Origin of the sequence: Oceanidesulfovibrio marinus (assembly GCF_013085545.1) — a bacterium.
In the GTDB taxonomy this organism is placed as follows: Bacteria; Desulfobacterota; Desulfovibrionia; order Desulfovibrionales; family Desulfovibrionaceae; genus Oceanidesulfovibrio; species Oceanidesulfovibrio marinus.
This window is the reverse complement of the sequence record NZ_CP039543.1, coordinates 1-57,671: the sequence shown is the minus strand read 5'-3', so window position 1 is coordinate 57,671 and position 57,671 is coordinate 1. Positions and strand designations below refer to the sequence as shown.

Below are 57,671 nucleotides of genomic sequence, written 5' to 3'. Positions count from 1 at the left end.
GTCGATGTGCCGCTCCTCGTCTCCGCGCTCGTACGGCGTGATGGATTCGAAATCCAGCCCCTCGCCGCGCCAGCGCGTGGGCGTCTTGGCCTCGGGAGCTGTCAGCAGCCCGCGCATATCCTGAAAGCCCTCCCGCTCGGCCAGCGTTTCCGGGAAAACTCGCACTTCGGCCGTCGCGGCCACCTGCACCCGGCGCTCGGCAAACCCCAGCGGACCTGGAATGCGCAGCCAGACCGGCCCCAGCGTTACCTTGCCGCGCACGTCCACCACGGCTTGGGCGGTCAAGCGTTGCTGCTCCCCGGCCGGCAGCCTGAACCGCACTGTCCATAGCCCAGGCCGTCCGGGCCGGGACCCGTGCAGAACCCGGAACACCTCGGGTGCTTCCACCCGCACCGCGCCGGACACGGTACGTTCGCCCTCGTTGTGCAGGATCAGGGAGACGGAAAAGACGCGGCCGCGGCCCACCACGGCCGGCGCCTCCAGCATGGCCAGCACGTTCTCGGCCCGCCGCCGACCCAACACGGCATCCTCCGCAATGAGGCCGGTGACAAGCGCGACGCCCCACCAGACCACGGTATCCAGCCACGGCGCGGCAAACCCGGCCGCCGCAATGACGGCCAGCCCAAGCAGCGCGGCCACGGCGCGAACGCCTGGCCGTACTCCCCGCAAGGGGCGTATCACCGCGGGACCTCCACGCGGTCCAGGATCATGCCCAGCACGGAGTCGGCGTCGCCGCCTTCCAGCTCGGACGAGGGGCTGAGTACCACGCGGTGCCGCAGCCCGGCGCGGAACACGTACTTCACGTCGTCCGGGGTCACATAGTCGCGGTCCGAGAACCGCGCCACGGCTTTTGCCCCCATCAGGCACATCAGCGCCGCGCGCGGCGAGGCTCCCACCAGCAGGCTCTCGTCCTGCCGGGTGGCGGCGGCCAGCCGGCGCACATACCCCACCAGCTCCTCGCGCACGTATGTCTTGCGGATGATCTCCCTGGCCTGGAGCACGTGCTTGGCGCCGGCCACGGGGGTGATGCCCAGGTCCTGCAGGCGCTGGTGCGGGCTGCCCACGTGGTGCTCGGTCAGCATCCGCTCTTCGGCCTCGGCGTCCGGGTAGCCCACTATCACCTTGAACATGAAGCGGTCCTGCTGCGCCAAGGGCAAGGGGTACGTGCCCTCCTGGTCCACCGGGTTCTGCGTGGCGAACATCAGGAATGGCTCGGGCAGCGGATGGGTCACGCCGTCGTGGGTTACGCCGTACTCCTGCATGGCCTCCAGCAGCGCGGCCTGAGTCTTGGCCGAGGCGCGGTTGATCTCATCGGCCAGCAGGAAGTTCGTGAAGATGGGCCCGCGCTTGAACTCGAACTCCTTGATGTCCTCGCGGTAGATGGACGTGCCGGTGATGTCGCCGGGCAGCTTGTCCGGGGTCATCTGCACCCGGCCGAAGGCGAGCTGCAGTGTGGCGGCCAGCGCCTTGACCAGCAGCGTCTTGGCCGTGCCGGGAACGCCTTCCAGAAGGACGTGCCCTCCGGACAGCAGCGCCGCGAGCGAGTAGTCCACGGCCTCTTCCTGGCCGAAGACGACCTTGCCCACCTCCTGCTGGATGCGGTCGCGTAGTTGCTTCACAGACACTTGTATATACCTCTTTTGGGATGCTTTCTTAATGCTCGCCAGTGTCTACTCCTCTGGGCACTGGATACTCCAACAATAAACACCACTTCACGACCTAATATTCTCGATGTTGTGGCGACCTGCTGTTCCACGCACACAACGCGGGACGGACCGAAAGTTGGTTGCGCAAGGAAAGTGAATCAATCTTGTATCTGCCGCCAGTTAACCCCCATGGCCGCTGCGATCTTCTTCAATGTGGTCGGCCTGGGGTTGGCGCCCACGGCCTCCATCTGTGCGTAGGCGGCGCGGGATATGCCCATCCGCTCTGCAAGACCTGCTTGAGTCAGGCCGAGGTGCTCGCGCCAGGCGCGGATGATCGAGCAGCCCTGCGTCTCCTCGATCTTGATGACCGCATGTGGGATGGTTACCTCGTCGTCCAGCTCGGCAGCGGCCCCAAACCGCTCCACAAAAACGTCCCAGGGGATGACGGCGTATAAAGGCTCGCCGTCCGGTCCCCGCAGCACCTGATGCTCAATCGGTTCGCCCTTAATAGGTTCGTTCATCGCGCTTTTTGACCTCCTCAATTCGAATGATGCGGACCTCGCCGCCTTCATGGGTCGTGAACAAAACCCGGTAACGGCCCACGCGCAGCCTGTACCCTTCTCGGTTTTGCAGGCTTTTGATGTCCTGATGCGTATCCGGCCACATGGTCAGGCCCTCGACAGCTTCCAGGATGCGCGGACGCTGTGCAGCGTCAATACGGCGAAACTGGCGGCGTGCTCGGGTGGTCCATTCGATATCGTTCATTTCTTATGTAAGTTTCTAGAAAGTTTTTTGCAAGTTTGAATTGAATTTTTCTCAAAAATGCCTCCGAATACACGGCGCTCCTGAATCTGGAAGTGGGTACAACAACCGCGCATGACAAACGCCCCGGAGACACAGGAAAATGTTGTTTTTCCCTTGGATATATAAATAAAATCAAGCTTTTACCTGTTATACAAAAAACTTCACAGACATCGGGTCAACTCCCTGGCCGCGGCAACGAGCCTCTTCACCGAGGGCTTACGCCGGGCGGCCAACGTTTCCAGTTCATGAACAGCGGATTGCAACCGTTCCGCGCCCTCCGGGTCGCGCCGGGCCATGGCCCTGGACACGGCCTCCAGATCCTCTTCGCCGTATCCCAGGCGATAGCGCCGGCCCAGCCACCACAGCACGCCCGCCTTGAGCTCCTGCGCGAGGAACGACTGCTTTTCACCGCGCAAGAACAGCCCGGACATGGCCTCCAGATACTCCTCCACACTGCGCCGCGTGGGCACGATGGCCGGTAGCGGCGGTCCCAGCCGCGAACCGCTGCGCCAGCACCACAGCCCGGCGGCAAGAATCAGCGCCAGAGCCACCAGACCGTACGGCCGCCGCGTGAGCAGCCAGACAGGCCGACCGCGCACCGTGAGGCCGTGGAAAAACTCGTCGAACACCACTTCGCCGCGCTGCCCATCATAATGAGCCAGCGGTCCCAGCGCCGTGTACGCATTGCCGGGCCTGGCCAGCAACCCATTGGCCAGGAGCAGCGGATCGGCCACCACTACGACAAGCCCCTTGCCCTTGCGATACGCCGCAGCCAGGTACGCGGTGGTTCCGTTGTGCGCCTCGAATGCCAGCACGCCGTCCGGCTCCGGCTCCCCTTCGGCCGGCGGCAGCAGGCACTGCGTCTCATCGGCTATGGAGACCTGCTCCAGCCCCTGCCAGAGCGAGCCCAGCTCCCCTTCCGGTGTCACCGTCCGGGTCAGGGTCCGCTCCATGCGCGCGTCCAGATCCAGGGTGCGCAGGAAGCGCCTGTAATCGTACCAGTCGTACTCGCGCTTTTTCTTGTCGATGCCTTGCGCCGCCAGGATTATCGGTTCTTCCGCCGGAGCATTCAGGGCTGTCGTGTTCGGGTCCGGCGGCGGTTTGCGTATGGGACGTGGACTCTCGGGCGCATCCTCTGTGGCGTTGCCGGACTCCGCTTCCGACGGCTCATCCTGCCCCAGGTTCTTGCGCCGCATCTCCTCCTTGGACTTCTCCCATTGCTCCCGCTTCTCACGCAACCTCTCGCGATACCCCTCGATCTTCTCCCGCTCCCGCGCCATGGCCCCTGCATAGTCGGTCACACCTAGCCGCGTCACGGCAATGCCCATACGCTTGAGCGGCTCCAGGGCGTGGAAGCGCTTGGCCTGCCGCTCCTTCATCTCTTCGCGCCATTTTTTCAGTCGCTCTGCCTTGGCCGTGGCGTTCTCCGCCTCTGTGGTTGCGTTGGCGTCGTGCGATGTGGCGTTTCCGGACTCCGCAGTCGCATTTGAGCTCTGAGCCGTGGCGTTGCCCCCGGCCGTGGCGTTCTGCCCGGCGGACGCTTCATCCTCCTCGTCCTCGCAGTGGCACGGCTGGTAGAAGTACGCCTCCGGATCGAAGACCGGCGCGAAGATCACGGCGCCGCCGGACTCCACCCATTCGCCGAGCCGTTCGAGCTGGCGCTCGTCGCGGGAGACCCACATGGGGTCCGGCCGCCAGAGCACAAGCCAGCCGTCCTTTCCAGCCGCGGCCATGGCCGCGTGCGGTGGTGCGAACCCGCGCTCCACGTTGAACCCGGCCTGCTCCACGGTCTCGTACAGCGCGCGCAGCCCGTGGGGCTCCACGCCAAAGGTATCGTAGCCGCGGCCCTCGTGGGTTTCGGGCTGGAGCATGGAAAGCAGCATGCCTGTCAGGCAGATGATGGCCAGGACAATGGCCGCGATGATGACCCGTTCCGGTTTGAACATGGCGCTCTATCCGGAGGCCTAGCCGGCCGGAAGCGTTTGGGCCTGATGCGCCTGGGCCTGGTGTTCGCGGTTAGACGATTTCGCGAGCTTGCGCAGGCTCGTGTAGGCGGCCGCGCCTTCGCTGTGCTCGCTCTTGCCGATGGGCTCGCCGGCGTACCATTTCTCCAGCAGCCCCACGAGCTTTGCCAGGGGCGCATGGGCCGGCTCCTTCTCGTAGCGGCGCAGGTACTCACGGTTGGTGTAGGCAGGCTGGAACGGCCGGTCGTCGCGCATCTCCAGGCGCAGCACCCCGGCCTTGAACAAAAGGCTGAGGGAGAGGAAGTAGTCGCCTGTGTCGGCCGCCGCGCGGGCGCGTTTTTCCAGGAGATCCGGCCCCTCCTCCGCCGCCTCGGCCCAGGAAAGGGCTCCGATGCGCTGACGTTCCCGCAGCGCCTGGCGGAAGGTGAGCGCGATGTGCGCGATAAGCGCGATGAGCAGCAGCGTGAGACCACCCACGAGGAGCCAGTACAAGAACGGGCTCGCCTCGTGGACGTGGGTACCGAACTCGATCAACCAGCGAAAAATCTTGGCAATGAACCGGCTCACGGGCTCCAGCAGGTCGGCCAGCCATGTTGCGATAGCGCTTTTCCCAGCTTCCTTGCCGAGCTCGAAATGCTCGCGGGAGAGCACGGTCTCGGCAAGCTGCCGCGCCGTCTCCGGCGTCATGGTTCCACTTGCCGCCATGCGCCGTTATTCCGCTTCCTCTGCCAGGAGCACGAGGTCGAAATTCTCGTGTTTGCAGCGGTTGGAGAAGTAGAACATGGTCCAGACCGAGGTGGTGTACACGTAGATGGCCACCTGCAGGGCGATGCTCAGCACGATGGCCACGGGCACGAAGGGGATGAGGTTGGCCGCCGTACCAATGATGTTGCTGACCACGCCCAGCAACAGAAGCAGGATAAAGGCCCGGCCGTAGGTCCCTTTCATAAGGAACGCGCTGCGGCCCAGGGCCTCGCGGCCGGCCACCCCTTCGAGGATGACGATCTTGAGCGCCAGGAAGTAGCGTAGAAAAACCATGATCGCGGCGAGGAACAGCCCCACGATAAGCACGAAGGAGATCAGGCCGCCCACCAGGCCGCCTGCAATCAGCGAAATCCCGCCCATGGCCAGCGCTACCAATATGCCGCCGACAAACAAAATGCCGATGAAGATGAGCGCGATGAGCAGCGCGGTCTTGAGCAGGGCCCACCAGCGCGAGAAGCAGTAGCGCAGGGCCTCGCGCGGGGCCACCGGGTTGTCCAGGTAGCTGCTGGCCGTGACAAATGTGATGGCGCCTTCGGAGATGATGGTGGTGAGATACCAGAGGATGCCGAGCACAGACACGGCCGCGAAGAAAGGCGCCATGGTGGCGAACATGACCGTGGGGTCGGGCATGGCCCCTGTGGCGTTGAACATCAGAAGCTGCTTGTACATGGGCAGCAAACCGCCCAGCAGTACGGCCACGGTGATGATCGTGACCGGCAGGAACGCCAGCACCGCCACGATGAGCATCGACTTGTAGTTGTCCTTGAACACGTTGAACGCGACGTCAAGCAACTGCCCCACGCCGAACTCACCTACCCGGTACTGCATGGCTTCCCTCCATGGCTACGCCGTTGCTTCCGTGGGTTGGAATACCCACCTACTGCACCGCTATGTAGGCTAAAACACACTCATTGTAAAACCGCACGGCGGTTTGTGACCGTTTGGAGGCGGCTACACATCGCGGCAACGCGCACAGGGGGATCGCCATCGCCGTTCCCTTACTCCCCCGCCTCCTCGGCCAGAAGCACCAGGTCGAAGTTCTCGTGCTTGCAGCGGTTGGAGAAGTAGAGAATGGTGCCTACGATGGCTCCGAACATGTAGAGATTGATGTTCACGGCCAGGCGAACGAACAAGGCGACTGGTTCATACGGAATGAGCGACATTCCATATCCAATGACTGCGCCACCAATGAACAGTATCAGAACGATAACAAAGCCTTTCCAGTATACGCCGCGCATCAGATTCGCACTACGCGACAATGCTTTTCGTCCGGATATCCCTTCGAGCATCACTATATTCGACCCAAGAAGATAGCGTAAATATATGAATGCCATGACCACTAAAAACAGCACGCCTACTGCAGCCATGATCACAGCTTGCAAAACATTCCCTACTGATCTTGTTATCAACATATTGAGAGCAAAAATGGCCACCCCAAAAAGAACCATAACGCCAAACATCAGCAGCATCACCATCAGGGATGTTTTCAGCACGGGCCACCAACGCGACAGCGTGTGCCGTATAGCAACGAGTGGGCGCATAGGTGTATCCAGGTAATAACTTGCGCTGATGATGTATAAGACGCCGCACATCAACACGGCATTCACATAGCCTAAGAATGCAGTCACCATTGAGAGCAGGACAGTTGGAGCCATGGCCTCGATCATGACTCTGGTAGACGTACCCGGCGTATGCAGCTCGGGAATCTGATCGATCCGGGGCACAAAATTGCCAAGCGTGGTTACCACGACCAGCAGCATATACGGCAGCAAGGTCAGCGCCGCCGCCGTTGCGATCGGTTTGTAGTTGTCCTTGAACACATTGAACGACACATCGAACACCTCGCCAACACCCATTTCTCCAACCCGGTATTGCATGGTCCCCTTCCCTTATTCTTCTGGTGCGACTGAATTACCCATCCGAATGTGTCATGACAGCATGCCAGGCTACGATAGACGCACACCACACGTATTGCGAGGCCTTGGACTTTGTCCCAACGTCCTGTCGGGGCTTATATCTCCTCCGCCTCCTCGGCCAGAAGCACCAGGTCGAAGTTCTCGTGCTTGCAGCGGTTGGAGAAGTAGAGAATCGTCAGGACCGTGGTGACGAACGCCATCATGATCATCTGCATGAACATGCCACCGCCCATGGCAACGAGAAAGAACGGCACGCCAGGAATCATTACCAGGACGTTCAGAAGGCCCGAAGGGATCATGCTGGCGATGCTCACGAGGACCAGCAGCAGAAATGCCTTGCCGTAGGCCCCCTTCATAAGCGTGGCGCTACGCTTCAACGCGGCGAATCCTGACACGCCCTCCAGAATGACGACGGTGAGGGACAGCACGTACCGCAGGAAAACCAGCGCCATGGCAACAACGCTTACGACGAATACTGGCATCATCAAAAAGAAGTGGTTGTGCCTGCCAACCAACCCGGAGAACAACTGGAACGCCCCGATAATCGCCCCAAAGACCAGGAGTATGGTGAGCACGAAGATGATCGTGGTCTTGATGAGCGGCCACCACCGCGACAGACTGTAGCGCAGGGCCACACCGGCCGATATGGGCTGACCAGTGTACCCTCTGGCGACGGCCAGGATGATGCCGCCGTGGGCAAAGAGCGCGCAAATACTCATGACCAGGCTGGATGCCGCCATCGTGGCGAACATCGCATGGAAGTTCTGCATGAGGAACTTCGGGTCCGGCGGCGGGTTTCCCGGCTGTGGAAAGAAATCGGCCTGACTGATCAAAGGCACGCCGCCGAACAACGCCCCCACACCAAAGACCAGCAAGACAGGAACAAAGGCCATAAGCGCCAAGCCGAGCAATGGCTTGTAATTGTCCTTGAACACATTGTAGCCGACGTCCAGAAGATCGCCCAGACGCAGCTCCCCGATCCGGTATTGCATGCCCCTGTCTCCTGTCTCTATGGGGTTACGCCGTCGCGTACTGCGCCATGTACTCGATGTCGAAATTTTCGCGTTTGCTGCGAGTCGAGAAGTAGAGAACGACGCTTGCTGCTATAAAGAATGACAACAGTAGGATATTTATAAACACACCCAACATAAATATTGCATAATCCGACGGAATAAATCTCATAGCACCGACCAACACTAGACCTAACACAAAGCGCGCAAGATAAAGGACTACTCCTTGCCACCAGGAACCGCCCATAAGTGACACACTACGTCTTATCGCTTTCCACCCAGATAAATCTTCGAGAATTACCACATTGAATGCCAGACACAGCCTTCCATAAGCAATTGACGACACCAATGTCATCGCGGTTCCTACAAATATAAATATTGTGAACATCAACACATTGCCCGTCACACCATTGCCTAACATGGCAATAGAAAATAAAACAAATATCATGCCAATACTTGACCAAGTATAATAAGGCAACATCATGAAAAATGTTTTGGGTATCGGCCACCATCTTGATGCCATAAAACGTATGCTTGTTGATGTCGATACAGGATGATTCAGATACATGCTTGCCATTGCGATCGCGAGTGCTCCTCTAGTATATACTGTGAATACCATATGCAAGAATGTGAACACTCCCAATCCAATAGCATACTCCCAGTAATGCTCGCGATACGTGTTCCATGCACCGGCCTTGTAAGCACTAATGATTTTAAAGACAGGCCACACACCAGAGAATGCCGATCCAAAGTACAGTATCAGATACGGACCAAAGACCACCGCGGTGATCGCCAGTAATGTTTTGCTGTGGTCCCTGAACACCTCGAAGGCGGTATCCAGTATCTGGCCAATGTGCATTGCACCAATCCGATATCGCATGGTCCCCATTCCCTGATCGCGAGTTTACATGGCGCGCCTATATCCTGCCGCGCATCGCCCATATAGACCAATACGATCCATAAGTAAAACAAATCACAGGGAATTTTCTATACCGGAGCAGTCTGGAACCAAGTTTCCGATATGGTATACAGCGGGAACCGGGTACGGCGGGCGGTTACAGCTTTGGCTGCGGCGGCGCCTTGTACGTCAGCTTGAACAGGGTGGGACCGGCCAGGCAGGTGACCAGCGCCAGCAGCACGACGCTGTCCTTGAACTCCGCCGTGATGAGCCCTTCGGCAAGGCCCACGGAGGCGGCGGCCACGATCAGGGAGAGGCGCGAGGAAAGCAGCAGCCCGGCCGAGAGCCCGCGCTTGAGCGGCTTGCCCCACAGCGGGAAGAGCAGGCCCGGCAGGCACTTGACCAGAAAGGCCAGAAGCACGAGCCCGCCGGTGAAGAGCAGCCGGTCCAACGTCAGCACATTGGAAACGTCGAACTGCATGCCCACGTGGATGAAGAACAACGGCACCAGAAAGCCGAAGCCCAGCGCCGATATTTTGGATTCGAGCTGCTCCTTTTCGCGGAACACGAAGGAGAGGATTGCCCCGCCCATGAACGCGCCCAGCACGGGCTCCAGCCCCACCAGCAAAGACAGCCCCACAAAGAGGAACAGCAGCGCCAGGGAGTAGCGCACGGACAGCTCCTGAGGGTCGGAGCCGCTGGCCGGCTTCATGATCTTCTCGGCGCGCTCCGGGTTCCACCACGCCCACAGCCGCAGCAGCCACAGCAGCAGCGCAAACCCCAGAAAGAGCGGCAGCGGCTGGACCATCCGCCAGGACAGCCCATGGCGGTGGAACAGGATGACGAAGGTGATGCCCAGCAGGGTGAGGAAGTCGGCCAGGGTCGCGGACATGAGCATGGACTGGCCAAAGTCCGTCCTGCCCAGGTTCAGCTCCTTGAGCACGGGCATGACCAGGCCCAGCGATGTGGTGGTAAGGATGAGCGCCGTGAACATGCCCTGGCCCAGCATCAGCGCGGCGCTCAGGGCAATGACCACCGTGGCGCCGAAGAACGTAAGCTGGAACGGCCCCTCCCGCTTGAGCTGCCGGCCCAGCATGGTGAAGTTGATCTCCATGCCGGACTGGAACATGAGCAGCAAAAAGCCCAGATGCGCCAGAAACGGCAGCCACTCGCCGCCCATGTTCAAGGACAATCCGCTCTTGCCCAGCAGCACGCCGAACAGGATCTCGGCCACGGCCGAAGGCACGCGCAGCAACCGGGACACGCCGGGCAGAACCGCCACCGCAAAGGTGACGAGCAGCAGCGGGAGAGCGTCATGCAGTTCCACGAATTATCCTTTTATTCCTGCGCCATAAGATCACAACAACGCTGCTTGAAAAATTCATTACCCAATTGAAAGTCTTTGGAAAGGGAGTCCGGGGGAATAACCTTTCTTCACAAAGGTTTACCCCCCGCAATACGTCATCCTGCGACGATAAGCACGGAGCACGTCGCCTTCTCGGCCACGTGCTCGCCCACGTTGGTGGCGAAGATGCCCGCGTCCGTGCTCGTGGAGCCGACGATGAGCAGGTCGTGCGTGCCCGAGAGCTTCACCAGCTCCTTCACCGGGTTGCCCCGACGCACCACCTCTTCCAGCGGCGTCTTGTGGATGTGGGAAAGCTCACGCACCCGGCTGATGATCCGCTCGGTGTCCTTGCCCTCTTCCTCGCCGCTGATGATCTCGGGCTCCTCCACCACGGCCACGGTGATCGAGCACTCCAGCTGCCGGGCGATGTCCACGGCAATGCTCAGGGCGCGCTCGGCCCGGGTCGTACCGTTGAAGGGCACCAGGATGCGCTCGTACGGAATGGTGAACCGCGCCACCAGCACCGGGCAGGCCAGATCGTGAGCCAGGCCGATGAGCCGCGGCTTGCCGAACTGCCGTAAAAAGCTGCTCTCCAGCGGCGGCACCACCACCAGCCCGAACTTGCCCTTCTCGTACACCTCGCGCACGGCGTCCAGAACGCTGCCTTCCTCGATGCGTCGCACGCTCAGCGCGATGGTCGGCGGCCAGTCCTTGGTCAAGGCATCCACGCCGCACTCCTCACCGGGGCAGAGCACGGTGGCGCGGTTCACCCGCGTGTTCTGGGCCAGATACAGCCCCTTGTTCAGCAGCTTGGACATGTCGGAGTACGTGCCGGCAGGCAGCGCCAGCAGCAGCTCCTGGCCGAACGCCAGCGGGAAGTGCGGGTTGCCGCATTCGATGAGCGCGCAAAACGTCTTGAACACGTCGGGCCGGCCCAGCACCACCAGCCGGTCATCCGACGCGATGACCAGGGAGTCGTCCGGGAAAACGAGCTCGCCGCCGCGGATGATGCCCGCAAGACGGTAGTTCTTGCCGTTGAAGGCGGTGGCCGGCCGGCCCACGATGCGGAAATGGTCGGCCGCATCCACCTCGAAGAGGTTCGCGTCGCCGGAAACCAGCGGCGTGACCTGAATGCCCGGGTCCTGCAGATAGTGGAGAATGGAGTTTGCAGGCAAAGACTCCGTGGGGATGAGCCGGATGTCCAGCGCCTGGAACCGGTCCAGATTCTCGGGGTCGCGCACGATGGACAGCACGTGCTTCACCCCGGCGTCCACGGCCTGCCGCGCCACGGCCAGGTTGGACTCGTCGTCGGACGTCAGCGCCAGCACGTAGTCGTGCGCGGCCATGCCGGCCCGCTCCAGCACCACCGGGCTGGCCGCGTCCTCCACAAAGGTCTCGACAACATTGGGGAAGATGGAGCAGGCGGTTTTCACGGCCTTTTCCGTCTTGTCGATTATCGTGACCTTCCAGCCGCTGCCCAGCATCTTGAGCAGCTCGCGCGTGAGCCGGCCGGCGCCGCACATGAGAATGCGCATGCCCGACGACTCCGCCGCCTTGCCCGCCGTTTTTCTGAAATCTGGTAGTTCCATTCCGAAACGATAAACCAATCAGGGCGGCCTCGGCTAGTCCGAGGCAACCCTGACATGCAACGCCCTCTCCGTGTTTCGAATTGTGACGCATCCCCAGCCGCCGCACGACGGCGCCAGGCGCTACATGTGCAGCAGGCCCATGACTCCCACGACAATGAGATAGATGGCCACCACGTAGTTCAGCAGCCGCGGCATGACCAGAATAAGGATGCCGGCGATCAGGGCGAGCAGCGGTTGCAGTGCGATGTTCATGTTCATGATGACGCTCCTTTCTTGGCATTATTTTTCTGTGGACGGCTTACCCGGCAACATTTCCGGAAGGCCGTATCCAGAGCATTATACACGAAACACAACCGCGTGTGCCCATTGCACAACAAATTTTTTCTAAGCGTCATCGCCGCTTATTGCCTCGATTCCCTGGCAAACCCGCATCGATCGGGGCTTCCGGCCGCATCAGTCCTTCTCGTTTTAGCCCCCAAAATCCCCAGTGACAAAATTTCCCCATAGAAAATTCGGAAACCGCCTTGAAAGAGCCCTCCGCACAGTCTACACTTGTCCTATTGTCAGAAGTTTTGATTCCGCCCGGTTTATTCCGCAATTGGTTCCGGCGCGGACACAATCATCATCCAAAGGAGACCCCCCATGAGCAACGAAGGCAAAAAGTACAAGTGCGAAATTTGCGGCAACGTCGTGGAACTCATCGTCGACGGCGGCGGCGAGCTCGTCTGCTGCGGCGAACCCATGCAGGAAACCAACGAGTAGCACCCCGCACTGCCCACTGCGAAGCGCGCCTCGGCCGGATTATCTCTGGTCGGGGCGCGTCCTTTTTGGTGGACCTGCTCTCCGAGGGATTCCACCCCTCGCACTCCGCGCCAGAGAGCCTGGCTCCCCGCCCCTCCAGCCAAAGACGCAAAACCAGACCAGCCACAGCAGTCACGTCTCCACGCGCTCCACGGCGCCTGTATAGACCTGTGAGCAACTCCCGGACGCTCCCCCCATCCCCGCGAGCTCTGTGACGCCAGCTTCCGCCGGCGTCTCGGCCCCCTCGTTTGTCCTCGCAGGAACATGCAGCCTTAGCGCTCGCCGCGCCGAGGCAAGTCCCATGCGCCCTGTCTCTGTAGCTACTCAAAATTATTGGAAAAATAAAAATAGATATGACCAATATGAAAATTAGTGTTGACGAAATTATTTTTAAAAAATAAATTTGCACCAACTTCAACGGAAACCACGGCAAGTGGAGAAAAAGCAATGCGCAAAACCATTATCAGAGCGGGGGAATACCATGACTCGGTCTTCCTCCTGAGCATCTCGAAAAAGCTGCGTGCCCTGCCCGGCGTCAACCAAGTCGTCGCTGCCATGGGCACGGATATGAACAAGACCGTCCTGGAGGACACCGGCCTGCTCGATGAGTCGGGTCGGGCGGCGACCTCCAAGGACCTGATTCTCGCCCTGGACATCGCCGAGGAGGATGTCGCGAACACCGTGCTGGCAGAGCTGGACTTCTGCATCGCCGGCGGGGAATCCGGGGGAGATGGCCCGAAAGACTATCCCTCGCTGGACATGGCCAATGCCGCCCATCCCGACTCCAATCTGGTCATGATCTCCGTGCCCGGGGCCTTTGCCGCCCTGGAAGCGGAGCACGCCCTGGAGTTGGGCAAACACTGCTTCATCTTCAGCGACAATGTGGAGCTCGCGGACGAGGTGGCCCTGAAGAAGCTGGGCCGCGAAAAAGGTCTGCTGGTCATGGGGCCCGGCTGCGGCACCAGCCTGATCGGCGGGTACGCCCTGGGCATGATGAGCGCAGCGGCGCGCGGGCCCATCGGCATCGTGGGCGCCAGCGGCAGCGGCATCCATCAGATGGCCATGATCATCGACCGGGCGGGCGGAGGCATCTCACACGCCATCGGCACCGGCGGACGCGATCTCTCGGACGAGGTGGGCGGCAGCACCATGCTCGCCGGCCTGGAGCTGCTGGAGCAGGACCCCGAGACAAAGGTGCTCATCCTGGTGTCCAAGCCCCCGGCGCCGGCCACCATGCAACGCATTCTCGAACGCGTGCGCCAGTGCTCCAAGCCTGTCATCGTGCACTTTCTCGGCGGCGATCCGGAGCTGGTCCGCAAGGCCGGCGCGCTCGCCCCGGAAACTCTGGAGCACGCCGCCCGCATGGCGATGGCTCTGGTCGCCGGGGAAACGCTTCCAGCGTCTCCGTACGAAGACTATGCGCGCGAGCTGGACCCTGTGGCCGCATCCCTGGCCAAGGCCGGCGGCGGCAGCCTGCGGGGGGTGTTCTGCGGCGGAACCCACGCCGAAGAGGCCGCCCTGGTGCTGGAGCGGTTGGGACTGACCGTGCACAGCAACCTTCCCCTGCCGTGCTGCGCCAGCCTGAAGTCCCCTCTCCAGAGTGAAGGCGACTGCATCATCGACATCGGCGACGAGATCTTCACCCAGGGCAAGCCGCATCCCGTCATCGAGCCGTCCATCATCAATCCCCGGATCATCCAGGAGGCAAGCGACCCGCAGACAGGGGTCATCCTGCTGGACATCCTCTGCGGTTTCGGCGCGCATCCAGACCCGGCCGGCGTGGTGGGAGACAGCATCAGCCAGGTCCTGCGCGAGGCGAAACAGCGCGGCCAGGAGCTGGCCGTGGTGGTCAGCCTGTGCGGCGTCCACAACGATCCGCAGGATGTCGAGGGGCAACGGCGCACGCTGGAAGAGGCCGGGGCCGTCGTCTTCTTCAACAATGCCCAGGCCGCATATTGCGCCGGCAAAACCATTTTGCTGCGTCGAGGTGAGAAGCAATGAGTAATCTTCTAAACAGTACGCTGTCGGTCATCAACGTCGGGCTCTCTCACTTTGCAGACAGTCTGGACGCGCAAGGCATCCCCACTGCGCGCGTCAAGTGGTCGCCGCCTGCCGGAGGCGACCCGGTCCTGGCCCGCTTTCTGCGCTCGGGCCTGCAGTCCATTGCCCAAAAGGTGGAAGAGGCCAACGCCAGGGCCTTCAAGCACATCATCAATGCCGAACCGTACTGGGTCGGCATCAAGCGCGCACGAGACGTGGTCCCCGGCATGGAGCCCAACGTCATCCTGCATTCCGGCCCCCCCATCTCCTGGGATCGCATGGCACCGGTCCAACAAAAAGGCATCCTCGGCGCGGTCCAGCACGAAAAGCTGGCCGAGGATGAGGCGGGCGCGCTCCGCCTGGTTGAATCGGGTGCGATTTCCGTCCGCTCGGCCATGGACATGGGGGTGGCCGGCGCCGGCGCCGGTATCGTCAGCCCGTCCATGGTCGTCAACGTCTGTCGGGAACGCAATACGGGCAAGGAGGCGTACTGCGTGCCCTTCGAGGGCCGCGTGGGGCTCGGGGTCTGGGGTGTCTACAACCCCGAGGTCGAGGCCACCCTCCATCGGATCGAGACCGTGCTGGGCCCGGCCATTGACAAAGCCCTGGCAGCCTCGGACGGCATTCCGGTGAGGAACATCATCGCCCAGGGCCTGCAGATGAACGACGACACTCACACCCGCCAGACCGCCGAGGGCTATATCCTGGTCAGCGAGATCATTCCGCTGCTGTTGCAGGCAGACCTGTCCAACGCCATCCTGCAGGAGTGCGTGGACCTGTTCGTAAGCTCCGAACGCTGGTTCCACCCGCTCGGCATCGCCAGCGCGCTGTCCGTGCTCAAGGGAATCAAGGGGATGGAGTACTGCACATTGCTGTGCACCATGTGCGGCAACGCCGTGGACTATGGCATCCAGGTGAGCTGCCTGGGCGACCGCTGGTTCACCAGCCCGTCCCCTTACCTGACGGGCATGTACCTTTCCCCAAAATGGAGTCAGAAGGACGCCGTGCCGTGGATGGGGGACAGCTGCATCGTGGAGGCGTACGGCCTTGGCGCATTTTCCGGAGCGGCCGCCCCGGCGGTCATCCGCCTGCGGGGGGGAAGCTACCAGGACGGCATTCAGCAGTCCGAGGAGATGAAGCAGATCACAACCGGGGTCAACTACAACTACCCCATTCCGCTGCTCGGGTTCTCCGGGCCTCCCACCGGCATCGACATTCTCAAAGTCGGCATGACAGGCATCACGCCGCTGGCCCACGGCGGCATCATTTCTCATCAAGGAGGTCAGATCGGCGCAGGTGTTGTGCGTCTGCCCTTCGAATGTTTCAGGGACGCCATCCACGGCGTGTCTGAAAGGTACGGCTTACAGGCATGATGAACCACCAGTAACCCAAGGAGTTCGTTATGAAGATGTTCCGTCGCACAGTAGTGGCCTTAGCAATGGCAGCATTGATTTGCAGTGGATTGAGTACGCCATTTCTCTCGGAAGCCCATGCCGCCGACGCACCGAAATTCATGACCATCGGGGGCGGGAGCAGCGGAGGCACCTTCCAGGTTGTAGCCAACCTGTTCGCCCAGGTGCTCAGCAAGGAATCCGGCATCAAAGTCACGGCTCAGAGCACCACTGGTGCGGGCCAGAACATCATTCTAATGGGACGTAAAGACCTGGAGATGGGCATTGTTGACAGCCTTACCAACCAGAAGGCCGTCAATGGGGAAGACCAGTTCAAGCAGCATCCGAACAAGGATGTCCGGGCCATCTCGCTGGTCTACACGCAGGCGTTCCACCAGCTGGTGCGCACCGGCGAGGACATCAACAAGATGTCCGACCTCGTTGGGCGCACCCTGGTGGTGGGCGGTCCTGCAAGCGGCACAGAGCTGCAGACCAAGACGATCTATGCGGCGCACGGCATCACGTACGACGACATCAAGCCGCAGTTCCTGGGCATCAACGAAGGCCTCGATCTGCTGCGCAACCGTCAGGCCGACGGTGAAACCGCAGTGGTGCCCTACCCCTTCTCCACCTTCACCGAGCTGACCATCACCAACCAGGGCAAGCTCATCTCCCTGGACGAAGACGCCATCGCCAAGCTGACCACGCCCGGCTCCCCCTTTGTGCGCCTCACCATTCCGGCCGAGGTCTACAGCAACCAGAAGGAGCCCATCCACACTGTGGGCAACCCCACTGTACTGGCCATCGATGCCGGCGTGAGCGACGACCTCGCCTACACGTTCACCAAGGCATTCTGGGAAAACATCGACTGGCTCAAGGAACAACATCACGCGTTCAAGAACCTCACGCTCGAGGATGCGGCCTCGGCGCCCATTCCCCTCCACCCCGGCGCAGCCCGCTACTACAAGGAAGTGGGCGTCCTGAAATAAGCTCCGGTTTACCTCGGATCCGCGGGACCTGGGTCCTCACGTCAACCAGTCCCGCGGGCCCGCAATATCGCTTCTGCACTGAAAGGAACCCCCACACCGGATATTTTCCGGGGAGGTCTCAGAATGAGTAATGATACGTCTCAGTTGTCGAAGTTGGATGCTCCGCAGGAAGGCGCCTGCCCGGGGAATGCCGAGGACATAGCGGAGCGGGCGGAAAGCGGAGTGGCCAAGCGGGAGTACACCGGGCCATGGGGCAGGATCATTCTGGTCATAGCCGTGTCCATGGCAGTGTTCCATCTCTACACCGCGGGCTTCGGTCTGCTGGCGGCCATCCGTCAGCGCGCTGTGCACCTGGCCTTTGTCCTGCCGCTGGTCTTTCTCATCTACCCGGCACGCAAGACATCCATCAGGAGCCGTCCCTCTATTCCCGACATCATCCTGGCCGTGCTGTCCGCGGTCTGCGCCGGCTACATCGTCGTCAATTACCAGTCCATCGTGTTCAGGGGGGGCATGCCCAACAACACGGACATCGTATTCGGCCTCGCCACGCTGGCCCTGGTCATCGAGGGCGCGCGCCGGGCGCTCGGCATCGAGCTGGCCACGGTGGCCGTCGTCTTCCTGCTCTACGGCTATTTCGGTAAATATATCCCGGGTATCTTCGCCCACCGCGGCGCAGACCTGGGCCGCCTGGTCGACCACCTCTACCTGATTCCGGAAGGCATCTTCAGCGTGGCCCTGGGCACATCAGCCACCTACATCGTTCTCTTCGTCATCTTCGGCACGTTCCTGGAGCGTAGCGGACTCGGCCAACTGGTGCAGGATATGGCGCTTGCCCTGGCCGGCAAGGCCATAGGCGGCCCGGCCAAGGTGAGTATCTTCGCCAGCGCCCTGTTCGGCTCCATCAGCGGAAGCGCCGCGGCCAACGTCGTCTCGACCGGAGTTTTCACCATCCCGCTCATGAAGCGCATCGGCTACCCGGCCGAGTTCGCCGGCGGGGTGGAGGCCGTTGCTTCCACTGCAGGACAGCTAATGCCGCCCATCATGGGCGCCAGCGCCTTCATCATGGCCGACTTTCTTGGCGTGCCCTATCTGGACATCGTCAAGGCCGCCATCCTGCCGGTCGTCCTCTACTACACCGGCCTGTTCGTAATGGTGCACATGCGCGCCCGCAGGCTCGGTCTGCGCGGGCTGCGCGACGACGAGCTGCCCAAGCTGTCCACGGTGATGAAAGAGCGCGGGCACCTGCTTATCCCCCTGATAGCCATACTCATCATGCTGGTCATGCAGTTCACGCCTCTCTACGCTGCATTCTACGGCATCATCATCACCCTGGTGGTGACCCAGCTTCGCAAGCACACGCGGCTCAGTTTCCAGGACATTATCTGGGCGCTGGAGACCGGGGCGAAGCGGTCCGTCAGCATCGCCGCGGCCTGCGCCGCCGTGGGCATCGTCATCGGAATCTCCACCCTCACCTCGGTGGGCAATACGGTGGGCGAGTTCCTCCTGGCCATGGCGCAGGGGCAGCTGCTGCCGGCGCTGTTCATGGTCATGATTTTCGCGCTCATCCTGGGCATGGGCCTTCCCACGGTGGCCGCCTACATCATCCTGGCCACGGTCGCCGCCCCCATCCTGACCTCGCAGTTCGGTCTTCCCAAGCTGGTGAGCCATTTCTTCGTGTTCTACTTCGGCCTGATGGCCAACGTGACGCCACCGGTGGCCATCCCCGCATATGCAGCGGCCGGCATAGCCTGCTCAAGTCCCAGCCGCACCGGCTGGACTGCCTTCAAGCTGGCGCTGGCCGGATTCCTGGCCCCTTACCTCTTCGTCTATTCGCCGCAAATTCTTCTCTACCAATTTACCTGGGCAGCCCTGCCTGAAACCCTCTGGGTAGCCTTCACCGCTATTTTCGGTGTCTTCCTGCTGGCTTGCTCGATCGAGGGCTTCCTGCGCCACCGGCTGGCCACCTGGCAACGCTTCCTTCTCGGAGCGTCTAGCCTTCTGCTCATTGAACCGTCGATGATCACCGACACCATCGCCTTCACCATGCTGGTCCTGGTGCTCAGCGTGCAGTTCATCACCCAAAAACGTCTCGTTCACCCCACAAGCGGGGAGTAAGGAGTCTATCGTGTCCAAAGAAAAGCATCCCGCCCTTCGCGGCAAAAAGGAGTTCGGCGTCGCATGGGCGGAGCGGGAGGCCCTGCTGCGCGGCCTGGGTCTCTCACGCGAGGAGCTGGAGAAGCCGCAAATAGCCATCATCAATACCTGGAGCGACATTAATCCCGGGCACCGCCATCTTCGAGGCATCGAAGAGAGCATCCGGACCGGCGTGGTCCGGGCCGGCGGGCTTCCCTTCCGCTTCAACGTATTGGGCCTCTGCGACGGCATCGCGCTCATCAACTCGCAGTACATCCTGCCCAGCCGTGATCTCATCGTGAACGAGATCGAGGTTTACGCCGAGGCCTACGGCATGGACGCCATGATTCTGCTGGGCACCTGCGACAAGATCATCCCGGCCTTTCTCATGGCCGCCGGCAGGCTCGACATCCCGGCCCTGGTGGTGACCGGAGGCTACATGCCTGCCGGCGTGCACCCCAAAAGCGGGCAGCTGCTCTCCTTTGTGGACGTCGGCCGCAGCGTAGGCAGCGTGCAGAGCGGCGCCATGACGCGGGAGGACCTGGACGACATCATCGACAACGCCTGCCCCGGCCCCGGCGCCTGTCCCATGATGGGCACCGCCAACACCATGTGCATCCTGGCCGAAGCCGTGGGCATGACCATGCCGGGCAACTCCACCACCCCCGCCAACTCCACCAAGCTGCTGCAGCTCGCCGACTCCGCCGGCGAGCAGATCGTGCACCTGTGGGAGCAGGGCGTAACCGCCCGGAAGATCATTACCGAGCAGAACATCCACAACATGATCTGCGCGGACCTGGCCATGGGCGGCTCCACCAACTCCCTTGTCCACGTGCCGGCCGTGGCTACCGAGGCGGAGCTGGACATTGACTGCCTGGGCCTCTTCGACAAGCTGAGCCAGGATATCCCGCTGCTCATGGGCATCACGCCCAACGGTCCGCACCTGATGCACGACTTCGACCGCGCCGGCGGCGTGCGGGCCCTGTTCAGCGAGCTCTCGGACTTTCTGGACAAGGACAGCCTGACCGTGGCCGGAACGACCGTGGGAGAGAACGTGGACGGGATCGCGGTCAAAGACGCCTCGGTCATCCGATCATTCGACGACCCGCTCAGCAAGGGCGGAGCTCTCGCAGTCCTGCGGGGCAACCTCGCGCCGGGCGGGGCCATCGTCAAGGTCTCGGCCGTGCCGGAAAACCTGCTGATCTTCCGGGGCACGGCCAAGGTCTTCCACAGCAACGAAGACGCCATCGAGGCGCTACGCAACGGCGGCATCGAATCCGGCGACGTCATCCTCATCACGTTTCAGGGGTGCAAGGGCGCGCCCGGACTCAACAGCACCTTTGTCGTCACCTCCGAGCTGGCGGGGTCGCCCCTGGCCGACTCCGTGGCGCTTATCACCGACGGACGGTTCTCGGGCGCGACCGAAGGCGCCTGCATCGGCTACGTGTCCCCGGAAGCGGCCCTGCGCGGTCCGCTGCTGGCGGTCTGCGACGGAGACATCGTCTCCTACGACATCCCCAATCGGACCATCAGTGTGGAGCTGAGCGAGGAGCAGATCGCCCAGCGCATCCATGACGCCGAAATGCCGCTCACGTACCGCAAGGGCTATATCGGCATCTACCAGCGCACGGTGCAGTCGCTGTCCAAGGGGGCGGTGCTGCGCGGCATGGACGAGGAAAACGTATAGTCCCGCGTCGCTACGACGTGTTTCGAATAAGGAACTTCGATGTCCTATATTCTCGTGGTCAACATAGGCAGTACCTCGTTGAAGTACCGCCTTCTGCAAATGCCCGGCGGCGACACCCTGACGCGGGGCTACATCGAGCGCATCGGCGGCGCGGCCTCGCCCTACTCCTGGCAGACAGGCAGGCACAAGGGCTCCTGCAAGCTGGACACCAGCCAGGGAACCATACAGGCCATCTCCGCCATGCTGGACATGCTGGTGAAAGGCGCGGGGGCCACGCCGCCCGTACTCCGCGACATCAACGAGGTGGCCGGGGTGGGGTTCAAGGTCGTGCACGGCGGCTATTCACTGCGAACGAGCGCGCGCATCACCGAGCACGTCCTGGCCTGCATGGAGGACTTCTCCCGGGTCATGCCGGCGCACAACCCGCCCTACATCCAGGCCATCCGCGAGTTCCAGCGCCTTTTGCCGGACACGCCGCTGGTCGGGGCCTTCGAAACCGCCTTCCACCGGGACATGCCGGACTACGCCAGCGTGTACGGCCTGCCCTACGCCTGGACCGAGCAGCTCGGCGTCCGGCGCTACGGCTTCCACGGCGCGTCACATCGCTATGTGAGCGAACGCGCCGCAGAGCTGCACGGACACCCCCTGGAGGATCTGCGGGTGCTCGTCTGCCATCTCGGCGGAAGCTCCTCGCTGGCTGCCGTGCAGCACGGCGTCTGCGTGGCCACCAGCATGGGCTTCACCACGCAGAGTGGCCTGCCCATGGCCAAGCGCAGCGGCGACCTGGATCCCTTTGCCCTGCCGTATCTCATGGAAAAAACAGGGAAGAGCCTGCAGGAAATCCTGGACGTGCTGGTGACGCAAAGCGGCCTGGCCGGCATATCCGGCCTTTCCGGAGACATGCGCGACCTGGAGGAGCAGGAGGCGACCAACCCACGGGCGCATCTGGCCATTGCCCACTTCGTGCACGAGATCAAAAAGTACCTGGGCGCGTTCGCCGCGGTCATGAACGGGCTGGATGTCGTGGCCTTCACCGGCGGCATCGGTGAAAACTCCGCCCGAATCCGCCGGGATGTCTGCGCGGACATGGACGTGCTCGGGATCGAGCTGGACGACCGGCTGAACGACAACCCCGACGGGGAGCGCTGCATCTCCGCGCCCGGCTCTCAGGTGGCGGTCTACCGGATCCCCACCAACGAGGAGTTCATCGTGGCGCGAGAAACCCTGCGTTGCCTGGCGGAGCAACAAGGAGGAACCGTCAGTGACTATTCATCACGAAACTGATGTCCTGGTCATTGGATCCGGCATCGCCGGCATGCGGGGAGCTCTGACCGCAGCCCGAGCCGGAGCCCGGGTGTGCATCGTGAGCCTGGGCACCGGTGGCAGCCCGGACATCATGGGGTTCAGCGCGCCCGTGCTGCCTGGCGATTCTGCAGACCTGGTGCTGGCGGACATCAACGCCAGCGGCCAGGGGGTGAACAACCCCGCCCTGGCCCGGGTATTTGCCCAGGGTACCGAGGAGATCGTCCCAGACCTGGACATCATGGGCGTCCCCCTGAAAAAGGACGTCACCGGCCGCTGCATCCCCCTGCAGGCACTGGGCACCAGCTATCCGCGTCTGGTGCACCACTACCGGTGCATGACCGGCGTGGAGATACTGAAGAAGCTGCGCCGCCAGTTGTCGGATCAGGAAGTGCAATCCATACGCGGCGTCATGATTTTCGATCTGCTGCTGGACAAGGGCGCAGTATGCGGCGCGTTGGGCATCGACGTGGACAGCGGCGAGTTGCAGGTGTTCAAGTGCCGCGCCGTGCTGCTGACCACGGGCGGCTCCGGCCGCATCCACGCCTTTTCCACGTACCCGGCGGACATCACCGGCGACGGCATGGCCATGGCCTACCGCGCCGGGCTCGACCTGGTGGACATGGAGTTCCTGCAGTTCGAACCCTGCGGATTCGTCACGCCGGACGCCATCCGGGGCAGCCTGGTGCCCACCACGCTGCTCAAGGCAGGGGCGGAGCTCCGCAACGCCAACCAGGAACAGTTTGTGACGGATTTCAGCTCGATTCAGAAGGACGAGCTCTCGCGCCGCATCCATCGAGAGATCCAGGAAGGCCGGGGCACGCCTGCCGGCGGCGTCTGGTACGACGTCACCATGCTTCCGGAAAGCCTGGTGAAGGAAAACCACGCGATCTTCTACGAACCGGCGTTGCGCGGGGGCATCGACATCAGCAAGGAGCCGGCGCAGATGGCGCCTTCGGCCCACACCTTCCTGGGCGGCGTTGTGGCCCAGCCGGACTGCGCCACCGCGGTGACCGGCCTGTTCGCCGCCGGCGAGATCCTGGGCGGCGTGCACGGGGCCAACCGCATCGGCGGAGACGGCGGGGCCTCGGCCCTGGTCTTCGGCAAGGTCGTTGGCTCGACCCTGGCGTCCCAATACGCCGACCTGCCCATAGCCACGGAAACCCGCGTCCTGGATCTGGCGCGCGAGGGCTCCGACTTTCTGGATGCGGCCCGCGCCAGGCAAAACGGCGAATCGCCGGGTCTCTTGCGCGAGGCTCTGCGGGAGCTCATGCAGGCCCAGGTGGGCATCATCCGCACCGAATCGGGGCTTGCCCAGGCCGCCCGGAAGCTGGAGGAGCTGGAAGCCGCGGCCACGCAGTGCTCGGTTTCCCAGGCCAGGGAGGCCGGACAGCTCTGTTCGCTCTGGAACATGCTGCTGACGGCCCGGATGATGATCGGCTCGGCCAGCCTGCGTACGGAGAGCCGCGGGGCGCATTTCCGCGAGGATTTCCCCGACCGCGCAGAGGATTGGCAAGGCGTCAATGTAATCGTGCGTAAGCAAGACCAGGATATGCAGTTTGCCAAGCGTCAAAGCGCCTGACCGCTATCAGGCGAGCGGCATGCTTCGTCTGGCAGGCGTGGCCCTGGGCCCCACCGCCCGGCGGGTGCTGGGCCCCTGCAAGAGCGGATGCGTGCTGAGCAGCCATAGCAAAGGCGTATACTGCCGTTTTGGAGACGACATATTACTGGTGCAGGAAGCCGGCGAGGAGGTCGTGCCGTTCGGCATTCTCCTCGCCAGCCTTGCCCCATTGACCGGAGCGCGAGCCGGGAGCCCACTGCATTGCAGCGGAGAATTACTGTGCTTTCATCATCTTGGGATTGTTGTTGATTGCGCGAACGCGCCGACCCCGCAGCCCGTTGATTTCTCGCTGGACATCGAGCACTTGCCGCTCCGCCTGGAACGGCTGGTGCGGTCGGCAACTGCCCTTGGATCGGGAAGCGCGATGCTTCTTGCGAACCACCTGCCGGTCCTGAATGGGGGAGGAGAGGCCCCCCCCGAGCTTGCGGACGTGTGGGCCCGTGCGCTGTGGAACCCATTGCGAAACATGGCGGAATATTGTAAAAATCAAGGCGATCAAGCTTCGGCCCGGCGGATGCTGCATGATCTTCTGGGACTGGGACCGGGGCTGACGCCGCTTGGTGACGATATTATCTGTGGAGCGATGGTCGCAGCGCGTGAGCTCGAAAGAAACTTTCCTTTTTTGCGCCCGGTACGCGAAAATATGTCACTCGCCATACAGGAACTCTGCAGTTCCCGCACTACGCCGCAAAGCGCCGCTTTTTTGAAGAGCGCGGCGAAAGGGGAATCGTTTATCCTTTTGCTCCGCGTAATGCGCCAGCTCTTCGGCCGTCGCCATGCGCGCCCGGCCAGCCCGGACAGGGTCTCCTCCCTGCGCTCGCTTCTGGGAGTCGGCCACTCGTCGGGGCAAGGGTTCCTGCTGGGCATCATGTTGGTGGCGTGGCAAACAGTGAATAACCCTGGACATCGGCATTTCCTGCCGACAAGGTAGAGTATCAATGGCACCACGGCAGGCAAAAGGGGGGAAAACCGCCAAGAAGCTGGCGGCGGACAGTCTACGGGACTCCATATTTCGGGGTGAGTTCAAACCCGGAACGCCCCTCATCCAGGAACAGATCGCCAACCGCCTCGGCGTAAGCCTCACCCCGGTTCGCGAGGCTTTCACACAACTAGAAAGCGAAGGGCTGCTCGTCATATACCCCAACCGGGGAACCATGGTCACGCCCCTCTCATCGGAGGAGGCGCTGGAGACGTTCGAGCTGCGCCTTTTCATAGAGTCTTCGGCCCTGCAGCTCTCCATCCCCGTGCTCACAGAGGAAGATCTGGATACGGCGCGCGGCTTCCTTGAGGGATCGAGCGAGGCTGTCGAGGATGGCGTGCACAACGGCCTGGCCTTCCACTATGCACTCTGCGCGCCGTGCAACAGGGCGCAGACCCTGCGCATCTTGCGCATGCTCCACACCACAAGCGAGCGCTACCTCCGCTGGTTCTTCTCCATGGACCCCCAACGGTACAGGGAGTCCACAATACACGAGCACCAGGCCATCCTCTCCTTCTGCGAACAGAAGAACGTCGACGAGGCGCTGAAGGTTCTCAAGATGCACCTGCAAATCACGTTCACCAGCCTGAGCGAGTACTTCAGCAAAGGGCACCTCTCCAGCTTCAACCGGCCCCCGATTACCTTTCCTTCCTCGTAAGCTGCAAAATCGTCGTCAGCCCATAAAGCGCAACGACTCATTTGGCCCCCGACCGGATCACCCCCGGTCGGGGCGCGTCATTTTTGGTGGGAAGAAAAGCAGGAGAACTGGAAATGTCTCTCGCGTTTCGCGGTGGACGTTATTCCCCTGGCGGGGAGTATGAGGGGCAGCGCCCGGGCCCGCAGGAGGCATAAAAAAGGCCGGCTGAGAAGCCGGCCTGGCGGTCATTGAGTGGTGGGCGATCCGAGATTTGAACTCGGGACTTCCACCGTGTGAAGATGGCACTCTAACCGCTGAGTTAATCGCCCGAGGGAGTACATAAGGATTTCAGCCATGGGATGCAAGTGCTTTTTGACATTTCCTTGTCACATTGACCATGGCACGCTGAACGTATATGAGCAAAGCCGCCTACCCCGAATTGAAAATCCCTTCATCTCATACGAGGTATTATACCTATGCGACTTCTTGTCACCGGAGCGTGCGGCTTTATCGGCGCCAACTTCCTCTACTATTTGTTCGAGACCGACCCGGATGTCTACGTCGTCAACCTCGACAAGCTCACGTACGCGGGCAACCCCTTGAGCGTGAAGCCCCTGGAGGATGCGCACGGCGGCGTCCGGTACTTTTTCGAGCACGGCGACATCAATGATCCCGAGACGGTCAGCCGGATCATTGAGGAGCACAAGATCGAGGCCGTGGTGAACTTTGCGGCCGAGAGCCATGTGGACCGGTCCATCAACGACCCCTCGCCGTTTGTCACCACCAACGTCCAGGGCACGCAGAACCTGCTGGAGTGTGCGCGCCGCGCCGGGCTCGAACGGTTCGTGCATGTCTCCACGGACGAAGTCTATGGCACCCTGGGCCCGGACGGCAAGTTCACCGAAGAGACCCCGCTGGCGCCCAACAGCCCCTACTCCGCCTCCAAGGCCTCGGCCGATCTCTTCTGCCGCGCCTACTTCGAGACGTACGGCTTCCCTGTGGCCATCACCCGCTGCTCCAACAACTATGGGCCGTACCAGTTCCCGGAAAAGCTCATCCCTCTCATGTTCACCAAGGCCGAGAACGACGAGCCCCTGCCCGTGTACGGCGACGGCAAGAACGTGCGCGACTGGATCTACGTGCGCGACCACTGCCGCGGCGTGGACCTCACCCTGCGCAAGGGCAAGCCCGGCAAGGTCTACAACTTCGGCGGCAACGCCGAGAAGCAGAACATCGAGGTGGTGCGCACCATGCTCTCCACCCTTGGCAAACCGGACTCGCTCATCAGCTATGTGAAGGACCGGCCCGGCCACGACCTGCGCTACGCCATGGATTACTCCTACGCCCAGAAAGAGCTCGGCTTCGAGCCGGAGTACACCTTTGAACGCGGCCTGAAGGAAACCATCGACTGGTACCGCGACAACCGCGAGTGGCTCGACAACGTGCGCAGTGGCGCCTACCTCGAGTTCATGAAAAAGTGGTACGGAGAGCGCTCATGACCGATGCGAACACCGCCAAACGCGCCGTCGTGCTCGGCGGCGTCACAGGCATGCTCGGCCAGGCCCTGGTCAACGTTCTGAACAAGGCAGGCTGGGAGGTCGTAGCCCAGAGCAGGGACGACGTGGACGTGACCACCTGCTCCGCCCTGGACGAGTACTTGGCCGGCCACGCGCCGGACGTGGTGTTCAACGCCATCGCCTACACCGCCGTGGACCTTGCCGAGGACGAAAAGGACAAGGCGTGCGAGCTGAATAAGAAGCTGCCCGCATCCCTGGGCCGCATCTCCAAGAAGCAGGGCTTCAAGCTGGTCCACTACTCCACGGACTTCGCCTTTGACGGCCGCAAGCAGATGCCCTACGTGGAGACGGACGAGACCAACCCCCTGTGCGTGTACGGCAAGTCGAAATTGGACGGGGAAAAGGCCCTGCTCGCCACCGAGGCGCCCGGCGCCCTGATCCTGCGCACGGCCTGGCTCTTCGGCCCCGGACGCAAGAACTTCGTGCAGACCATCCTGAACCTGGCCAAGGACCGCGACAGCCTGAACGTGGTCCACGACCAGATCGGCTCGCCCACCTACACGCCGGATCTCGCGCGCTACTCCCTGGAGCTGGTCGACGCCGGCGGCGAGGGCATCTACCATATGGTCAACTCCGGCCAGGCAAGCTGGTGCGAGCTGGCGGCCGAGGCCGTGCACCTGGCCGGCCTCTCCTGCGCCGTCCGCGCCATCCCCTCGTCCGAGTACCCGCAAAAAGCACACCGCCCGCCCTACTCCGTGCTCAGCACCGAGGCCTTCACAAACAAGACCGGCACCACGCCCAGAGCCTGGGTCCAGGCGCTGCGCGAGTATGTGTTCAAGGATCTGGGAGCTGTCGAGTAAGGCGGCACCCTGTCCAGAAAGATAGACGTTCTGTCTCGATTATTGGACAGAACAAACGGCCCGGATCGCAACTGCGAACCGGGCCGTTTGTTGTCTGAAGAACTATTTTTTATGTGGTGGAGCCGAGGGGCGCTGCTCCTCGAACACCCCGCAAGGGGCAATGCTCCCTTGATCCTATTCTGGGATTCGAAGATTGCTCCCCCTGGCCAGGAAAGCCGCCTGACGTCAGTGGACGGCCATGCCCCACCCCTTCGCAAACATTATTATGCCCATGATTATCAAGAAGAGGAAAACAAAGTGGGTATACTGCTTGGTCGAGATGCACTTGTAGAGCGTGAGCCCCCCTGCTGCGCCCAGGGCTATGGGCACGAGACTCGCCGCCAGGAGCAACAGCACCTTGGCGTCGATCAGGCCCGCAAATGCATGCGCCGTGGACACGATACCCGAGCTTATCGTGAAGTAGGCTATCAGCGTGGTTTTGACCGTATCACGTTTCCATCCCTGAAGCGCCACCCATGCGGTCACGATGGGCCCTCCACCGCCGAATGCGGCGGATACGGCAGCGCCGGCCGTTCCCACGAGCACCCCCCACCAGTGGTTCACGGGGATGACAGGCAGACGGACCGTCAGGAAAAGCAGACTGAAAAAAACGATGAACGCGCCCATGAGCATGCGAATGATGCCCTCCGGGACGTAAACCAGCGCAAACGTCCCGATGATCACACCAAACACATTGCCCAGGGTGAGCGGGGCCAACTTCCTCCAGTCGAAATCCTTCCGAAGCCGCAACAGCAACGGCAGGGAGCAGACAAGCCCACTGAGCACACACAGCGGCGTCCCTGTCCTCATCGGCAGAATGAGGCTCATGATGGGAAGCGCAACAATCGTCAGACCAAATCCAGCCAGCCCCTGCACCATACTGCCGAGTGCAAGCGCGCCAGCAGTCAAGCACACCTCGGCAAACGTTACAATCACCTGTTATAGCTCATAATCAACCACACGGCGCTCGGCTGCTACAGATTTGATGAAGGCGACCACTTCCAGATGCCTGGGGTGCTCGGCGTATGTTTTCAGGTCTTCCAGGGTGTCAAACTGGGAGAACAGCGCGATGTCCGTTTCCGGGTCGGACACCAGGATATTGGTCGAAACCTCCAGCCGCTTCAGGCCGGGGATGAGATCATTGATCGCGTCCAGCCGTTTCTTCATTTCCCGGGCGTTCTCAGCCTTGTTCTCTTCCTTGAGCTTCCACATTACGATATGCGTGACCATTTTTTCCTCCTTTGTGTTGATACCGTTACGACGACATAGCCCATATCGGATGGGATGGATACCCGCTCCGAGAGGCACTGCCCCTCGGGCTCCCCGCAAGGGGCCGGTGGCCCCTTGACCCCATTCTGAGGGTCTGGGGGCATCGTCAATGGACCAATCGTATTTTCTTTTCCCCTCCCTTGACATCCGCTTTTTTACCCAATATAGGAGGGGCGCTTTTTGTATGACTGGGAGTACGTCTTCTCCTCCCAGCAAATGGCCCTTCCCTGCCGTACACCAGCAGTCTTTCCGTTGGTGCATGGCCTTAACTTCCAAATACAAACAGAGGTTATGCGCCATGTTCTTCTTTATTTTATCCCAGATTGGACTCGCCGGGCTCCATCGCCCAGTGTAGTCCGCCTCTTCTTCGTACTCCATACGTTGGCGCGGCTTTCATAGCGAAAGCCGTTTGATTGCGTGCATCCGCTGCTGCGGATTGGTGCGTTGTTACTCATTGTACTCCAATGTGAGGATAGCGTCATGTCTATTGTCCTGCATCGTATTCAACTCCAAAACTTTAGCTAGGAGCACCCAATGCTCACAACTTTATCAACAATATTTTGCAACAAACAACTTTTCATATGGAGCACGCAATGGATACCGGAAAAGATTATCTCATGGAGCCGTATTTTGAGCAGAGTAAAGTCCGCAGGCGTAAGCGAAACCGGGTTACAAGCAAAAAGTCCAGGATGAGCTATAATCAGTACCTGCAGGTGAAACAGCACGTCCTGGAGAGTCGATCCGACAGGCGCTTCTACTACTTCAAGGACAGATACGCCCTCATGCTGCTGCGCCACTTTGTGGGCGAGGGCAAATCAGTTCGGGAGATCAAAGAGAGCCCCTTTGCCAAGCTGCTGGGCAGGCCCGTGCTCAAGGAGCTGCTCGCCCGCCGCGGAGGTGCCTGCATAACCGGGGACGATCTGGTCAGCATCTGGCCGGCCGTGCCCGAGTGCTTCCACATCGCCATCGACGACTGGGGCAGCGAAACCAATGAGCGGCATTCCTGGTGCCAGACCTCGCGACCCGGTATGAACCTCGTGGTCATGCTGAACTTCAGCAACACGCACAACAATATGATGTTCGGGGGTGTTCCCAACCAACTGCATCGCTACTTCTGCTATGAAGACCACCCGCATACAAATGGGCAATGCACTATGGCGTGGTCGCGGGTCGATATTGCTGAAGATGGGGGCGAAGCCCTCATCGAGGAGGTCCAGAACGATTGGCTGCGTGAAGCCGAGTGGTACCTGTACCTCTACGATGAGGACAAAGGACCGCGTGGTGTCTCCCCAAAAGAGCACAGGTGTTTGGTCCGCTATGCCCACGCCGTACTGGAGCGCTACGCGCCCATCTGGCAGGAGGCCATGCTCGCCGCGGCTCTCCAGGTCCTCAAAAACGATCTGGGTATCGGGACGATCTACTACCACACCTTCGAAGGCGGCAATCTCCTGAAAAACATGACAGACGACTTCGCGCCGCCGCGCTCGATCTACACCCAACTGCCCAAGCGCTTCTGCTTCCCGCCCACCACCGAGACGCCCGCAATGCTGGCGCATGAGCTGGAACGCCTCCAGGACCGCAAGGGCCGCCCTCGGCCCGTGCGGTTCCAGAAGCTGGAACTTTGATCGAGCGGAATCTGCGACACAGGGACGGACCGGGGGACGCTGTCCCCCGACGCCCCCTGCCAGGGGAATTAAATTCCCCTGGACCCCAAAACGGGGTCAAGGGGCCATTGGCCCCTTGCGGGTGCCCGAGGGCAGGGCCTCGGATCACAGTTCTTTATCGTATCGTATTCAGACAGTAGCGGCGCCGCTGTGCGCGGCAAAGAGGTCGATGAGGTGCTGGCAGTTGCGTTCCTGGTCGAAGAGCTCGTAGACGAGGTCGCGGCCGTTGACGGCCCATTGTCTGGCGCGGTCGCGGTCGGAGATGGTGTCGGCGATGGCGTCGGCCAGCTGGGTTTCGTTCTTTTCTTGTATGAGCCGTCCGGTCTCGCCGTCGCGGACCACTTCCTTGATGCCGGCCACGTCCGTGGCCACGACGGGCACAGTGTACGACATGGCTTCCATAATCACGTTGGGGATGCCGTCGCGGCCGCCGGTTTTGTTCACCATGGAAGGCATGACAAAGACATCGGCAGTGCTCATGAGCTCGGCAATACGCTCGTGGGTGACGAAGCCAGGGAAGGAGACCGTGTCGGCGAGGCCCAGCTCGCCGGCCAGCTTCTTGAGGCCCGGGCCTTCGCGGCCGTCGCCGGCCAGGGTCAGGTGGACGTCGATGCCGCGGTCCTTGAGCAGCTTGCACGCCTTGAGCAGGTAGTCGTAGCCCTTGGTGGCCACGAACCGGCCCACGGCGAGGAGGTTGTACGGCGGCTGCATGACCACGGGCGCCTCGCTGCCGTGGCCCAAGGTCAGGGCGTTGTAGGCGAGCTGGACCTTGGCCTTGTGGCGCTCGGAATCGTCCAGCGTGTCGGCAAAGCTCTGGATGTAGGAGATGTTGAAGGCATTGTTCACGCGCACGAAGCTGGCTTTTTCGAGCTTTTTGGCCAGAGCCGGCTCGGGCGGGTGGATGTCGCCGGCGCGCGCAGCAAAACTGAAGGGGACGCCTGTCAACTCGCTGGCGACCATGGCCGATGTGGCCGCGCCCCCGGCCCAGCAGGAGTGGATGTGCTCGATGCCCTGCTCCAGGGCGTAGCGGCCGAAGGTGAAGCCCATGTGCAGGCCCCACCAGTTCTCGCCCTGGCGTTCCATCGTGCCATACCACTGGCCCAGGACCTGGCGCATCAGCCGCCAGTATGTCTTGGGCCGGCGCTTGCGCCAGAAGGCGTGGTCGCGGAACAGGTGCTTCAGATGGCGCACGCCGTGGTGCGTTGCCTTGTCGTAGGCCTGCATCTCCGGCGAGAGATCCTTGGGATACGGCCCGTAATGCGACCAGACAACAAGGGGCAATCCCATGGTGCCCAGATAGACGGCTTCGCGGAATACAAAGGTCTCCGACGGCTTGGGAAGCCACAGAGCGATAAATGCAGTGTTAGGAAGACTCACAGGGGCTGTGCCTTTAAAGGAGAGGTGAATTTCTGATCACTTGCAAAAAACAACCGACGCAGCCGGCTTTTCCTATCCCAAACGTACGAGAATGCCAAGACGATGCGAACCACGCGGGATTACAGAGGCTCTATCAGCTCCAGGTTCACTTCCAGCCGCGAGAGGTTCACGTCCGTCAGGGTCACGCGGACGCGCTGGCCCAGCTTGAGCTGCTTGCCGGTGCGCTCGCCCACAAGGCGCTGCCGTTCCGGGAAGTATCCGTAGTAATCGTCGTCCAGGCTGGAGAGGCGCACCAGCCCCTCGGCCATGACCTGCTCCAGCTCCACCCAGAAGCCGAAGTCGGCCAGGGAGTTGATGACGCCGGTGAACTCCTCGCCCACCTTGTCCTGCAGGAAGAGGATGGTGAGCCGCTTGAGGATCTCGCGCTCAGCGTCCATGGCCTTGCGCTCGGTATCGGACAACGCGCCGCCCAGGTTCTTCATGCCGTTGGGGCCCGGCAGGGCCTCCACATCCTTGCCCGCCACATAGTTCTTCAGCGAGCGGTGCACCACCAGGTCGGCGTAGCGGCGGATGGGCGAGGTGAAATGGCAGTAGCAGTCCGAGGCCAGGCCGTAGTGGCCCTCGTTCTGGGGCGAGTACTTGGCCTGCATCATGGTGCGCAGGGTCAGGCGGTTGACCAGGAACTCGAAGTCCGTGCCCTCGGCCGCGTCCAGGAGCTGCTGCAGCTCCAGCGGCGAGACGGACTCGCCGCCGCGCACCTTGGGCAGCTTGTCGGCCAGCTCGGTCGCGCTCAAGAGGTCAAAGAGGCTGCCCAGCTTTTCCGGGTTCGGCGACGGGTGGATGCGGTACATGCAAGGCCGCTCCGCCTCGGTGAGCATCCGGGCCACGGCCTCGTTGGCCGCGATCATGAACTCCTCGATGATCTGGTGGCCGAAGTGCCGCGTCTTGGGCGTGATGTCCACGGCCTCGCCGTAGAGGTTGAAGTGTATCTCGGGCTCAGGCAGGTCGAAATCCAGGGTGCCGCGGGCGCGGCGTTCTGCATGGAGCACGCGGGCCAGCCGCTCCGCCTCCTCCAGCATGGGCATAACGTGCTGGATGGCCGTGCGCTCCTTCTCGTCCTTGTCCAGCACGGCGCGTTTCACCTGGGCGTAGGTCAGCCGGGCGTGACTCTTGATCACGGCGTTGTACGCCTTGGACTCGCCGGGCTGGCCGTCGGCGGTGAAAGGCACCTCGGCCACCATCACCAGCCGCTCCACGGCCGGGTTCAGGCTGCACAGACCGTTGGAGAGCCGCTCCGGGAACATGGGCTCCACGGACTGCGGAAAGTAGTAGGAGTTGCCGCGCTCGCGCGCCTCGCGGTCCAGGGCGCTGCCGGCCTTCACAAAGTGGCTCACGTCCGCAATGGCCACCCACAGCCGCCAGCCCTTGCCCTCCTTCTCCACGTACACGGCGTCGTCAAAGTCGCGCGCCTTGGCGCCGTCGATGGTCACAAAGGAGACCTCGCGCAGGTCCTCGCGGCCTTCCCAGTCCTGGGGCGAGGGATGCTCCGGCAGGGCGTTGGCCTCGGCCAGCACATGCTGGGCAAAGGCGCGGGGTATGGAGTGGTTCTCCTTGACCAGCTCCTCCTGCACGGAGGGGTCGTCCTCCTGGCCGAGCTTGGCCAGGAACTTGACCTCCCAGATGCCCTGGTCGAGCTGATCACCCACCTCGACCATATAAATGTCGTTGGGCTGGGGCTCCGCGCCCACATCGCCCTCGTCCAGCATGAAGCGCGCCTTGATGCGCGGCTCCGTGGGCTCCAGCAGATAGTAGTCGCCCAACCGGCGCAGCAGCCTGGCGGCCAGAGTCTTGTGGCCGCGCTCCAGAACCTTGGTGATGCGGCCTTCGGCGCGCCGGCCCTTGCGTCCGGGCAGTACAGCCACGGCCACGCGGTCATCGTGCCAGGCCTCGTCCATGTTGCCGGGGTGGACAAAGATGTCCTGGCGGCGCTTGTCGTCCGGAATGACAAAGCCCACGCCGGAGCGTTGGACCTCCAGCGTACCGGTCACGATGTGCAGGTTCTCGGGCAGGCCGTATGCGCCGCGCTTGAGCCGGTACACCTTGCCCTTGTCCATGAGCTCGTGGAGCACGGACTTGAGCCGGTGCTTGTCCTTCTTGGAGGCACCCAGGGTTTTGAGGATGTCCTGACTGGAGAGAGGCTTGCCCGCCTCGCGCAGAATGTTGATGACCTTCCGGGGGTCGAGCCCCCAGGCGTCCTTGCCTTTCTTGCTCTTTTTCTTTTTCGCCATGTGTTCACTGGGTGGCGCGCCCTGCGCGCCGGAATGAGAAGGACGGCCCGGGGAATCCCGCACCGCAGAAAGAAAAAAGGGGGCCGCCGGCCCCCTCTTCGTGTGTCGATGTTATCTGCGATCGCCGAACAGTCGGAGCAGCATCAGGAACAGGTTGATGAAGTCCAGATACAACCTGAGTGCGCCGATGATGGTGCCGCGGCGGACGGCCGTGGCGTCGCCTTCGGGCACCGTCTCGCCCATCACGCGAAGCTGCTGCGTGTCGTAGGCCGTAAGGCCGGTGAAGACGATGACGCCGATGACGCTGACGACCATGTCCAGCACGGTGCTCTGCAGGAAGATGTTAACCACCATGGCAATGATGATGCCGATGAGCCCCATGAACATGAAGCTGCCCATGCTCGTGAGGTCCTTCTTGGTCATCAGGCCGTACAGGCTCATGGCCCCGAACATGGCCGCGCAGATGAGGAACGTGGAGACGATGGAGGCCTGGGTGTAGATCAGGAAGATGAACGAGATCGTTACGCCGTTGAGCGCCGAGTAGACCATGAACATGGCCGTGGCCGCCGTGGCGGAGATGCGCGAAATGGCCGCGGACAGCGCGATGACCAGCAGGAACTCGGCGATGATCAGACCGATGAACAGGCCGGAGATGCCGCCCTGCGGGGTGACGAAAAGGCTCAGCACGGCCTCGGAATGGGCCACGTACCAGGCCACGCCGCCGGTAACGAGCAGCCCCAGGGACATCCAGAAGTACACGCCGCGCATGAACGCATTGACGACCTCAGCGCGCGCACCGACGCGTGATGCGACAGAGTCGTTATAAGGCATTGGTATTCCTCCGATCGTATGGAAATTTGGGTGTGGTTCGCATCATAGAGTAGATCCATCGTCTAAATAACAGCCGCAATGCTCCTTGGCAAGGTCCACGCCACACTATTCGCCTTCCAAACCCAAGTGGGGAAGGCGTTGGGGACTGTTCGGACCTTCTCTTCCCCAAGATTCCCCTCTTGCCTCATCCTGCGTTCAAAGGAAAATGAAACTTTCGTACGGAAATTTCATTCTCCCCGGACAATCCCCTCTCTTGCGCACAACTATCCGCCATACCAGGACGTTCGTGGATCAAATCAACCGCTGACATGCAATTGTAACATTCTCGCCACGAGTTCCCCATACGGCGTGTGTAGTTTCCGCTGCCTGTGTTCACGGGAAAGCTTGCGGCTGCTGAATCAACGTCCTCCACACCGGCCGAAACCGCGCCGGTCCGCGCAGGACACCGCTTCCTCTGCAGAACGACGCTATTCCGTCACATGCAGCATGCTAGTTCTTGCTGGATCGTAAAGGTGGGAATTCGGAAGCGGCGCTGGCCGCGCCCTGCGAAAACGCACGCATCGGGCGGCGCGTACGCCGGGTTCCAGGCCGCGGCCGACAGTCCCCACAAGAACACGTGACTCTGGACAACCAATGATATCTTTGCCGAACATCCTTCTCGCCATTTTCATCCTGTCGGGCATCTCCTTCTTCTTTGGCCGCAAGCATTCGCTGGCCATTGTGGGGGGGACCAAGCGCGCTCAGGAGCTCCACTCGCGGCCCACGTACTATGGATGGCTGCTGGCGCTGTGGTGCTTCATCCCGGCGTTCATCATCTTCGCCGCCTGGGGCCTGTTCAACGACACCATCATCACGAGCATCGTTGTCCGCGACCTGCCCGCCTCGCTGCAGAGCCTCCCTTCCTCGCGGCTTGAGCTGATCATCAACGATATCCACAACGTGGTTTCCGGCTCCTTCATGGGCGCGGACAAGCACCCGGACATCGTGGCTGCGGCCGAGCACTACAAGAATCTGCAGAGCCTGGGCAACATCGCCATGGCCGTGGCCGTGCTCTGCGTGGCCGCCGGCGGGCTGTTCATCGGCTACCGCAAGATCGTGCCCGAGTACCGCGCCCGCAACGATGTGGAGCATGTCCTCAAGATCGTGCTCATCATCTGCTCCACCCTGGCCATTTTCACCACCATCGGCATCGTGCTCTCGGTGCTGTTCGAGGCTATCCGCTTCTTCCACAAGGTACCGCTCACGGACTTCCTCTTCGGCCTCGACTGGAGCCCGCAGATGGCCATCCGCGCCGACCAGGTGGGCTCCTCCGGCGCCTTCGGAGCCATTCCGGTGTTCGCGGGCACCATGCTCATCTCGGCCATCGCCATGTTCGTGGCCGTGCCCGTGGGGTTGATGTCCGCCATCTACCTCTCGGAGTACTCCGACAAGAAGGTCCGCGCCGTGGTCAAGCCGGTCATGGAGATCCTCGCCGGCGTGCCCACCGTGGTCTACGGCTTCTTCGCCGCCCTGGTCGTCGCACCCATGTTCCGCGGCCTGGGCGAAGCCATGGGCATGGACATCGCCTCGGAAAGCGCCATCGCCGCCGGCTCGGTCATGGGCATCATGATCATCCCGTTCGTCTCCTCCCTCTCGGACGACGCCATCAACGCGGTGCCGCAATCGTTGCGCGAAGGCTCCTACGGCCTGGGCGCGACCAAGTCCGAGACCGTGCGCAAAGTGGTGCTGCCCGCGGCCCTGCCCGGCATCGTGGGCGGCATCCTGCTGGCCGTGTCCCGAGCCATCGGCGAGACCATGATCGTGGTCATGGCCGCCGGCCTGTCCGCGAACCTCACGGCCAACCCGTTCCAGGCCGTCACCACCGTCACCGTGCAGATCGTCACCCTGCTCATCGGCGACCAGGAGTTCGACAGCCCCAAGACCCTCGCGGCCTTCGCCCTCGGACTCGTGCTCTTCATCATCACCCTGGTCCTCAACGTCATCGCGCTCTACGTGGTGCGCAAATATAGAGAACAATATGAATAGGCAGACTATGGATAACGAAGCGCCCGTGAACAACAACGGCAACAGCTTCCACGGCCTGCTGCCTGCGGAACAGCACAAGCGCATCCTCAGGAAGCGCCACGCCGCCGAGTTCCGCTTCAAGATGTACGGCATCGCCGCCGTCCTGGTGAGCATCCTGCTGCTGGCCACGCTGCTGTTGACCATTGGCGTGAACGGCTACTCGGCCTTCCAGCAGACGTACATGAAGCTCGATCTCACGCTGGACGCCAACGACATCCCTGCCGACGATCTGGCCCACGCCAACTACCAGGGCGTGGTCAAGAGCTCGCTCAGGAAGATGTTCCCGGACGTGAGCGGCCGCCGCGAGCTGCGCAAGCTCTACTCCCTGGTTTCCAGCGGCGCCGCCTTTCAGCTTCGCGACAAGGTGCTGGATGACCCCGGCCTGGTGGGCCAGACCATCTCCTTGTGGGTTCCGGCCGACGACGATGTGGACATGTACATGAAAGGCCACCTTGACGAGAGTGTGCCTGCGGATCAGCGCCGTCTGAACCCGGATCAGGTGGAGTGGATCAACAAGCTGCGCGCCGAGGACCGCATCGAGAAGCGCTTCAACACCACGCTTTTCACGGCGGGCGACTCCCGCGAGCCCGAGCTCGCCGGCATCTGGGGCGCCACGGTGGGTTCCTTCTACACCCTGGTGGTCACGCTGCTCCTCTCCTTCCCCATCGGCGTGGCTGCGGCCACCTATCTGGAAGAGTTCGCGCCCACCAACAGATGGACCGACTTCATCGAGGTCAACATCAACAACCTCGCGGCCGTGCCCTCCATCGTCTTCGGTCTGCTGGGCCTGGCCGTGTTCCTCAACTTCTTCGGTCTGCCGCGCTCGGCTCCGCTGGTGGGTGGCCTGGTGCTCACGCTGATGACGCTGCCGACCATTATCATCTCCAGCCGCGCAGCCATCAAGGCCGTGCCGCCGTCGATCCGCGAGGCCGCCCTGGGCATCGGTTCCTCCAAGATGCAGACCGTGCTCAACCACGTGCTGCCCCTGGCCCTGCCCGGCATCCTTACCGGAACCATCATCGGCATGGCCCAGGCCCTGGGCGAGACGGCCCCGCTGCTGATGATCGGCATGGTCGCGTTCATCGTGGACATCCCGGGCGGCTTTACCGACCCGTCCACGGTGCTGCCCGTGCAGATCTACCTCTGGTCGGACAGCCCGGAGCGCGCGTTCCTGGAGCGCACCTCCGCCGCGATCATGGTGCTGCTGGCGTTCCTCATCGCCATGAACGCCGTGGCCATCCTCTTGCGCAAACGTTTTGAACGGCAATGGTAGACGGTTCTTTTTTCCCATCCAACGAGGTCAACACGCACCGCGCGTGTTCCTGATACACAACCCAGTCAACTATTTTGGAGGCAAACCATGCGTAACGTTCTTCTCGTACTCGCCGCGCTGGCGGTTCTCGTGAGCTTCTCCGGGACCGCCAATGCCCAGGCCCGGGATTACATCTCCATTGTGGGCTCTTCCACGGTGTATCCCTTTGCCACGGTCGTGGCCGAGCAGTTCGGCAAGACCACCAAGTTCCCCACTCCGAAGATCGAGTCCACCGGTTCCGGCGGCGGCCTGAAGCTCTTCTGCGCCGGCGTTGGCGTCGAGAACCCCGACATCACCAACGCTTCCCGCCGCATCAAGAAGTCCGAGTTCGAGAAATGCCAGACCAACGGCGTCAAGGACATCGTCGAAGTGAAGATCGGCTACGACGGCATCACCTTCGCCAACTCCAAGTCCGCCAAGCAGGCCAACTTCAGCCGCAAGCAGCTCTTCCTGGCCCTGGCCAAGATGGTCCCGGCTCCGGACGGCTCCGAGAAGCTGGTCGCCAACCCCTACAAGAACTGGAACGAAATCGACTCCTCCCTGCCCGCCGCCAAGATCGAGGTCCTCGGCCCGCCGCCCACCTCCGGTACCCGCGACGCTTTCGTGGAGCTCGTGATGGAGCACGGCGCCAAGGAGTTCCCCTTCATCAAGGCTATGGGTAAGGACGAGTTCAAGGCCGTTTCTCAGACCGTGCGTGAAGACGGCGCCTACATCGAGGCCGGTGAGAACGACAACCTGATCGTCCAGAAGCTGGAAGCCAACCCCGAGGCCTTCGGCATCTTCGGCTTCAGCTACCTCGACCAGAACATCGACAAGATCCAGGGCTCCAAGATCGACGGCGTTGCCCCCACCTTCGACGCCATCGCCGACGGTTCCTACCCTGTGTCCCGTCCCCTGTTCTTCTACATCAAGAAGGCCCACGTGGGCACCATCCCCGGCATGGAGCAGTACGTTGCCGAGTTCACCAGCGACAAGGCCTGGGGCCCGGATGGCTACCTTGCCGAGAAGGGCATGATCCCCATGCCTGACCAGGAGCGCAAGGAGTTCGCCGCTGCCGCCAAGGATCTGACTCCCATGACCGCGGCCGCTTTCAAATAAATCCGCATTCTATTAGACGCAGACCGGGCCGGCATACCCATGCCGGTCCGGTTCCTTTGCCTTGCAGGCCCTGGGCCGGAACCGCTACAATCCAACCAACGCTCAAACCAGCAGCACACGAGATTCTCATGGCCACGACGGAGACCACAGCCGAACCGAGGAACGACAACCGTATCATCATCGACCCCGATACGGACCCCCGCGCGCTGGAAGCCGCCTATGTTGACGATCCGCGCATGAAATGCCGCGACGTCAACGTCTACTACGCGGATTTCCACGCCATCCACAACGTGGACCTGGACATCGCCAAGAACCAGGTCGTGGCGTTCATCGGTCCCTCGGGCTGCGGCAAATCCACGTTCCTGCGCTGCCTCAACCGCATGAACGACATCATCGACATCTGCCGCGTCACCGGCAAGATCACCCTGGACACTGACGACGTCTACGATCCCAAGATCGACGTGGTCAGCCTGCGCCGGCGCGTGGGCATGGTCTTCCAGAAGCCCAACCCCTTCCCCAAGTCCATCTACGACAACATCGCCTACGGCCTGCGCATCCACGGCATGGCCTCCACCCGGCACGAGGTGGAGGAGACCGTGGAAGCCAGCCTGCGCCGTGTGGGCCTGTGGGACGAGGTGAAAGACCGCCTGGACATGTCCGGCACCAGCCTCTCCGGCGGCCAGCAGCAGCGGCTCTGCATTGCCCGCGCCATCTCCGTGAACCCGGAGGTCGTGCTCATGGACGAGCCCTGCTCCGCCCTGGACCCCATCGCCACCGGCATCATCGAGGAGCTCATCCGCGAGCTCACCGAGCTCTACTCCATCGTCGTGGTCACGCACTCGCTGCAGCAGGCCGCGCGCATCTCCGACCGCACAGCCTTCTTCCACCTGGGCAAGATGATCGAGGTGGGCCACACCGAGAAAATCTTCACCAAGCCCTACCACAAGCTCACTGAAGAGTACCTCACCGGCCGCTTCGGCTAGGCCGGCAACCGGACGCTCTTCCGCGCTCTGCCCTGCGAAGGCGGCGTTCTTCACGAGTTTTTTGCACCAGCCTTTGACATCCGCCATGCTTTCTCCATAATTATGGAAGCATGGCACACAACCACGCACACCACGGCCATCATCATGGCCCGGCCTCGTACGACAAGCGCTTTGCCGCCGGCATTGCGCTCAACGTCGTCTTTGTCGTCGTGGAGGTGGTCTACGGCTTTGCCGCGGACTCCATGGCCCTGCTGGCCGACGCCGGGCACAACCTCTCCGACGTCCTCAGCCTCGTGCTGGCCTGGGGCGCCGTCTATCTGGCGCGCAAGCAGCCCTCCCGCAAGCTCACCTACGGCATGGGCCGCTCCACCATCTACGCCTCGTTCATCAACGCCTGCCTGCTGCTGGTCGCCATCGGCGCCATCACCCTGGAGGCCATCCAGCGGCTCTTGCACCCGGTGCCGGTCTCGGCCGGCGTGGTGGTCTGGGTCGCAGCCGTCGGCACCATCATCAACACGGCCACGGCCCTGCTCTTCATGTCCGGCAGAAAGGGCGACCTCAACATCCGCGGGGCCTTCCTGCACATGGCCGCGGACGCCGGCGTCTCCCTGGGCGTGGTTGCCGCCGCGCTGGTCATCGCCGCCACCGACGCCGTCTGGCTGGACCCGGTCATCTCCCTGGCCATCGTCGCGGTCATCGCCATCGGCACGTGGGGGTTGTTCAGGGAATCCGTGGACCTGGCCATGGACGCCGTGCCCAGGGGCATCGACCTCAAGGCCGTAGAGCGCTACCTGCTGGAGATCCCGGGCATCACGGCCTACCACGACCTGCACGTCTGGCCGCTCTCCACCACGTCCACGGCGCTGACCGTGCATCTGGTGCACCCGGCAGGCGAGATCCCGGATGACAGCGACTTCCTCCACCAGATCGGCGACGAGTTGCACGAGCGCTTCGGCATCGACCACGCCACCATCCAGCTGGAGACGGATGATTCGAGCTGCACCCTGCACAACGTCTGCGTGTTCAGTGAGGACGATGAATAAGGATTAGGATGCGGCCAGGGACGAACCGGGCTAATGACCGCGGAGAAAGCAAGATCTGACGCCGCAAGTGGGCGAAGGAGCATTGCTGACTTGGCTTCTACACAAACCCCAGCGCCCAGCGGCCGAGCCCCACGAGCACCAGCAGCGCGCCCTCCAGCCGCGAGATGCGCCAGCCCGTGCGCATGAACAGCAGCACCAGCGCCACGGCTCCCACCATGAGTCCCAGCGACGGCAGTGAGGACGGGTCCACGCTGATGGGGCGCATCACGGCGGTGAGCCCCAGCACCCCGGCGAGGTTGAAGAAATCGCTACCGATGAGGTTGCCCAGCAGCATGTCGTTCTTGCCGCGCAGGCTGGCTGCCAGGCAGGTCACCAGCTCCGGCAGCGAGGTGCCCGCGGCCACCACAGTAAGGCCGATGGCCCAGTCGGACACGCCGAGCGCCGCAGCAACCACCCGCGCGCCCTCCACCAGCCAGTCGCTGCCCAGGGTGATGGCCGCGAACCCGATAATCAGCTTGGGCCCGTCGATCCATGTGGCCACGCGGTCGCCCGCCTCCTCCAGCAGCTCCTCGGCCATGGCGATGTCCATGGGGCCGGGATCGCGGATGCCCTTGTAGACCAGCAGGGCGACGTACCCGCCGAAGATGACCAGCAGCCCAAGGCCCATTGGCCGCGTCAGCGCGCCCTGGGTGCACATCAGCAGCAGCACGCCCACCACGGCCCACAGCATCACACCGTCGCGGTAGAGAATGGTCCGGTGGGTGGGGATGGGGTTGAGGATGGCCATGGCCCCCAGGATGATGCCCAGGTTGAAGATGTCCGAGCCCACCACGTTGGCCAGGCTGATGGCCGGCAGCCCCTTGAAAGCGGACTGCGCCGTGACAAAGAACTCCGGGGCCGAGGTGCCCATGGCCACCACGGTGAGCCCGATGACGAGCTCCGAAATATTCAGACGCCGCGCCACGGCCGCGGACGACTCCACGACCCAACCGGCCCCGAACCAGAGCAGTACCGCACCCAGCACGAGTAGAACGATATCCAGAAGCATCCCGGAGTCATACAATATGGGGCGGATGATGGGAAGGCGCGTCTCCTTACTTTGGCTGCGGGGATACATGCGCTCAGCTGAATTCCACTCGCATCGTGCACCAAGGCGCATGCAATGCAGCGTGATGGCGACCTTCACACACAGGCGACGAGAAGCGTTCGCGCGCCATCCCTTGTCTAAGTTTTTAGACAAACGCCCGCACTCTGATCGGCATCCTCGAAAAAAGACAATTTGCGCCCTGCGCACCGGTCTTTCTTTTTGACCTCGCCATGCATCCGGCGTACTGATTCATTATGAAGCGGAAACTCCTCATACGCCGGGGCGCGGCATGCGGCGTCCGGCTTCTTCTGGCCTTCGCCCTCGTGCTCGTGGCTCTCTCTACCGCATCTGCTCAGAATGCCACGGATTCATCGCCGGCGCGTCGTTTTGATCTGCCCACAGGACCCATTGTCCGTGAGGTGCCGCCCATCGACCGTATCGAGCATCCGGAACGCGCCGCCGAGACGGAGAGCGATGGAAAAAACGAGTGGGAAGAGCTGTGGGAGCGCAACGCCACGCCCGGGGCCGAGGAGATTCAACGTTTCAAGGAACGGCAGCAGGAGCTGGAGCGCGAAACCAACGCCACGAATCGCACCCAGGGCTCGTCCGGCGGCTACTACCGTGAGCCTGCTCCCAGCAGCGGGGGCACCATCCGCCGGCGCACATACTACCCCTATCTGAAGAACGGAGAGCTCCACCGATTGCCACGGGATACGTACGAGCCCTATCCCTGACGCTCCGGTTTGACAGCGCACACCGCTGCCCATATGGAATTAGGATAGACCATGGGAACTGTGCCGTCCGGGCGTTGCACCCCGGCGGCACGGCCCCGAGAAACCAGGGAAAGGAGTATCGCCCCATGACTCCTCTCGCGCCCTCGTTCATACTACGGCTCACGGCCGCTGCCGTGCTCTGCCTCGCGCTGTCCACCATAGCCGCGGCCCTGCCTGCCCACGCGTTCGTGTCTCTTGGCGTGGGCGTATCCACAGGCAACGCCCACTTCGGCGTATCCACCTACACGCCCATCTATCTGTGGGACGCCGTGTTCACGCCGCGGCCAGTCCGCTGCCCCTCTCCGCGACGGCGCGTTGTCGTCAGACCGGCGTACATCCCGCCGCCTGGTGTGCGGCGCGTCCGCTGGTCTGGCGCAGGGACGCCCAAAGCACAGCCGCCGCATTACCGTCCGGTTCAGGCGCATCAGGCTCCGGCGGCGCGGCCACGCGGACACTCCGGGCGCGGCTATGCTGCCCCAAGGAACCAGCGTGGATACTCGCCTCCAGGCGTTTCGAACGGCTGGACGCACCATCCGCCGCCCACGTATGGAACCCGGCGATCTCCTCCCTACGCCGCTCCGGGAGTTTCCCCCTACTCCCAATTGCGCCCTGCGCCGCCCCCGAGGCGCTACCCTGGGTATAGGCAGTACCGAAGCTACACACCGCCTGGCTATTATTATCCAGACAACCGCAATCGCAGCACTTTTTCGGGACGATTTACCATTTCTCCGTAACGTACAAACGGCATACGCTATACGTGGTTACGCCTTTGCGTATTACATATCGCGTTTTTCGACACGCTGAACTGGCGAGAACCCTGCGCAGATCAGCTTGTCAACACACACTTTTATCGATCGTGACGCCGACATGCTACGACTTGACTGTCATGCAAACGCAACGGCAACACGAAAACCTCGCCCCCTGTGTCCAATTTTCTGGACACACAAACAAAAATATTCGCTTTTGCCAAAAGGAGACTAGCGATGCCCGAATGTTTGATATCGCCGATACGAATACTTCCTCTATACTGATATTGTTGACAGAACAACCTACTCAGGGCATTGTCCATACCGGTTGTTCTGACTTGGCCTGCCCGGCTTTCGGGTGCCGTTCCAGACCCGTTTCGCCGGAGTTTCTATTTCCCACCACCCTCTAGCGTAACGGAGACGGTATGCTCGATACCCTCCTCTTCGTCCTCGTGGTGGCACCTTTTATTGCAGCTCTGGGTCTCTACTTTTTCAGGGCAAACGCAATCCGGGTGCTCATCGTGCTGGTCGCAGGAGTACTCCTTGCCGGTGCTTCTCTCTCCCTCTTCTCGTATGCACCGTTCGCTGTGGCCCCGGGACTGCTGGGCATAGAATTCAGCCCGCTTGTTACGGTCCTGGACTTCTTGCTGCTGTTCCTTTTCCTGGGCATTGGTATCAGGAAAAGGCACGCGCTCATCACAACATTCGCCTCCACGCAGTTGGTCCTGCTCGCCATTCTTGAGATTTTCCTGGTGAAGCACGGGCATGAGTCGCCCCTCTTCGTAGGCGATTCGCTTTCCATGCTGATGGTGGCCGTGGTCTCCATCGTGGGTTCCGTCATCGTAATCCACGCACTGCCGTACATGAAGAACCACGAGGAACATCAGCACCTGCAGGAATCACGACAGCCGCAGTTCTTCGCCGTGCTCGTCCTGTTCCTGGGCGCGATGAACGGCCTGGTCCTTACGAACAACTTCCTCCACTTCTACTTCTTCTTCGAGCTCACCACGCTGTGCTCGTACCTGCTCATTCGGCACGACAAAACGGACATCGCCATCACCAACGCCACCCGCGCCCTATGGATGAACTGCCTGGGCGGCGTGGCGCTGCTGCTGGCAATTACCTGGATCTATCTGGATCTCGGCACCCTGGACATGCAGGAGATCATCCGGGAGGCTCCGCAAACGGCCCTCTTCCTGGTTCCCTGCGGTCTACTCTGCCTGGCCGGCTTCACCAAGGCGGCGCAGCTTCCGTTCCAGAGCTGGCTGCTGGGCGCCATGGTCGCGCCCACGCCGACCTCGGCCCTGCTCCACTCCTCCACCATGGTCAAGGCGGGCGTCTACCTCATCCTGCGCTTCGCCCCCGCCTTCATGGGCACCTTCTTCTCCGATGCAGTGGCCATTGCCGGCGCGTTCACCTTCCTTGCCGCCGGAGCCCTGGCCATCGGCCAATCCAACGGCAAGAAGATTCTGGCCTACTCCACGGTGAGCAACCTCGGCCTGATTATCGCCTGCGCCGGTATCAACACGCCGGCCGCCGTGGCTGCCGCCATGTTCCTGATCATGTTCCACGCCGTGTCCAAGGCGCTCATGTTCCTCTGCGTCGGCACCATCGAGCAGCGGATCGCGAGCCGGGACATCGAGGACATGCGCGGCCTCTACGCCACCATGCCGCTGACGGCGATCATCGCGGTGCTCGGTTCGCTGACCATGATCCTGCCGCCCTTCGGCATGCTGTTGGGCAAGTGGATGGCCATCGAGTCGGCCGCGAACAACGTCATCATCGTGGTCATGCTGGCCGTGGGCAGCGCCATCACCGTCATGTACTGGGCGCGTTGGGCCGGCATCTTCATGAGCTATCCCATCGGCGAGAGGATCGAGGTGGAGAAGCAGGCGTTCCTGACGCGCGTGCCGCTCCTGGGCCTGCTTACGGGCGCCTTTGTGCTCTCCTTCGCGGCCCCGTGGATCTACACCGACCTGATCCTGCCTTCCATCAACCAGCTCTCATCCGTCTTCCCCATGGCGACGTACGTGACGCCCTTTGACACGACCGGCGGCATCCTTGCCAACGCCAAGGGCGTGTTCCCGACCGTGCCGCTCTTCCTGGTGTGCATCGGCGGCGGGCTGCTCGCCATCATGTCGTTCAAGCGCGCCAAGAAGCAGCGGGCCGTGGGTCCGTATCTCTCCGGCGTTCAGATTCCCGATGACAACACGGCCTACCGCGGTCCCCTGCGCAATGCGATCCATCCGACCGCTGCGAACTACTACCTGGAGCGCCTCTTTGGCGAGTCCACGCTCACAGGCTGGGTCAACGGTGCGGCTATCATGCTCATTCTACTCATGATCGGCGGGGGGCTGTAATATGAACTCTGTCAACGTCTTCCTCGCACTCATCGTGGGGCTCGTGCTCGCCCCGGCGGCCTCCGGCCTCATCGCCGGCGTGGACCGGCGGATCACCGCGCGCCTGCAGTCGCGCCTCGGCCCGCCCATCCTCCAACCCTTCTACGACGTCTTCAAGCTGTTCGGTAAGGAACGGCTGCTCTCCAACTACTGGCTCGCGTTCTGCTCATTCGTCTACCTGGTGGCCGCGGCCACGGCCACAGTGCTCTTCTTCTTCCAGTCGGACCTGCTGCTCATCTTCTTTGTGCAGGCGGTGGGCTCCGTCTTCCTGGTGGTCGGCGCACTGACCGTGCCCTCGCCCTACAGCCAGGTGGGCGCGCACCGCGAGCTGTTGCAGATTCTCACCTACGAACCCCTGCTGGTGCTCGTCATCGTGGGCATCTACATGGTCACCGGCAGCTTCAAGGTCAGCGCGATATATGAGCTGAACACCCCGCTCCTGTTTCATCTGCCGCTGATGTTCCTGGTGCTGGGCTACGCCCTGACCATCAAGCTGCGCAAATCGCCCTTCGACATCTCCGCCTCGCACCATGCGCACCAGGAGATCGTCCGCGGCGTGTACACCGAGTACGTCGGCCCCTACCTCGGCATCATCGAGGTGGCGCACTGGTTCGAGATCGCACTGGTCCTCGGCCTGGTCTCGCTGTTCTGGTCCACGAGCGTCATCGGCATCATTCTCCTGCTGATGATCACCTACTTCGTGGAAATCCTGGTGGACAACTCCACCTCCCGCATGACTTGGAAGTGGATGCTCGGTTCGGCCTGGGCCGTCGGTCTCTCCTTCTCCGTCATCAATCTCGTCTGGCTCCATTACAGGTAGGCGCTCATGAACCCGATATCTGAATTCATCAAGAAATCGCGAATCAAGTCGCCGTGGGTGCTGCACTTCGACTGCGGCAGCTGCAACGGCTGTGACATCGAGACCCTGGCCGTGCTGACCCCCGTATATGATGTTGAGCGCTTCGGCATCATCAACGTGGGCAACCCCAAGCACGCCGACGTCTTCCTTGTCACCGGCACCGTGAACCACCGCAATAAGAAGGTGCTCAAGAACCTCTACGATCAGATCCCGGACCCCAAGGCCGTCATCGCCATCGGCGCCTGCGGCCTCTCCGGCGGCGTCTTCCGCGAGGCGCCCAATGTCGTGGGCGGCGTGGACAAGGTCATTCCCGTGGACGTCTACGTCCCCGGCTGTCCCCCCAAGCCCGAAGCCATCATCGACGGCGTCGTGAAGGCCCTCGAGCTCTTTGCCGCCAAACAGGAGCAATAAGACATGGCAACCTTTCTTGAAACAACCGAAGTCACGCAAGAGACGCTCAAGGCGGAGATCCACCGCCTGCTCGACGCCGGCTACCGGCTGGAAACCATGACCTGCGTGGACCTCGACGAAAAGACCGTCGACCTTCTGTACCATTTCCAGAAGGATCTGCAGATGATCCACCTGCGGATGAAGCAGCCCAAAAGCGAGAACGCGCCGACCATCTCCGACGTCGTCTTCGCCGCCTTCCTCGTGGAGAACGAGATCCAGGACCAGTTCGGCCTCTGTTTCGAGGGCCTGGTCCTCAACTTCTCCAACTTCCTCTATCTGGAGGAAGAGGTGGCCACGACACCGTTCTGCAAGTACGGCATCACCCGAAAGGAATCCTAGCCGAGCCGCCTTTTCGGCATATCAGGAGTTATCATGGCAAAGACCATTATACCCTTCGGACCGCAACACCCGGTCCTCCCCGAGCCGATCCACCTCTCCCTCACCGTGGAGGACGAGATCGTGACCGAGGCCGTGCCCGCCCTGGGCTACGTGCACCGCGGTCTGGAGAAGCTCTGTGAAATCCGCGACATCCACCACATGATCCAGATTGTGGAACGTGTCTGCGGCATCTGCTCCAAGATACACGCCATGTGCTACTGCCAGGGCATCGAGGAGATGATGGGCGTGGAGATTCCCGAGCGCGCCAAGTACCTGCGCGTCATCTGGTCGGAGCTCCACCGCATGCACTCCCACCTGCTGTGGCTGGGCCTGTTCGCGGACGCCTTCGGCTTCGAGAGCCTCTTCTACCAGTTCTGGCGCATCCGCGAGCGCATCATGGACATCAACGAGGCCACCACGGGCAACCGCGTCATCGTCTCAGTCAACGTCATCGGCGGCACCCGCCGCGACCTGACCCCGGAGCAGACCCGCTGGATACTCTCCGAGCTCGACAACGCCGAGCGCGAAATCAAGGAGCTGGAGTCCACGATTCTGGACGACTACACCGTGCGCAAGCGCACCGTGGACAAGGGCATTCTGACCAAGGAGCAGGCCCTGGTGCTGGGCGCCGTGGGCCCCACCCTGCGCGGCAGCGGCGTTGCCGAAGACGCCCGCCAGCTGGGCTACGCCTGCTTCAATGAGCTCGACTTCGAGCCCATCGTGGAGCACGGCTGCGACTCCTACTCCCGCAACAAGGTGCGCTTCCGTGAGACGCTCCAGTCCGTGAACCTCGTGCGCCAGGCCATCCGCCAGATGCCCGACGGCGAAACCGCCGTGAAGGTCAAGGGCTTCCCGGAGGGCGAGCACACCATGCGCGTGGAGCAACCCCGCGGCGAGCTCTTCTACTACTTCAAGGCCGACGGCACCAAGAACCTGGACCGGCTGCGCATCCGCACGCCCACATTCGCGAACATCCCGCCCCTGGCCGCCATGCTGCCGGGCATCGAGCTCGCGGACGTCCCGGTTGTCGTCCTTTCCATCGACCCGTGCATCAGCTGCACAGAGCGCTAGGAGGAGACGGCACATGAAATTCACTCCCATGACCGTCAATGTCCTGAAGAACCTCTTCAGCGCAAAGTCCACGCGGCCCTATCCGTTCGTTGTCCGCGATCCCTTCCCGGACGCCCGCGGAGAGCTCTACAACGACATCGACAAGTGCATCTTCTGCAGCACCTGCGCGCGCAAGTGTCCGTCGCAGTGCATCACCGTGGACAGGGACAAGGGCATCTGGAAGTGCGATCCCTTTGCCTGCGTCTACTGCGGCACCTGCGTGGATGTCTGCCCGGTCCACTGCCTCCACCACAAGCAGACCTGGCGCTCCGTCACGCCGGAACGGCAGATGATCGAAATGCAAGGAACGCCGCCCAAGCCCAAGAAAAAGGCCGAGGCGGCCCAGGGTGAAAAGAAGGCCACAGCAAAGAAAGACGCCACCAAGTAGCTACGCCGGGCGGGAACATCCCGCCCGGTTTTTTTTGTGCCGCGCAACGGTGTCACACGATTGTGATATTTCGCGCCGCTGCTTGCCGGGTTCGCTGATACGGGCTATTGATATACTTTCCCTGTCACCATCTCCAGGAGACGAACCATATGGGCAAGAACAAGGTAAAGATCGACGGCACAATGGAGCTCTCCCAGGTCATTTCCTACCTGGAAGATCTCGTGGGAGGCCTCAAGGCCGGCTCGGTGCATGTCCAACTTGGCGAAGAGACCGTCGTGCTGCGTCCGGGCAACATTGTCGAGTGCGAGATCGAAGTCTCCCAGAAGAAGGACAAGGAAGAGCTGACGTTGGAACTCTGTTGGAAGAAGGACGAGAAGGGCTCCGACACTGTGAAAATATCAACATCCGGCCCCACTATTGAGATAACCTAACCTCATCGCTATTTCATATAGATGCAATTCTAAGGACTGCGGCTCAAGCCGTAGTCCTTTTTTTTATGCATTATCGTTGTCAATAGTGCGCTTTTTATACACAGATATGGAAAAATGAACTGGATATGAAAAAAAATTCACATTCCCCCTTGAACTTTTATTACATTCGCAGTAGGGCCGATTCATACAGTCTTCGCGATTTGGTTCAATTTTTAGGGAGGAGCGTGTTTCATGGCCCAAGGCGTGGTCAAGTGGTTCAATGAGAAGAAAGGGTTTGGTTTCATCAGCATCGATGACGGTGAGGATGTCTTTGTCCACTACTCGGCCATCCAGGCCGACGGCTTCAAGACCCTCCAGGAAGGCGACGCTGTCACCTTTGAGCTCGTAGAAAATGACAAGGGTCCCAGGGCTTCCAACGTCGTGCGCTGTTGCTAGAAGCCGATTCGTTTGAACATGATCTGTCCGTCGGCCCTTTTGGTTGGGCCGACTTGTTTCCTTGCTGCAATGTGGAGGTTCCCATGGCGTATGAAGGCACTGTGAAATGGTTCAACGAAAAAAAAGGGTTCGGTTTCATTCAACGCGAAGAGGGTGACGATGTGTTCGTTCACTACTCCGCCATCCAGTCTCAGGGCTTCAAAACCCTGAACGAGGGCGATCGCGTTTCCTTTGATATCGAACACGGCGACAAGGGTGCGCGCGCGGCCAATGTGGTCAAGATGTAACGGCCGTTACAGTTCTCCATCACTACAAAAGAGCCGGACCGCCCCGCAGTCCGGCTCTTCTTGTTTCTACTGTCAGCCGGGTCCCCGGCGGCGTCATTCCTGAGACTTCTTCAGTGCCTGGTCCAGGTCGGCGATGATATCGTCCGCGGTCTCGATGCCCACGGAGATACGCACCATGTCCTGCGGCACCCCGGCCTGCTCCAGCTCCTCCGGCGTAAGCTGCGAGTGCGTGGTGCTGGCCGGGTGGATCACCAGGGTCTTGGCGTCCAGGATATTGGCCAGGTGGGAGCAAAGCTCCACGGACTCGATGAACTTCCGCCCGGCGTCCCGGCCGCCTTCCAGCCCGAAGCCGAACACCGCGCCCGGTCCCATAGGGAAAAACCGCTCGGCCCGGCCATGGTCGCGGTGCGACGCGAGCCCGGCGTAGTTCACCCAGCGCACGGCCGGGTGGCTCTCCAGAAACTCCGCCACCTTCTGCGCGTTCTCGCAGTGCGCCCGGGCGCGCAGGGGCAGCGTCTCCAGGCCCTGGAGGATGAGGAAGCTGTTGATGGGCGCCGGCGCTGCCCCGATGTCTCGCAGCAGACTGGTGCGCAGCTTGGAGGCAAAGGCCGTGCACGGCGTGCCTTCCAGCTTGCACAGCGCGTCCCAGAAATCGATGCCGTGGTAGGTGGGGTCCGGCTCCGTGATCTCCGGGAACTTGCCCGAGTCCGCCCAGTCGAACGTGCCCGCCTCCACCACCGCGCCGCCGATGGCCAGGCCGTGGCCGCCCACGATCTTGGTCAGCGAGTAGACGATGATGTCCGCGCCCACGTCCATGGGGTTGAAGATGGGCGGCGGCGCCACCGTATTGTCCACGATGAAGGGAATCTTGTGCTCGTGCGCGATGCGGCCGATGGCCTCCAGGTCGTCCACGTTGCAGCGCGGGTTGCCGATGGACTCGGTATAGACCAGCCGGGTGTTCTCATCGATGGCCGCGGCCACGTTGGCCGGATCGGACGTGTCCACCATGCGAGTCTCGATGCCGAAGCGAGAGAGCGTGTGCTTGAACAGCGTGTTGGTGCCGCCGTACAGGTTGGAGCCCGAGACGATGTTCTGCCCGGCCTGGGTGATGGTGGCCACGGCGTAGAAGATGGCCGACATGCCCGATGCGGCGCCCACGGCGGCCGGCGCTCCGTGCAGCGCGGCCAGTCGCTTCTCCAGCACATCTGTGGTCGGGTTCATGATCCGCGTGTAGATGAAACCCGGTTCCTCCAGGGCGAAGAGCTTGGCCGCGTGCTCCGTGTTGCGGAACATGAAGCTCGTGGTCTGGTATATGGGCACGGCCCGGGAAAGAGTCTCCGAATCCGGCGTATAGCCGGCGTGCAGGGCGATGGTTTCCAGTCCTTTGTATGGCATGGCTGCTGCTCCTTTATCAGTGTGCGGCGACAGTTAGCTCTTCTCCGTACCAGAAATCAAACCTTCCACCAAGACCATTGCATATCCCATCGTTCCTTGCGTTCAGAACTATGCACCGAAAAACATAACGATTTTAAAATATTATAGATGTTGCATCCCATTTCCAAAAAGATTAGGTACAAAAAATCAAGCCGTATCCTACACGGAACGCGAGTCCGGAACCCATTCATGCAGCCGTGTCCTTTTGATCCCGACCTCTCGCGCGCCCTCGTTGTCGACAACGACCGCGCCACATGCGACAGCCTCGCCATGCAGCTGGAGCGCACCGGCTTTGTCACGCAGACGTGCGCCCAGCCAGATCACCTGGTCGAGTCCATGAACGGCGAGCGCTACTCCCTGGCCTTCATCAATCTCCACCTGCAGGAGGTCGGTGGGCTCGACCTCGCCACCTCCCTGCTCGACAGCCAGAGCGTTGAGGACGTGGTCTTCATGGGCGATCCGGAGTCGTCCGATACCTTGGTCCGCGCCATGCAGATCGGCGCCTGCGACTTCCTGCCCACCCCCGTGCAAGAGCAGGACCTGGGCATGCTCCTGGAGCGGATCAGGCAGCGCCGCCGGCTCAAGGCCCGCATCCACCGCGCCGAGTACCGCCACTCCCTGCTCTTGCAGAGCATCCCGCTCATCGTCTTCTCCATCCGGCCGGACCTCACCCTGGAGTTCATCAACCAGTCGGTCACGCACTTTCTGGGCTACTCCCCGGAAGAGGCCATGGCCCGGCGCAACTGGCTCGGCTACCTCATCCACCCGGAGGACCGCCGCGCAATACGCAGCACCCTGCGCAAGGCCTTTGACGAGGGCAGCCCCTTCTCCGTGGAGTGCCGGCTCATCCACCGCAAGGGCCACATCGTCCACGGCATTGCCCGCTCCATCACCGAACTCCCCTGCGATCCGGATGACCGCGCCAACGGCGCGGGCCGCCGTGTGGAAGGCGTGTTCATGGACATCACCGACCGCGTCTTTCTGGAGCAGGCCCTGGTGCAAAGCGCCAAGCTCAAGACCCTGGGCTCCATCTCGGCCGAGGTGGCCCATGAGATCCGCAACCCGCTCATGTCCATCGCCGGGTTCGCGCGCCGCCTGAACCAGAAGACCCCGGCCCCGGAGCTGGACATCATCCTGCGAGAGTCCGCCCGACTGGAGGAGCTCCTCAACCGCATCCGCGACTACCTCAAGCCGGTCAACCTCTCGCGGCAGGGCTGCTCCGTGAACAACCTCCTCTCCAACGCCGCCGCCCTGCTGGCCACGGAGATGGACGCCCGGTCCGTGGAGTGGCGCGTGGACCTGGACCACGAGGTCCCCCTGGCCATGGCTGATCCCGACGCCCTCACCCAGGTGGTCATCGACCTGGTGCGCCACGCCCTGGCAAACCTGGCCGACGGCGGCTACGTGAACATCCAGAGCGCCTCCAGCGAGCGCAACGTGCTCGTCAAGATTTCCTACCTCCAGTGCGCGCCGGTGAGCGATCCGGACAGGCTCTTCCTGCCCTTCGAAGAAGACACGGACGTGCACGGCATGCCCCTGTGCTCGCGGTTGGTGCGGAACATGGGCGGCGTGCTGGACTTCGACCAGACCCTGGGCAAACGCAGCATCGCCACCTTCACCGTGAGCATGTCCAAGGTGGACACTGCGCCGGCCCCGCTGGAAGGCTCGTTCGTGGAGGACGGCGCCTCCACTGTGGCCGCCGAGGAGCTGCGCCACTGCTTCGAGCCCCGCAGCGGGGTTCTCTCCCGCCAGCTTTTCGACGACGTGTTCGCGCGCACTGTGCGCGCCTCCAACCGGGCCAAGCAGTCCCTGGGCGTCATCGTTATCGAGGTGGACGGCATCGGCGTGCACTCGACGCACAACGGGCAGTTCCACGCCAAGAAATCCCTCGACCACGTGGCCTCCGCCCTGGCTCAGGAGCTGCAACAGCTTCCGTGTAACATCCTCGCCCGATACGGCGACCACGAGTACGTGGCAATCCTGCCCGACACGCTGCAGGACGAAGCCGCAACCCTGGGCGAGACACTGCGGCAGGCGGTTCACGATCTCGCCATACCCGTCGCCGGCCCGGAGGACTCGCGCACCCTGGAGGTGCACATCGGTGTTTCGGCCTTCACGCCGACCTCCTCCACCTCGCCGGAAGAGTACATCGCCCAGGCGTACCACGCGCTGGACACCGCCGCCGGCCGGGAAGAGCGGCGCGCTCCCATGGGCTCCGGCATATCCGCTTGATCAACGTCGCCGTTGCATGATCATACTATCCCTGTCATGAACACGCCCTTCCCCCGCACCAGGTTCCTTTGCCTGCCTGCGCTGCTCCTGCTGGTCTCGCTGCTCCTCACCTGGCCGCTGCAGACAATGGCCGCAGACGGCCAAGCCGAAGCAGGCGCCGGCGCAGCCGTATCCGCCAACGGTACACACGCCCTGCCAAGCTACGCCCACGTGGACACGATCCGCGGACGTCTGGCCACCACAGGCACAGGGCTCGCCCCGAACCGCTTCAGCACGCCGGACAGCGTGAAGCGCGCCGCCTGCCTGGCCGCCAGGCTGGACGCCCGGCGCAAGCTAGTGGAGGTGGCCCGCGGCATGGGGTTGCTCTCCGAAACCGTGGTACGCGACTTCGCCACGGAGTCCGACGCGGCCCAGGCGGACTCCGCCGGCTTTCTCGACCCCATCGAGGTGGAGGAGGAGAGCATGGTGGAGCCGCGCACCTGCCAGGTGACGGTGAGCGCCGCCGTACCCAAATCGATGCGCGACCAGCTGCCCCGGCTCATCAATCCGCCGGAGTCCACGCAGAACATCCGCGTGCCCATGGACAAGCGGCCGCAGTAGCGCCTATCACCCAGAGCACGCATCGTAAGACCTCCAGCCCGGAACACGATCCCGTGCCATTTCCCCACTCCATCGCCCCGGCGCGCTCCTACCGCACCAGCACCTGCCCGCGCAGCGGCGAGTGCGCCTTCCAGATAGTCATCGAGGAAACCGACCTCCATATCGTGGCCGCGCGCAACCTGGCTGCCGAGGCTTCCGCCGCCGTGCACGAGTTGCGCAGCCGGCTCAAGGCGTTCATTCTCTGCCATCCGGAGTTCGCCGCCAGCCTCACCCCGGTGGGTGTGCCCGAAGCAAGCCATCCCGTAATCCGCGCCATGGCCGACGCGGCCCGCGCCTGCGGCGTGGGACCCATGGCCGCCGTGGCCGGCGGCGTGGCAGAGCACGTGGCCCGCGCCCTGGCCCCCCTCTCCGCCGAGGTCCTGGTGGAGAACGGTGGCGACACCTACATGATTTCCACGAAGGACCGCACCATCGCCCTGCTGGCCGATCCAGGGCGTGAAGCGTCTCTCGGGGTGCGTATCCCGGCAAACGAGTTTCCCGTCTCCCTGTGCGCATCCTCGGCCACGTACGGCCACTCTCTGAGCCTCGGCCGGGGCGATCTCGTGGTGGTCCGCTCGGCCAGTGGCGTCTTTGCCGACGCGGCGGCCACCGCCCTGTGCAACGAGCTCAAGGCGGAGGCCGACGTGGAATCGGTTCTGGAGGCAGCCCAAGGGCTGGCCAGGGGGGAGGGTCCGCGCCTGGAAGGGGTGTTCGTCCAGTGCGGTCAGAAGATGGGGGCATGGGGCAAGATGGAGCTCGCCCTGCTCTGATTCTATTCTGGGGGCGCAGAGGCCTGGGCGCCGTAGCGTCCGGCCAGATCCACCGTATTCTGAAGCTGGCGGCCGAGCGGGGTTTCCAGCTGCATTTCCCGCTCCACGTTGGAGATGCCTTTGAGCACGGTGGAGTGCCTGCGATTGAACCGGCTGCCGATGTCCTTCAAGGAAAGTTCCGTATGCTTCCTGGCCAGGAAGAAGGCCGTGTTGCGGGCCTGGACGGTACGGCGCTGCCGGCTGCGGGAGCTGAGATCCGTCTCGGAAAGATCGTAACTTCTGCAGATGAACTCAATGATCGCGTCCATGTTGAGCTCCATGGACTGGGGCGCGTAGTTTTCCAGCACCCTCTCGGCAAGCTCCGGCGTGATGCCCTGGTTCAGGAGCTTGGCCTTGAGAATGAGGTTCTGCAGGCAGCTTTCGAGCTGCCGCACGTCGGAGGTAAGACGGTCTGCAAGAAGCGAAGCGACGTTGTCCGAGAGCGGATACTCAAATATGTCGGCTTTACGCATAAGAATGCGTCGTCTTGTCTCGAAGTCCGGCTTGTCGATGACGGCGAGGAAGCCGGAGCAGAAACGCGAGGCGAGCTGGCTGTCCACGTCCTTCAGCTCCCGCGGCAGAAACGAGCTGGAGAGCACGACCTTGGAGCCGCGGTCCTGCAGGCTGCGGATGGTGGCGAGCAGCTCGTCCTGCATCTTCTGCTTGCCTTGGAAAAAGTGGATATCCTCGAGCAGCAGGATGTCCACGTTGTCGCGATAGCGATCCTTGAAGCTTTCGAGCTGCCGGTTCTGCATGGCGCCGAGCCAGCGGCGGGCGAACTCCTCACCGCTCAGGTACTCGATGCGCGGGTTCTTCCGGTTGCAGACAGTGCTCAGGGCCTGACCCAGCGCCTGCAAAAGATGCGTCTTGCCCAGGCCGGGCGTGGAGCTCAGGAAAAGCTGGTCCGCGCCCATAGTCTTCTCGCACAGGCCCTTGGCCGCGGCGTAGGCCAGCTCGTTGGACGGGCCGACCACGAAGTCGGAGAAGGAGAACTTCCACTTGTAGAGGCGATTGCCGGGCTTCGCCTCGACAGGAAGGGGAATCTGCCGGGCGCGCACGGGGCGGCCGATGACGGGAGCCGGCTTTGCCGCGCCGGGACCGGCGTCGGAAACGCGGCTGCGGTCGGCCAGCACGGAGAGGTTGGGCGCGAAGCCCAGAACGGTTTGCGCTGCTTCCTTGATCTCGTTTTTGAGCCTGTCGCGTACCCAGACAGCGACGAACTCGTTAGGTGCAATGAGGGTGAGCTCCTGATCGACGATGTTGGCCTTCAGGGGCTTGATCCAGACGGTAAACAGTCCAGGGTTGATCGAATTCTGGAGAATTTCTGAGATTTCCTGCCAACGTGTATCCAT

General features: G+C 62.2%; 52 protein-coding genes and 1 tRNA gene (1 of these 53 running past the window's edge). 31 read left to right on the top strand and 22 right to left on the bottom strand.

Annotated elements, in window-relative coordinates; translation table 11 throughout:
* The 13 genes from E8L03_RS00265 to E8L03_RS00205 form a co-directional block, all read right to left on the bottom strand.
* Positions 1–639, bottom strand: partial view of a DUF58 domain-containing protein gene (locus tag E8L03_RS00265; RefSeq protein WP_171266235.1) — the beginning only. It extends 681 nt beyond the left edge of the window; only the first 639 of its 1,320 coding nucleotides appear in the window; the start codon lies at positions 637–639; its stop codon lies beyond the left edge, outside the window.
* Positions 640–677: 38 nt separating this feature from the next.
* The gene (locus tag E8L03_RS00260) at positions 678–1,619 is read right to left on the bottom strand and encodes an AAA family ATPase (RefSeq protein WP_216367921.1); all 942 of its coding nucleotides are present in this window, start codon (positions 1,617–1,619) and stop codon (positions 678–680) included.
* A gap of 185 nt (positions 1,620–1,804) precedes the next feature.
* On the bottom strand, positions 1,805–2,167 hold the full coding sequence (locus E8L03_RS00255) for a helix-turn-helix domain-containing protein (protein ID WP_144304968.1): 363 nt from the start codon (positions 2,165–2,167) through the stop codon (positions 1,805–1,807).
* Positions 2,151–2,411 (bottom strand): type II toxin-antitoxin system RelE family toxin, encoded by a 261-nt coding sequence (locus E8L03_RS00250; protein ID WP_171266233.1) that lies wholly within the window; start codon positions 2,409–2,411, stop codon positions 2,151–2,153. The genes E8L03_RS00255 and E8L03_RS00250 overlap by 17 nt, the downstream gene beginning before the upstream one ends.
* Before the next feature lie 200 nt (positions 2,412–2,611).
* The gene (locus E8L03_RS00245; RefSeq protein WP_171266232.1) at positions 2,612–4,396 is read right to left on the bottom strand and encodes a DUF4350 domain-containing protein; all 1,785 of its coding nucleotides are present in this window, start codon (positions 4,394–4,396) and stop codon (positions 2,612–2,614) included.
* A gap of 18 nt (positions 4,397–4,414) precedes the next feature.
* Positions 4,415–5,119, bottom strand: coding sequence for a hypothetical protein (locus E8L03_RS00240; RefSeq protein ID WP_171266231.1), 705 nt, complete (start codon positions 5,117–5,119; stop codon positions 4,415–4,417).
* Positions 5,120–5,125: 6 nt separating this feature from the next.
* Positions 5,126–6,007: a hypothetical protein gene (locus E8L03_RS00235; RefSeq protein ID WP_171266230.1), complete on the bottom strand. Its 882-nt coding sequence runs from the start codon at positions 6,005–6,007 to the stop codon at positions 5,126–5,128.
* Positions 6,008–6,177: 170 nt separating this feature from the next.
* Complete coding sequence (locus E8L03_RS00230) at positions 6,178–7,056, bottom strand: hypothetical protein (RefSeq protein WP_144304972.1); 879 nt, start codon at positions 7,054–7,056, stop codon at positions 6,178–6,180.
* Between the two features lie 134 nt (positions 7,057–7,190).
* The gene (locus E8L03_RS00225; RefSeq protein ID WP_171266229.1) at positions 7,191–8,087 is read right to left on the bottom strand and encodes a hypothetical protein; all 897 of its coding nucleotides are present in this window, start codon (positions 8,085–8,087) and stop codon (positions 7,191–7,193) included.
* A gap of 25 nt (positions 8,088–8,112) precedes the next feature.
* Entirely contained in the window at positions 8,113–8,985 is an 873-nt protein-coding gene (locus E8L03_RS00220; protein WP_171266228.1) for a hypothetical protein, read from the bottom strand.
* Positions 8,986–9,160: 175 nt separating this feature from the next.
* Positions 9,161–10,330, bottom strand: a complete 1,170-nt coding sequence (locus E8L03_RS00215) for a cation:proton antiporter (RefSeq protein WP_171266227.1) — start codon at positions 10,328–10,330, stop codon at positions 9,161–9,163.
* 134 nt (positions 10,331–10,464) lie between these two features.
* Positions 10,465–11,883, bottom strand: coding sequence for an NAD-binding protein (locus E8L03_RS00210; RefSeq protein WP_171266226.1), 1,419 nt, complete (start codon positions 11,881–11,883; stop codon positions 10,465–10,467).
* A 174-nt stretch (positions 11,884–12,057) separates the two neighbouring features.
* Positions 12,058–12,195, bottom strand: coding sequence for a DUF3096 domain-containing protein (locus E8L03_RS00205; RefSeq protein ID WP_144304977.1), 138 nt, complete (start codon positions 12,193–12,195; stop codon positions 12,058–12,060).
* A 384-nt stretch (positions 12,196–12,579) separates the two neighbouring features.
* Between E8L03_RS00205 and E8L03_RS00200 the strand changes: the two genes are divergently transcribed.
* From E8L03_RS00200 to E8L03_RS00155, 10 genes are all read left to right on the top strand, one after another.
* Positions 12,580–12,699: a desulfoferrodoxin FeS4 iron-binding domain-containing protein gene (locus tag E8L03_RS00200; protein ID WP_144304978.1), complete on the top strand. Its 120-nt coding sequence runs from the start codon at positions 12,580–12,582 to the stop codon at positions 12,697–12,699.
* Positions 12,700–13,185: 486 nt separating this feature from the next.
* Positions 13,186–14,739 (top strand): acyl-CoA synthetase FdrA, encoded by a 1,554-nt coding sequence (gene fdrA / locus E8L03_RS00195; protein WP_171266225.1) that lies wholly within the window; start codon positions 13,186–13,188, stop codon positions 14,737–14,739.
* Complete coding sequence (locus E8L03_RS00190) at positions 14,736–16,151, top strand: YlbE family protein (protein ID WP_171266224.1); 1,416 nt, start codon at positions 14,736–14,738, stop codon at positions 16,149–16,151. The genes fdrA and E8L03_RS00190 overlap by 4 nt, the downstream gene beginning before the upstream one ends.
* 29 nt (positions 16,152–16,180) lie before the next feature.
* Entirely contained in the window at positions 16,181–17,158 is a 978-nt protein-coding gene (locus E8L03_RS00185) for a TAXI family TRAP transporter solute-binding subunit (RefSeq protein ID WP_144304981.1), read from the top strand.
* Positions 17,159–17,281: 123 nt separating this feature from the next.
* Positions 17,282–19,273, top strand: a complete 1,992-nt coding sequence (locus E8L03_RS00180; RefSeq protein WP_144304982.1) for a TRAP transporter permease — start codon at positions 17,282–17,284, stop codon at positions 19,271–19,273.
* A gap of 10 nt (positions 19,274–19,283) precedes the next feature.
* Positions 19,284–20,978 (top strand): dihydroxy-acid dehydratase, encoded by a 1,695-nt coding sequence (ilvD, locus tag E8L03_RS00175; protein WP_171266223.1) that lies wholly within the window; start codon positions 19,284–19,286, stop codon positions 20,976–20,978.
* A gap of 39 nt (positions 20,979–21,017) precedes the next feature.
* Positions 21,018–22,262, top strand: a complete 1,245-nt coding sequence (locus tag E8L03_RS00170) for an acetate/propionate family kinase (RefSeq protein ID WP_171266222.1) — start codon at positions 21,018–21,020, stop codon at positions 22,260–22,262.
* Entirely contained in the window at positions 22,240–23,862 is a 1,623-nt protein-coding gene (locus E8L03_RS00165; RefSeq protein WP_171266221.1) for an FAD-binding protein, read from the top strand. Before E8L03_RS00170 ends, E8L03_RS00165 begins: the two co-directional genes overlap by 23 nt.
* A gap of 19 nt (positions 23,863–23,881) precedes the next feature.
* Positions 23,882–24,832 (top strand): oxamate carbamoyltransferase subunit AllH family protein, encoded by a 951-nt coding sequence (locus E8L03_RS00160; RefSeq protein ID WP_171266220.1) that lies wholly within the window; start codon positions 23,882–23,884, stop codon positions 24,830–24,832.
* Between the two features lie 7 nt (positions 24,833–24,839).
* Positions 24,840–25,538, top strand: coding sequence for a GntR family transcriptional regulator (locus E8L03_RS00155; protein WP_144304987.1), 699 nt, complete (start codon positions 24,840–24,842; stop codon positions 25,536–25,538).
* Positions 25,539–25,770: 232 nt separating this feature from the next.
* Here the strand turns inward: E8L03_RS00155 and E8L03_RS00150 are convergent.
* A tRNA-Val gene (locus E8L03_RS00150) sits at positions 25,771–25,846 on the bottom strand.
* Positions 25,847–25,993: 147 nt separating this feature from the next.
* On the opposite strand from E8L03_RS00150, the gene rfbB reads away from it, so the two are divergent.
* Complete coding sequence (gene rfbB / locus E8L03_RS00145; RefSeq protein ID WP_171266219.1) at positions 25,994–27,016, top strand: dTDP-glucose 4,6-dehydratase; 1,023 nt, start codon at positions 25,994–25,996, stop codon at positions 27,014–27,016.
* A complete protein-coding gene (gene rfbD / locus E8L03_RS00140) occupies positions 27,013–27,894 on the top strand; it encodes a dTDP-4-dehydrorhamnose reductase (RefSeq protein WP_144304989.1) in 882 nt (293 codons plus the stop codon). Before rfbB ends, rfbD begins: the two co-directional genes overlap by 4 nt.
* Before the next feature lie 225 nt (positions 27,895–28,119).
* On the opposite strand, the gene E8L03_RS00135 is transcribed toward rfbD, so the two are convergent.
* The gene (locus E8L03_RS00135; RefSeq protein ID WP_144304990.1) at positions 28,120–28,869 is read right to left on the bottom strand and encodes a sulfite exporter TauE/SafE family protein; all 750 of its coding nucleotides are present in this window, start codon (positions 28,867–28,869) and stop codon (positions 28,120–28,122) included.
* Positions 28,870–28,872: 3 nt separating this feature from the next.
* Complete coding sequence (locus E8L03_RS00130; protein ID WP_144304991.1) at positions 28,873–29,163, bottom strand: Dabb family protein; 291 nt, start codon at positions 29,161–29,163, stop codon at positions 28,873–28,875.
* A gap of 728 nt (positions 29,164–29,891) precedes the next feature.
* Between E8L03_RS00130 and E8L03_RS00125 the strand changes: the two genes are divergently transcribed.
* Positions 29,892–30,827, top strand: a complete 936-nt coding sequence (locus tag E8L03_RS00125; RefSeq protein WP_171266218.1) for a hypothetical protein — start codon at positions 29,892–29,894, stop codon at positions 30,825–30,827.
* 168 nt (positions 30,828–30,995) lie between these two features.
* On the opposite strand, the gene E8L03_RS00120 is transcribed toward E8L03_RS00125, so the two are convergent.
* The 3 genes from E8L03_RS00120 to E8L03_RS00110 form a co-directional block, all read right to left on the bottom strand.
* Positions 30,996–32,243 (bottom strand): glycosyltransferase family 4 protein, encoded by a 1,248-nt coding sequence (locus E8L03_RS00120; protein ID WP_171266217.1) that lies wholly within the window; start codon positions 32,241–32,243, stop codon positions 30,996–30,998.
* A 119-nt stretch (positions 32,244–32,362) separates the two neighbouring features.
* A complete protein-coding gene (gene rnr / locus E8L03_RS00115; RefSeq protein ID WP_171266216.1) occupies positions 32,363–34,531 on the bottom strand; it encodes a ribonuclease R in 2,169 nt (722 codons plus the stop codon).
* Positions 34,532–34,642: 111 nt separating this feature from the next.
* Entirely contained in the window at positions 34,643–35,362 is a 720-nt protein-coding gene (locus tag E8L03_RS00110; protein ID WP_171266215.1) for a Bax inhibitor-1/YccA family protein, read from the bottom strand.
* 633 nt (positions 35,363–35,995) lie between these two features.
* On the opposite strand from E8L03_RS00110, the gene pstC reads away from it, so the two are divergent.
* The 5 genes from pstC (at position 35,996) to E8L03_RS00085 (ending at position 41,862) form a co-directional block, all read left to right on the top strand.
* Positions 35,996–37,387 (top strand): phosphate ABC transporter permease subunit PstC, encoded by a 1,392-nt coding sequence (gene pstC / locus E8L03_RS00105; protein WP_235896565.1) that lies wholly within the window; start codon positions 35,996–35,998, stop codon positions 37,385–37,387.
* Positions 37,380–38,699, top strand: a complete 1,320-nt coding sequence (pstA, locus tag E8L03_RS00100; RefSeq protein WP_144304996.1) for a phosphate ABC transporter permease PstA — start codon at positions 37,380–37,382, stop codon at positions 38,697–38,699. Before pstC ends, pstA begins: the two co-directional genes overlap by 8 nt.
* An 87-nt stretch (positions 38,700–38,786) precedes the next feature.
* Entirely contained in the window at positions 38,787–39,836 is a 1,050-nt protein-coding gene (locus tag E8L03_RS00095; protein ID WP_144304997.1) for a PstS family phosphate ABC transporter substrate-binding protein, read from the top strand.
* A gap of 236 nt (positions 39,837–40,072) precedes the next feature.
* A complete protein-coding gene (gene pstB / locus E8L03_RS00090) occupies positions 40,073–40,819 on the top strand; it encodes a phosphate ABC transporter ATP-binding protein PstB (RefSeq protein WP_216367962.1) in 747 nt (248 codons plus the stop codon).
* Between the two features lie 110 nt (positions 40,820–40,929).
* Positions 40,930–41,862, top strand: a complete 933-nt coding sequence (locus tag E8L03_RS00085) for a cation diffusion facilitator family transporter (RefSeq protein ID WP_171266214.1) — start codon at positions 40,930–40,932, stop codon at positions 41,860–41,862.
* Between the two features lie 97 nt (positions 41,863–41,959).
* On the opposite strand, the gene E8L03_RS00080 is transcribed toward E8L03_RS00085, so the two are convergent.
* Positions 41,960–42,910: a calcium/sodium antiporter gene (locus E8L03_RS00080; RefSeq protein ID WP_171266213.1), complete on the bottom strand. Its 951-nt coding sequence runs from the start codon at positions 42,908–42,910 to the stop codon at positions 41,960–41,962.
* A 293-nt stretch (positions 42,911–43,203) separates the two neighbouring features.
* Here E8L03_RS00080 and E8L03_RS00075 point away from each other — a divergent pair, with 293 nt between their 5' ends.
* From E8L03_RS00075 to E8L03_RS00030, 10 genes are all read left to right on the top strand, one after another.
* Positions 43,204–43,683 (top strand): hypothetical protein, encoded by a 480-nt coding sequence (locus tag E8L03_RS00075; protein ID WP_144305001.1) that lies wholly within the window; start codon positions 43,204–43,206, stop codon positions 43,681–43,683.
* Between the two features lie 1,210 nt (positions 43,684–44,893).
* Complete coding sequence (locus tag E8L03_RS00070) at positions 44,894–46,828, top strand: NADH-quinone oxidoreductase subunit 5 family protein (RefSeq protein ID WP_171266212.1); 1,935 nt, start codon at positions 44,894–44,896, stop codon at positions 46,826–46,828.
* 1 nt (position 46,829) lies between these two features.
* Positions 46,830–47,687 (top strand): respiratory chain complex I subunit 1 family protein, encoded by an 858-nt coding sequence (locus E8L03_RS00065; protein WP_171266211.1) that lies wholly within the window; start codon positions 46,830–46,832, stop codon positions 47,685–47,687.
* Positions 47,688–47,693: 6 nt separating this feature from the next.
* Positions 47,694–48,137 (top strand): NADH-quinone oxidoreductase subunit B family protein, encoded by a 444-nt coding sequence (locus E8L03_RS00060; RefSeq protein ID WP_144305004.1) that lies wholly within the window; start codon positions 47,694–47,696, stop codon positions 48,135–48,137.
* A gap of 3 nt (positions 48,138–48,140) precedes the next feature.
* Positions 48,141–48,515: an NADH-quinone oxidoreductase subunit C gene (locus tag E8L03_RS00055; protein WP_144305005.1), complete on the top strand. Its 375-nt coding sequence runs from the start codon at positions 48,141–48,143 to the stop codon at positions 48,513–48,515.
* 33 nt (positions 48,516–48,548) lie between these two features.
* Positions 48,549–49,625: a hydrogenase large subunit gene (locus E8L03_RS00050; protein WP_144305006.1), complete on the top strand. Its 1,077-nt coding sequence runs from the start codon at positions 48,549–48,551 to the stop codon at positions 49,623–49,625.
* Between the two features lie 13 nt (positions 49,626–49,638).
* Complete coding sequence (locus tag E8L03_RS00045) at positions 49,639–50,052, top strand: 4Fe-4S binding protein (RefSeq protein ID WP_171266210.1); 414 nt, start codon at positions 49,639–49,641, stop codon at positions 50,050–50,052.
* Positions 50,053–50,201: 149 nt separating this feature from the next.
* Positions 50,202–50,483: an amphi-Trp domain-containing protein gene (locus tag E8L03_RS00040; protein WP_144305008.1), complete on the top strand. Its 282-nt coding sequence runs from the start codon at positions 50,202–50,204 to the stop codon at positions 50,481–50,483.
* Positions 50,484–50,714: 231 nt separating this feature from the next.
* Positions 50,715–50,918 (top strand): cold-shock protein, encoded by a 204-nt coding sequence (locus E8L03_RS00035; protein WP_144305009.1) that lies wholly within the window; start codon positions 50,715–50,717, stop codon positions 50,916–50,918.
* 83 nt (positions 50,919–51,001) lie between these two features.
* On the top strand, positions 51,002–51,205 hold the full coding sequence (locus E8L03_RS00030) for a cold shock domain-containing protein (RefSeq protein ID WP_144305010.1): 204 nt from the start codon (positions 51,002–51,004) through the stop codon (positions 51,203–51,205).
* A 93-nt stretch (positions 51,206–51,298) separates the two neighbouring features.
* Here the strand turns inward: E8L03_RS00030 and E8L03_RS00025 are convergent, their stop codons facing one another.
* On the bottom strand, positions 51,299–52,600 hold the full coding sequence (locus E8L03_RS00025; protein WP_171266209.1) for an O-acetylhomoserine aminocarboxypropyltransferase/cysteine synthase family protein: 1,302 nt from the start codon (positions 52,598–52,600) through the stop codon (positions 51,299–51,301).
* Between the two features lie 228 nt (positions 52,601–52,828).
* Between E8L03_RS00025 and E8L03_RS00020 the strand changes: the two genes are divergently transcribed.
* From E8L03_RS00020 to E8L03_RS00010, 3 genes are read left to right on the top strand one after another with little or no spacing between them, the layout of a single operon-like run.
* Positions 52,829–54,871, top strand: a complete 2,043-nt coding sequence (locus E8L03_RS00020) for a diguanylate cyclase domain-containing protein (RefSeq protein WP_171266208.1) — start codon at positions 52,829–52,831, stop codon at positions 54,869–54,871.
* 36 nt (positions 54,872–54,907) lie between these two features.
* The gene (locus tag E8L03_RS00015; RefSeq protein WP_171266207.1) at positions 54,908–55,471 is read left to right on the top strand and encodes a hypothetical protein; all 564 of its coding nucleotides are present in this window, start codon (positions 54,908–54,910) and stop codon (positions 55,469–55,471) included.
* A gap of 53 nt (positions 55,472–55,524) precedes the next feature.
* Positions 55,525–56,280: a UPF0280 family protein gene (locus tag E8L03_RS00010; protein ID WP_244963609.1), complete on the top strand. Its 756-nt coding sequence runs from the start codon at positions 55,525–55,527 to the stop codon at positions 56,278–56,280.
* 2 nt (positions 56,281–56,282) lie between these two features.
* On the opposite strand, the gene E8L03_RS00005 is transcribed toward E8L03_RS00010, so the two are convergent.
* The gene (locus E8L03_RS00005) at positions 56,283–57,671 is read right to left on the bottom strand and encodes a chromosomal replication initiator protein DnaA (RefSeq protein WP_171266206.1); all 1,389 of its coding nucleotides are present in this window, start codon (positions 57,669–57,671) and stop codon (positions 56,283–56,285) included.

Bases quoted from the DNA above. Each gene is read 5' to 3' on its own strand.
- E8L03_RS00080 (WP_171266213.1), bottom strand. From the start codon at position 42,910: ATGCTTCTGGATATCGTTCTACTCGTGCTGGGTGCGGTACTGCTCTGG.
- E8L03_RS00205 (WP_144304977.1), bottom strand. From the start codon at position 12,195: ATGAACATGAACATCGCACTGCAACCGCTGCTCGCCCTGATCGCCGGC.
- E8L03_RS00170 (WP_171266222.1), top strand. From the start codon at position 21,018: ATGTCCTATATTCTCGTGGTCAACATAGGCAGTACCTCGTTGAAGTAC.
- E8L03_RS00055 (WP_144305005.1), top strand. From the start codon at position 48,141: ATGGCAACCTTTCTTGAAACAACCGAAGTCACGCAAGAGACGCTCAAG.
- E8L03_RS00045 (WP_171266210.1), top strand. From the start codon at position 49,639: ATGAAATTCACTCCCATGACCGTCAATGTCCTGAAGAACCTCTTCAGC.
- E8L03_RS00245 (WP_171266232.1), bottom strand. From the start codon at position 4,396: ATGTTCAAACCGGAACGGGTCATCATCGCGGCCATTGTCCTGGCCATC.
- E8L03_RS00040 (WP_144305008.1), top strand. From the start codon at position 50,202: ATGGGCAAGAACAAGGTAAAGATCGACGGCACAATGGAGCTCTCCCAG.
- E8L03_RS00250 (WP_171266233.1), bottom strand. From the start codon at position 2,411: ATGAACGATATCGAATGGACCACCCGAGCACGCCGCCAGTTTCGCCGT.
- E8L03_RS00085 (WP_171266214.1), top strand. From the start codon at position 40,930: ATGGCACACAACCACGCACACCACGGCCATCATCATGGCCCGGCCTCG.
- E8L03_RS00030 (WP_144305010.1), top strand. From the start codon at position 51,002: ATGGCGTATGAAGGCACTGTGAAATGGTTCAACGAAAAAAAAGGGTTC.
- E8L03_RS00075 (WP_144305001.1), top strand. From the start codon at position 43,204: ATGAAGCGGAAACTCCTCATACGCCGGGGCGCGGCATGCGGCGTCCGG.
- rfbD (WP_144304989.1), top strand. From the start codon at position 27,013: ATGACCGATGCGAACACCGCCAAACGCGCCGTCGTGCTCGGCGGCGTC.
- fdrA (WP_171266225.1), top strand. From the start codon at position 13,186: ATGCGCAAAACCATTATCAGAGCGGGGGAATACCATGACTCGGTCTTC.
- E8L03_RS00210 (WP_171266226.1), bottom strand. From the start codon at position 11,883: ATGCGCATTCTCATGTGCGGCGCCGGCCGGCTCACGCGCGAGCTGCTC.
- E8L03_RS00155 (WP_144304987.1), top strand. From the start codon at position 24,840: ATGGCACCACGGCAGGCAAAAGGGGGGAAAACCGCCAAGAAGCTGGCG.
- E8L03_RS00240 (WP_171266231.1), bottom strand. From the start codon at position 5,119: ATGGCGGCAAGTGGAACCATGACGCCGGAGACGGCGCGGCAGCTTGCC.
- E8L03_RS00025 (WP_171266209.1), bottom strand. From the start codon at position 52,600: ATGCCATACAAAGGACTGGAAACCATCGCCCTGCACGCCGGCTATACG.
- E8L03_RS00050 (WP_144305006.1), top strand. From the start codon at position 48,549: ATGGCAAAGACCATTATACCCTTCGGACCGCAACACCCGGTCCTCCCC.
- E8L03_RS00035 (WP_144305009.1), top strand. From the start codon at position 50,715: ATGGCCCAAGGCGTGGTCAAGTGGTTCAATGAGAAGAAAGGGTTTGGT.
- E8L03_RS00095 (WP_144304997.1), top strand. From the start codon at position 38,787: ATGCGTAACGTTCTTCTCGTACTCGCCGCGCTGGCGGTTCTCGTGAGC.
- E8L03_RS00020 (WP_171266208.1), top strand. From the start codon at position 52,829: ATGCAGCCGTGTCCTTTTGATCCCGACCTCTCGCGCGCCCTCGTTGTC.
- E8L03_RS00005 (WP_171266206.1), bottom strand. From the start codon at position 57,671: ATGGATACACGTTGGCAGGAAATCTCAGAAATTCTCCAGAATTCGATC.
- E8L03_RS00220 (WP_171266228.1), bottom strand. From the start codon at position 8,985: ATGCGATATCGGATTGGTGCAATGCACATTGGCCAGATACTGGATACC.
- E8L03_RS00070 (WP_171266212.1), top strand. From the start codon at position 44,894: ATGCTCGATACCCTCCTCTTCGTCCTCGTGGTGGCACCTTTTATTGCA.
- rfbB (WP_171266219.1), top strand. From the start codon at position 25,994: ATGCGACTTCTTGTCACCGGAGCGTGCGGCTTTATCGGCGCCAACTTC.
- E8L03_RS00065 (WP_171266211.1), top strand. From the start codon at position 46,830: ATGAACTCTGTCAACGTCTTCCTCGCACTCATCGTGGGGCTCGTGCTC.
- pstA (WP_144304996.1), top strand. From the start codon at position 37,380: ATGAATAGGCAGACTATGGATAACGAAGCGCCCGTGAACAACAACGGC.
- E8L03_RS00015 (WP_171266207.1), top strand. From the start codon at position 54,908: ATGAACACGCCCTTCCCCCGCACCAGGTTCCTTTGCCTGCCTGCGCTG.
- E8L03_RS00110 (WP_171266215.1), bottom strand. From the start codon at position 35,362: ATGCCTTATAACGACTCTGTCGCATCACGCGTCGGTGCGCGCGCTGAG.
- E8L03_RS00200 (WP_144304978.1), top strand. From the start codon at position 12,580: ATGAGCAACGAAGGCAAAAAGTACAAGTGCGAAATTTGCGGCAACGTC.
- E8L03_RS00225 (WP_171266229.1), bottom strand. From the start codon at position 8,087: ATGCAATACCGGATCGGGGAGCTGCGTCTGGGCGATCTTCTGGACGTC.
- E8L03_RS00060 (WP_144305004.1), top strand. From the start codon at position 47,694: ATGAACCCGATATCTGAATTCATCAAGAAATCGCGAATCAAGTCGCCG.
- E8L03_RS00180 (WP_144304982.1), top strand. From the start codon at position 17,282: ATGAGTAATGATACGTCTCAGTTGTCGAAGTTGGATGCTCCGCAGGAA.
- E8L03_RS00185 (WP_144304981.1), top strand. From the start codon at position 16,181: ATGAAGATGTTCCGTCGCACAGTAGTGGCCTTAGCAATGGCAGCATTG.
- E8L03_RS00230 (WP_144304972.1), bottom strand. From the start codon at position 7,056: ATGCAATACCGGGTTGGAGAAATGGGTGTTGGCGAGGTGTTCGATGTG.
- E8L03_RS00130 (WP_144304991.1), bottom strand. From the start codon at position 29,163: ATGGTCACGCATATCGTAATGTGGAAGCTCAAGGAAGAGAACAAGGCT.
- pstB (WP_216367962.1), top strand. From the start codon at position 40,073: ATGAAATGCCGCGACGTCAACGTCTACTACGCGGATTTCCACGCCATC.
- E8L03_RS00190 (WP_171266224.1), top strand. From the start codon at position 14,736: ATGAGTAATCTTCTAAACAGTACGCTGTCGGTCATCAACGTCGGGCTC.
- E8L03_RS00160 (WP_171266220.1), top strand. From the start codon at position 23,882: ATGCTTCGTCTGGCAGGCGTGGCCCTGGGCCCCACCGCCCGGCGGGTG.
- E8L03_RS00255 (WP_144304968.1), bottom strand. From the start codon at position 2,167: ATGAACGAACCTATTAAGGGCGAACCGATTGAGCATCAGGTGCTGCGG.
- rnr (WP_171266216.1), bottom strand. From the start codon at position 34,531: ATGGCGAAAAAGAAAAAGAGCAAGAAAGGCAAGGACGCCTGGGGGCTC.
- E8L03_RS00125 (WP_171266218.1), top strand. From the start codon at position 29,892: ATGAGCTATAATCAGTACCTGCAGGTGAAACAGCACGTCCTGGAGAGT.
- pstC (WP_235896565.1), top strand. From the start codon at position 35,996: ATGATATCTTTGCCGAACATCCTTCTCGCCATTTTCATCCTGTCGGGC.
- E8L03_RS00235 (WP_171266230.1), bottom strand. From the start codon at position 6,007: ATGCAGTACCGGGTAGGTGAGTTCGGCGTGGGGCAGTTGCTTGACGTC.